This window comes from Streptomyces sp. NPDC048506, assembly GCF_040651315.1.
Lineage (GTDB): Bacteria > Actinomycetota > Actinomycetes > Streptomycetales > Streptomycetaceae > Streptomyces.
Map to the genome: position 1 here is coordinate 54742 of NZ_JBEZIX010000027.1, position 57347 is coordinate 112088.

Annotated in this window: 48 protein-coding genes (2 of these 48 only partly in view); 27 read left to right on the top strand and 21 right to left on the bottom strand. The window is 72.7% G+C overall.

Features of this window, described 5'->3' with window-relative positions:
• Positions 1 to 308 carry the 5' portion of a PucR family transcriptional regulator gene (locus AB0C96_RS22505; protein ID WP_362919473.1) on the bottom strand. Its footprint begins 1216 nt before the window's first position, so the window shows 308 of its 1524 coding nt (coding positions 1-308); its start codon is at positions 306 to 308; the stop codon falls past the left edge of the window.
• Between the two features lie 202 nt (positions 309 to 510).
• On the opposite strand from AB0C96_RS22505, the gene AB0C96_RS22510 reads away from it, so the two are divergent.
• From AB0C96_RS22510 to AB0C96_RS22520, 3 genes are all read left to right on the top strand, one after another.
• Positions 511 to 1335, top strand: coding sequence for an FAD binding domain-containing protein (locus AB0C96_RS22510; protein WP_362919474.1), 825 nt, complete (start codon positions 511 to 513; stop codon positions 1333 to 1335).
• Positions 1332 to 4175: a molybdopterin cofactor-binding domain-containing protein gene (locus AB0C96_RS22515; RefSeq protein WP_362919475.1), complete on the top strand. Its 2844-nt coding sequence runs from the start codon at positions 1332 to 1334 to the stop codon at positions 4173 to 4175. Before AB0C96_RS22510 ends, AB0C96_RS22515 begins: the two co-directional genes overlap by 4 nt.
• A gap of 202 nt (positions 4176 to 4377) precedes the next feature.
• Positions 4378 to 4899, top strand: coding sequence for a molybdopterin-dependent oxidoreductase (locus tag AB0C96_RS22520; protein ID WP_362919476.1), 522 nt, complete (start codon positions 4378 to 4380; stop codon positions 4897 to 4899).
• 71 nt (positions 4900 to 4970) lie between these two features.
• On the opposite strand, the gene AB0C96_RS22525 is transcribed toward AB0C96_RS22520, so the two are convergent.
• Positions 4971 to 5390 (bottom strand): TOBE domain-containing protein, encoded by a 420-nt coding sequence (locus tag AB0C96_RS22525; protein ID WP_362919477.1) that lies wholly within the window; start codon positions 5388 to 5390, stop codon positions 4971 to 4973.
• 137 nt (positions 5391 to 5527) lie between these two features.
• Between AB0C96_RS22525 and AB0C96_RS22530 the strand changes: the two genes are divergently transcribed.
• The 3 genes from AB0C96_RS22530 (at position 5528) to AB0C96_RS22540 (ending at position 9012) form a co-directional block, all read left to right on the top strand.
• Positions 5528 to 5923 carry a helix-turn-helix transcriptional regulator gene (locus AB0C96_RS22530; RefSeq protein WP_362919478.1) on the top strand — a complete coding sequence of 132 codons (396 nt, stop codon included), beginning with the start codon at positions 5528 to 5530 and terminating at the stop codon, positions 5921 to 5923.
• 170 nt (positions 5924 to 6093) lie between these two features.
• Positions 6094 to 6894: a molybdate ABC transporter substrate-binding protein gene (modA, locus tag AB0C96_RS22535; protein ID WP_362919479.1), complete on the top strand. Its 801-nt coding sequence runs from the start codon at positions 6094 to 6096 to the stop codon at positions 6892 to 6894.
• A gap of 144 nt (positions 6895 to 7038) precedes the next feature.
• Positions 7039 to 9012, top strand: a complete 1974-nt coding sequence (locus AB0C96_RS22540; protein ID WP_362919480.1) for an ABC transporter permease — start codon at positions 7039 to 7041, stop codon at positions 9010 to 9012.
• 31 nt (positions 9013 to 9043) lie between these two features.
• On the opposite strand, the gene AB0C96_RS22545 is transcribed toward AB0C96_RS22540, so the two are convergent.
• Positions 9044 to 9490 (bottom strand): nitroreductase family deazaflavin-dependent oxidoreductase, encoded by a 447-nt coding sequence (locus tag AB0C96_RS22545; RefSeq protein ID WP_362919481.1) that lies wholly within the window; start codon positions 9488 to 9490, stop codon positions 9044 to 9046.
• Between the two features lie 220 nt (positions 9491 to 9710).
• Here AB0C96_RS22545 and AB0C96_RS22550 point away from each other — a divergent pair, with 220 nt between their 5' ends.
• Positions 9711 to 9956 (top strand): hypothetical protein, encoded by a 246-nt coding sequence (locus AB0C96_RS22550; RefSeq protein WP_362919482.1) that lies wholly within the window; start codon positions 9711 to 9713, stop codon positions 9954 to 9956.
• Between the two features lie 54 nt (positions 9957 to 10010).
• The gene (locus tag AB0C96_RS22555) at positions 10011 to 11627 is read left to right on the top strand and encodes an amidohydrolase (protein ID WP_362919483.1); all 1617 of its coding nucleotides are present in this window, start codon (positions 10011 to 10013) and stop codon (positions 11625 to 11627) included.
• Between the two features lie 22 nt (positions 11628 to 11649).
• Here the strand turns inward: AB0C96_RS22555 and AB0C96_RS22560 are convergent, their stop codons facing one another.
• The 7 genes from AB0C96_RS22560 to AB0C96_RS22590 all read right to left on the bottom strand — a co-directional run bounded on the left by AB0C96_RS22560 (position 11650) and on the right by AB0C96_RS22590 (position 17800).
• Positions 11650 to 13104, bottom strand: coding sequence for a SulP family inorganic anion transporter (locus AB0C96_RS22560; RefSeq protein WP_362919484.1), 1455 nt, complete (start codon positions 13102 to 13104; stop codon positions 11650 to 11652).
• 17 nt (positions 13105 to 13121) lie between these two features.
• Entirely contained in the window at positions 13122 to 13724 is a 603-nt protein-coding gene (locus AB0C96_RS22565) for a carbonic anhydrase (RefSeq protein WP_362919485.1), read from the bottom strand.
• Between the two features lie 93 nt (positions 13725 to 13817).
• On the bottom strand, positions 13818 to 14225 hold the full coding sequence (locus tag AB0C96_RS22570; RefSeq protein WP_362919486.1) for a hypothetical protein: 408 nt from the start codon (positions 14223 to 14225) through the stop codon (positions 13818 to 13820).
• A gap of 145 nt (positions 14226 to 14370) precedes the next feature.
• Complete coding sequence (locus AB0C96_RS22575) at positions 14371 to 15702, bottom strand: MFS transporter (RefSeq protein WP_362919487.1); 1332 nt, start codon at positions 15700 to 15702, stop codon at positions 14371 to 14373.
• A gap of 70 nt (positions 15703 to 15772) precedes the next feature.
• Positions 15773 to 16288: a hypothetical protein gene (locus AB0C96_RS22580; RefSeq protein WP_362919488.1), complete on the bottom strand. Its 516-nt coding sequence runs from the start codon at positions 16286 to 16288 to the stop codon at positions 15773 to 15775.
• A 36-nt stretch (positions 16289 to 16324) separates the two neighbouring features.
• Positions 16325 to 17566 carry a hypothetical protein gene (locus AB0C96_RS22585; RefSeq protein ID WP_362919489.1) on the bottom strand — a complete coding sequence of 414 codons (1242 nt, stop codon included), beginning with the start codon at positions 17564 to 17566 and terminating at the stop codon, positions 16325 to 16327.
• 78 nt (positions 17567 to 17644) lie between these two features.
• Entirely contained in the window at positions 17645 to 17800 is a 156-nt protein-coding gene (locus AB0C96_RS22590) for a hypothetical protein (protein ID WP_362919490.1), read from the bottom strand.
• A 353-nt stretch (positions 17801 to 18153) separates the two neighbouring features.
• Between AB0C96_RS22590 and AB0C96_RS22595 the strand changes: the two genes are divergently transcribed.
• Complete coding sequence (locus tag AB0C96_RS22595) at positions 18154 to 19884, top strand: hydrogenase maturation protein (RefSeq protein ID WP_362919491.1); 1731 nt, start codon at positions 18154 to 18156, stop codon at positions 19882 to 19884.
• 68 nt (positions 19885 to 19952) lie between these two features.
• Here the strand turns inward: AB0C96_RS22595 and AB0C96_RS22600 are convergent, their stop codons facing one another.
• Entirely contained in the window at positions 19953 to 20486 is a 534-nt protein-coding gene (locus AB0C96_RS22600; protein WP_362919492.1) for a winged helix-turn-helix domain-containing protein, read from the bottom strand.
• A gap of 1025 nt (positions 20487 to 21511) precedes the next feature.
• Between AB0C96_RS22600 and AB0C96_RS22605 the strand changes: the two genes are divergently transcribed.
• The 3 genes from AB0C96_RS22605 to AB0C96_RS22615 all read left to right on the top strand — a co-directional run bounded on the left by AB0C96_RS22605 (position 21512) and on the right by AB0C96_RS22615 (position 25205).
• Positions 21512 to 22468, top strand: a complete 957-nt coding sequence (locus tag AB0C96_RS22605; RefSeq protein ID WP_362919493.1) for a hypothetical protein — start codon at positions 21512 to 21514, stop codon at positions 22466 to 22468.
• 202 nt (positions 22469 to 22670) lie between these two features.
• On the top strand, positions 22671 to 24122 hold the full coding sequence (locus AB0C96_RS22610; protein WP_362919531.1) for an amino acid permease: 1452 nt from the start codon (positions 22671 to 22673) through the stop codon (positions 24120 to 24122).
• A gap of 195 nt (positions 24123 to 24317) precedes the next feature.
• The gene (locus AB0C96_RS22615; RefSeq protein WP_362919494.1) at positions 24318 to 25205 is read left to right on the top strand and encodes a GNAT family N-acetyltransferase; all 888 of its coding nucleotides are present in this window, start codon (positions 24318 to 24320) and stop codon (positions 25203 to 25205) included.
• Positions 25206 to 25238: 33 nt separating this feature from the next.
• Here the strand turns inward: AB0C96_RS22615 and AB0C96_RS22620 are convergent, their stop codons facing one another.
• The 3 genes from AB0C96_RS22620 to AB0C96_RS22630 all read right to left on the bottom strand — a co-directional run bounded on the left by AB0C96_RS22620 (position 25239) and on the right by AB0C96_RS22630 (position 28753).
• Entirely contained in the window at positions 25239 to 25775 is a 537-nt protein-coding gene (locus AB0C96_RS22620) for a DinB family protein (RefSeq protein ID WP_362919495.1), read from the bottom strand.
• Positions 25776 to 26023: 248 nt separating this feature from the next.
• Positions 26024 to 26215: a hypothetical protein gene (locus AB0C96_RS22625; protein ID WP_362919496.1), complete on the bottom strand. Its 192-nt coding sequence runs from the start codon at positions 26213 to 26215 to the stop codon at positions 26024 to 26026.
• A 114-nt stretch (positions 26216 to 26329) separates the two neighbouring features.
• Positions 26330 to 28753, bottom strand: a complete 2424-nt coding sequence (locus tag AB0C96_RS22630) for a SpoIIE family protein phosphatase (protein ID WP_362919497.1) — start codon at positions 28751 to 28753, stop codon at positions 26330 to 26332.
• 147 nt (positions 28754 to 28900) lie between these two features.
• On the opposite strand from AB0C96_RS22630, the gene AB0C96_RS22635 reads away from it, so the two are divergent.
• The gene (locus AB0C96_RS22635; protein ID WP_362919498.1) at positions 28901 to 29683 is read left to right on the top strand and encodes a VOC family protein; all 783 of its coding nucleotides are present in this window, start codon (positions 28901 to 28903) and stop codon (positions 29681 to 29683) included.
• A gap of 12 nt (positions 29684 to 29695) precedes the next feature.
• On the opposite strand, the gene AB0C96_RS22640 is transcribed toward AB0C96_RS22635, so the two are convergent.
• Both AB0C96_RS22640 and AB0C96_RS22645 read right to left on the bottom strand, forming a co-directional pair.
• Positions 29696 to 32488, bottom strand: a complete 2793-nt coding sequence (locus AB0C96_RS22640) for a hypothetical protein (RefSeq protein ID WP_362919499.1) — start codon at positions 32486 to 32488, stop codon at positions 29696 to 29698.
• A 247-nt stretch (positions 32489 to 32735) separates the two neighbouring features.
• On the bottom strand, positions 32736 to 34160 hold the full coding sequence (locus AB0C96_RS22645; protein ID WP_362919500.1) for a S1 family peptidase: 1425 nt from the start codon (positions 34158 to 34160) through the stop codon (positions 32736 to 32738).
• A 337-nt stretch (positions 34161 to 34497) separates the two neighbouring features.
• Between AB0C96_RS22645 and tdh the strand changes: the two genes are divergently transcribed.
• From tdh to AB0C96_RS22665, 4 genes are all read left to right on the top strand, one after another.
• On the top strand, positions 34498 to 35526 hold the full coding sequence (gene tdh / locus AB0C96_RS22650; protein WP_362919501.1) for an L-threonine 3-dehydrogenase: 1029 nt from the start codon (positions 34498 to 34500) through the stop codon (positions 35524 to 35526).
• A 43-nt stretch (positions 35527 to 35569) separates the two neighbouring features.
• On the top strand, positions 35570 to 36817 hold the full coding sequence (locus tag AB0C96_RS22655) for a glycine C-acetyltransferase (protein WP_362919502.1): 1248 nt from the start codon (positions 35570 to 35572) through the stop codon (positions 36815 to 36817).
• 35 nt (positions 36818 to 36852) lie between these two features.
• Positions 36853 to 37761 (top strand): LysR family transcriptional regulator, encoded by a 909-nt coding sequence (locus tag AB0C96_RS22660; protein WP_362919503.1) that lies wholly within the window; start codon positions 36853 to 36855, stop codon positions 37759 to 37761.
• A 97-nt stretch (positions 37762 to 37858) separates the two neighbouring features.
• On the top strand, positions 37859 to 39205 hold the full coding sequence (locus tag AB0C96_RS22665; protein WP_362919504.1) for a chloride channel protein: 1347 nt from the start codon (positions 37859 to 37861) through the stop codon (positions 39203 to 39205).
• Positions 39206 to 39218: 13 nt separating this feature from the next.
• On the opposite strand, the gene AB0C96_RS22670 is transcribed toward AB0C96_RS22665, so the two are convergent.
• On the bottom strand, positions 39219 to 40250 hold the full coding sequence (locus AB0C96_RS22670; protein WP_362919505.1) for a PHP domain-containing protein: 1032 nt from the start codon (positions 40248 to 40250) through the stop codon (positions 39219 to 39221).
• Positions 40251 to 41020: 770 nt separating this feature from the next.
• On the opposite strand from AB0C96_RS22670, the gene AB0C96_RS22675 reads away from it, so the two are divergent.
• From AB0C96_RS22675 to AB0C96_RS22710, 8 genes are all read left to right on the top strand, one after another.
• Positions 41021 to 41236, top strand: coding sequence for a type A2 lantipeptide (locus tag AB0C96_RS22675; RefSeq protein ID WP_362919506.1), 216 nt, complete (start codon positions 41021 to 41023; stop codon positions 41234 to 41236).
• Between the two features lie 169 nt (positions 41237 to 41405).
• The gene (locus AB0C96_RS22680; RefSeq protein WP_362919507.1) at positions 41406 to 42209 is read left to right on the top strand and encodes an HlyD family efflux transporter periplasmic adaptor subunit; all 804 of its coding nucleotides are present in this window, start codon (positions 41406 to 41408) and stop codon (positions 42207 to 42209) included.
• Positions 42210 to 42244: 35 nt separating this feature from the next.
• Positions 42245 to 44494, top strand: a complete 2250-nt coding sequence (locus AB0C96_RS22685) for an NHLP family bacteriocin export ABC transporter peptidase/permease/ATPase subunit (protein ID WP_362919532.1) — start codon at positions 42245 to 42247, stop codon at positions 44492 to 44494.
• A 10-nt stretch (positions 44495 to 44504) separates the two neighbouring features.
• The gene (locus AB0C96_RS22690) at positions 44505 to 47450 is read left to right on the top strand and encodes an NHLP bacteriocin export ABC transporter permease/ATPase subunit (protein ID WP_362919533.1); all 2946 of its coding nucleotides are present in this window, start codon (positions 44505 to 44507) and stop codon (positions 47448 to 47450) included.
• A gap of 197 nt (positions 47451 to 47647) precedes the next feature.
• Positions 47648 to 48106, top strand: a complete 459-nt coding sequence (locus AB0C96_RS22695; protein ID WP_362919508.1) for a cyclic nucleotide-binding domain-containing protein — start codon at positions 47648 to 47650, stop codon at positions 48104 to 48106.
• Positions 48107 to 48319: 213 nt separating this feature from the next.
• Positions 48320 to 49393 (top strand): ABC transporter substrate-binding protein, encoded by a 1074-nt coding sequence (locus tag AB0C96_RS22700; RefSeq protein WP_362919509.1) that lies wholly within the window; start codon positions 48320 to 48322, stop codon positions 49391 to 49393.
• An 8-nt stretch (positions 49394 to 49401) separates the two neighbouring features.
• A complete protein-coding gene (locus tag AB0C96_RS22705) occupies positions 49402 to 50487 on the top strand; it encodes an iron ABC transporter permease (RefSeq protein ID WP_362919534.1) in 1086 nt (361 codons plus the stop codon).
• On the top strand, positions 50484 to 51272 hold the full coding sequence (locus tag AB0C96_RS22710; RefSeq protein ID WP_362919510.1) for an ABC transporter ATP-binding protein: 789 nt from the start codon (positions 50484 to 50486) through the stop codon (positions 51270 to 51272). The genes AB0C96_RS22705 and AB0C96_RS22710 overlap by 4 nt, the downstream gene beginning before the upstream one ends.
• Before the next feature lie 34 nt (positions 51273 to 51306).
• Here AB0C96_RS22710 and AB0C96_RS22715 read toward each other — a convergent pair whose 3' ends face one another.
• From AB0C96_RS22715 to AB0C96_RS22730, 4 genes are all read right to left on the bottom strand, one after another.
• Positions 51307 to 52761: a hypothetical protein gene (locus AB0C96_RS22715; protein WP_362919511.1), complete on the bottom strand. Its 1455-nt coding sequence runs from the start codon at positions 52759 to 52761 to the stop codon at positions 51307 to 51309.
• Positions 52748 to 53803, bottom strand: coding sequence for a hypothetical protein (locus AB0C96_RS22720; protein WP_362919512.1), 1056 nt, complete (start codon positions 53801 to 53803; stop codon positions 52748 to 52750). Before AB0C96_RS22720 ends, AB0C96_RS22715 begins: the two co-directional genes overlap by 14 nt.
• A gap of 133 nt (positions 53804 to 53936) precedes the next feature.
• Positions 53937 to 54887: an isocyanide synthase family protein gene (locus AB0C96_RS22725; RefSeq protein WP_362919535.1), complete on the bottom strand. Its 951-nt coding sequence runs from the start codon at positions 54885 to 54887 to the stop codon at positions 53937 to 53939.
• Positions 54884 to 56224 carry a cytochrome P450 gene (locus AB0C96_RS22730; protein ID WP_362919513.1) on the bottom strand — a complete coding sequence of 447 codons (1341 nt, stop codon included), beginning with the start codon at positions 56222 to 56224 and terminating at the stop codon, positions 54884 to 54886. The genes AB0C96_RS22725 and AB0C96_RS22730 overlap by 4 nt, the downstream gene beginning before the upstream one ends.
• A gap of 268 nt (positions 56225 to 56492) precedes the next feature.
• Between AB0C96_RS22730 and AB0C96_RS22735 the strand changes: the two genes are divergently transcribed.
• Positions 56493 to 56777 (top strand): hypothetical protein, encoded by a 285-nt coding sequence (locus AB0C96_RS22735; protein ID WP_362919514.1) that lies wholly within the window; start codon positions 56493 to 56495, stop codon positions 56775 to 56777.
• Positions 56774 to 57347, top strand: partial view of a cation-translocating P-type ATPase gene (locus tag AB0C96_RS22740; RefSeq protein WP_362919515.1) — the start only. Its footprint extends 1811 nt past the window's final position; only the first 574 of its 2385 coding nucleotides appear in the window; its start codon is at positions 56774 to 56776; its stop codon lies off the right edge, out of view. Before AB0C96_RS22735 ends, AB0C96_RS22740 begins: the two co-directional genes overlap by 4 nt.

A 57347-nucleotide genomic window follows, 5' to 3' on the forward strand; every position in this document is an offset into this window, starting at 1 on the left:
ATGCCGTGGTCGCGGCAGGCGTCGACGAGGACGTCCGGGACCGCGCCGTGCGTCTCCTCGCCGGCCAGCAGCGCGGTGGCCCCGGCGGAGTGCAGGGCGGAGACGAAGCGGTCGACCTTCGCGCGGTCGTCCCCCGGCGCCCACCACACCAGCCCGCTCAGCACCAGCTCGCCCGGCTGGAGGAACCGTGCCGGGTCCTCCAGGTCGGTGGCGGTGACACCGCTGACTTCCCGGTCGAGCAGGGCACCCTCGCCCCACAGCAGGGTCAGGTCGAGGGCGTCGACCTGAAGGAGATCGTGGACGTGCATGTGCTGGCTCCTTGGGCGGCTGCCGGGCAAGCCTCGGCATCTCACATTCACGAGGCGAATATGAGTGTCTGCATCGTAAATGCCAGGCGATCCAGGCCAAAGCCTTCTTGGTTGATCATCCAGATCACGGGCCCGGCGACGGTGTTTTTCCGTGTTGTGCACCAGTCGTGCCGGGCACCGTCCGGTTGCTTCACTCGGCCGCATGGACCTCAACACGGTGCTGGAGGTGCGCGACGCCCGGCAGCGCACCCCGTGGCGCACCGGCGACGCCTGGCTGGGTGGCGGCACCTACCTCTTCTCCGAACCACAGCCGCACCTACGACGCCTGGTGGACCTGAGCAGGATGGGCTGGGAACCGCTGACCCGGCTGCCGGACGGCTCGCTGGAGATCGCGGCGACCTGCACCATCGCCCAGCTCTCCCGCTTCGCGGCGGCCTACCGCGCCCCGGCGGCCCCCCTCTTCGAGCAGTGCTGCCGCGCCTTCCTGGCCTCCTTCAAGATCTGGCACATGGCCACCGTGGGCGGCAACCTCTGCAACGGTCTGCCCGCCGGGCCGATGATCTCGCTGACCGCCGCCCTCGACGGCAGCTGCCTGCTCCAGGGCCAGGACGGCACGCTGCGCCGCACCAAGGTCACGGACTTCATCACCGGCGCCGGCCGCAAGGACCTCGGCGAGGGCGAACTGCTCCGCTCGGTCACCCTGCCCGCCCGGGCGCTCGTCGGCCGTACCGCCTTCCGGCAGGCCTCCCTGTACGGACTCGGCCGCTCCGGCGCGCTGGTCATCGGCGTCCTCGACCCGCTGGACGGCTCACTGGCGGTGACCGTCACCGCGGCCACCGTGCGGCCGTTCCGGCTCTGGTTCCCGCTGCCGCCGGACGCCGGGGAGCTGCGCGACGCCCTCGCCTCGACCGTCACCGAGGGCGACTGGTTCGACGACATCCACGGACTGCCGGCCTGGCGCCGGCACATGGCGCTGCGGCTGGCGGAGGAGATCCGCCGCGAACTGACCGAAGGAGCCGACCGATGACCTTCCGGATCCGGGTGAACGAGACCCCCTTCGACGCCGAGCCCCGGCCCGGGCAGTGCCTGCGCACCTACCTCCGCGACCGCGGCTGGTTCGGCGTCAAGAAGGGCTGCGACTCCGGCGACTGCGGGGCCTGCACCGTCCACGTCGACGGCGAACCGGTGCACAGCTGCCTCTACCCGGCCGTCCGCGCCGAGGGGCGCTCGGTGACCACGGTGGAGGGGCTGGCCGAGCCGGGCGGCGACCTGCACCCCGTGCAACAGCGGTTCCTCGACGCCCAGGGCTTCCAGTGCGGCTTCTGCACGGCCGGATTCCTGATGACCACCGCGAAGCTCGACGAGGACCAACTCACCGACCTGCCCCGGGCGTTGAAGGGCAACCTCTGCCGCTGCACCGGCTACCGCGCGATCGAGGACGCGGTGCGCGGCGTCACCCACGTCGAGGAGCCCGGCCCGGGCCAGTCGGTCGGCCGCAGCCTGGGCGCCCCGGCCGGGCCGCAGGTGGTCACCGGCACGGCCCGCTACACCTTCGACATCGACGTGCCCGGACTGCTGCACATGAAGCTGCTGCGCTCCCCGCACCCACACGCCCGGATCGTCGCCATCGACACCTCCGCGGCCCTGCGGGTGCCCGGTGTCCACACCGTCCTCACCCACCACGACGCCCCCGAGCGGCTGTTCTCCTCGGCCCGCCACGAGCACCCCACCGAGGACCCCGACGACACCAGGGTGCTGGACGACGTGGTCCGGTTCGTCGGACAGCGGGTGGCGGCCGTGGTCGCCGACAGCGAGGCGGCGGCCGAGGAGGGCTGCCGCCGGATCGCGGTGGAGTACGAGCAACTGCCCCACGTCCTCGACCCGGAGCTGGCCATCCGGCCCGGCGCGCCGGTGATCCACCCCAAGGACGCCGGGGCGTCGCGGATCGCCCGGCCGGAGGAGAACGTCGTCGGTGAGGTGCACGGCGAGATCGGCGACGTCGAGCAGGGCTTCGCCGACGCCGACCTGGTCTACGAGGAGACCTTCCGCACCCAGCGGGTGCAGCACGCCAGCCTGGAGACGCACGGTGCGGTGGCCTACTTCGAGCCGTCCGAGGCGTCCGAGCCGTCCGAGGCGTCCGAGGCGGCCGAAGAGGACGGGATCACGGGCCGGGAACGGCTCGTGGTGCGCTCCAGCACCCAGGTGCCGTTCCTGACCCGCCGCGCCCTGTGCGCGCTCTACGACCTGCCCGAGGACCAGGTCCGGGTGGTCGCGGGCCGGGTCGGCGGCGGTTTCGGCGGCAAGCAGGAGATGCTCGTCGAGGACATCGTGGTGCTGGCCGCGCTGCGGCTGAGGCGGCCGGTGAAGCTGGAGTTCACCCGCGCCGAGCAGTTCTTCGGCGCCACCACCCGGCACCCGTTCAGCATCGCGATCAAGGCGGGGGCGAAGCGGGACGGCACGCTGACCGCGCTCCGGCTCCGGGTGGTCGCCAACACCGGCGCGTACGGCAACCACGGCCCGGCCGTGATGTTCCACAGCGTCGGCGAGTCGATGGCCGTCTACCGGGCCCCGCACAAGAAGGTCGACGCGTACTCCGTCTACACCAACTGCGTCCCCGCCGGGGCGTTCCGCGGCTACGGGCTGGGCCAGGTGACCTTCGCCGTGGAGTCGACCATGGACGAACTCGCCCGCCGCCTCGGCATCGACCCCCTGGTCTTCCGGGAGCGGAACATCATCGGCCCCGGTGAGCACATGATCAGCCCCGGCGGCGAGGAGGAGGACCTGCACATCGCCAGCTACGGCCTCGACCAGTGCCTGAAGGTCGTCCGGGACGCCATCGCCGAGGACCGCAGCGCGGCGGACGCGCCGGCGGGCTGGCTGGTCGGACAGGGCACCGCCATGTCGATGATCGCGACCGGGCCGCCCGGCGGGCACTTCGCCGACGCCACGGTGACGCTGCTGGAGGACGGCAGGTACGACATCGCGGTGGGCACCGCGGAGTTCGGCAACGGCACCACCACCGTGCACAAGCAGATCACCGCCGGGGCGCTCGGCACCACGGTGGACCGGATCGCCATCCGGCAGTCCGACACCGATGTGGTCCGGCACGACACCGGCGCCTTCGGCTCGGCGGGGACGGTGGTGGCCGGCAAGGCCGTGATGAGGGCGGCCAACGGGCTGGCCGAGCGGATCCTGACATTCGCCGCCGAGTACGCCCGGGCCCCGCGCAGCCAGTGCCGCCTGCTGGCGGACGCGGTGGAGTGCGACGGGCGGACGGTGTCCCTCAAGGAGCTCCACGAGGCGGCACGCGGCACGGACGTGCCGCTGACGGCGGACGGCCACTGGGGCGGATCGCCCCGCTCGGTCGCGTTCAACGCCCAGTGGTTCCGGGTCGCCGTCGACCCCGACACCGGGGAGATGCGGATCCTGCGCAGCGTGCACTCGGCCGACGCGGGGAAGGTCATGAACCCCCTCCAGTGCCGCGGCCAGGTCGAGGGCGGAGTCGCCCAGGCGCTCGGCGCGACCCTCTTCGAGCAGGTCCTCGTCGACGACACCGGAAAGGTCCTCACCCCCGCCTTCCGCCGCTACCGGCTGCCGGCCTACGCCGATGTGCCGCGCACCGAGGTGCACTTCATGCAGACCTCGGACGCCATCGGGCCGCTGGGTGCCAAGTCGATGAGCGAGAGCCCGTTCAACCCGGTCGCCCCCGCCTTCGCCAATGCGCTGCGGGACGCCACCGGCGTGCGCTTCACGGAGGTGCCGCTGCTGCGCGACAAGGTGTGGCTGGCGCTGGAGGAGCACCGCGCGGCCGGTGCGGAACCGGGCCGGTCGGCCCGTGCGCACCCCGCGCGCGAGGGGTCGGTGTGAGCGGCCCGCGGGCGCCGGCCCGGCGGACGAGGCGGTGTGCATGGCCTGATCTCAACCCCGGACATGCCGCCCTCTTGGGCTATTTCACCTCACACCAGCGAGGCAAAACTGCGAAAGAGGGTGGTATTCGAGATTCAGCGGTGGTGCGGTCGGGCATCACAGGGAGGCAGCCGCCGCGCGGTCCGCCTCAAGGGGGAAGCGAATGAGCCGACTCAGCCCGCCGTCCCGCACCACCACCGTCGTACGCCCGGATCCCGGTGACGCCGTGTCCGCCGGCCCCCGGCGCCTGCTGATCCGCGGTCGGCTGCACCATCCGCTCACCCTGACCGTCGCGGACCTCCGCACACGGTGGCGGCAGCGACGGGCCGAGGTCGTCTTCGACTGCGCCACCAACGGGCCCCAGCGCCACACCTTCGACGGGCCCCTGCTGCGGGACGTCATGGACGAGGCCGGCCCGGCCTTCGACGCCCGGCGGCGCAAGGACCGCTCCCGCTATCTGCTGTCCGTCACCGGCGGGGACGGCCACCGCACGGTGCTGTCCTGGGCCGAGCTCGACGCCGACTTCGGCGACGCGCCGATCCTGCTGGCCACGGCCATGGACGCGTGTCCGCTCGATACGGCCGGCAGTCAGCTCGTCGTGCCCTCCGACCGCTGCGGGGCGCGCTACATCAGCGCCATCACCGGCATCTGGCTGGGCACCTGTGAGCCGCCCGAGTCGCCGTAGCCGATCCGGCCGACGGTCGGGGTGCGCACGGCGTCCCGCGGCGGGGCGGGAGACTCCGCGGTGCACTGCGTTCAAACGGCGGCGAGCGAGATCTCCGTCGCCTTGATCAGCGCGGTCACCTCCGCACCGGGCGCCAGGCCCAGGTCCTCCACCGCGTCCTTGGTGATCGCGGCGGTCAGCTCGCCGCCGGCCACCGCGACCTTGACCCCGGCCATCGCCCCTCCGGCGGTGACGGCGCGCACCGTGCCGGGGAGCCGGTTGCGGATGCTGAGCCCCTCGACCGCGCCGGTGGCGAGCGCGACCTCGGTGGACTTGACCAGCGTGCGCACCTCGGAGCCCGCCGCGATGCCCAGCTCCCCGACCGCCTCCCGGGTGACCGCCGCGGTGATCTCCTGGCCGCCCGTCAGACGGACCCGGACGGTCGCCATGACCTCTCCCGGGGTGACGGTCAGCACGGTCCCGGACAGCTGATTTCGGATGCTCAGGCTCATGGGAATCACCCTGCGCGCAGTCGCCCGGCCGCGCATCACGACACACCTCGTCCCTTCCTCCAACCGCCCTGGCATCTGCCATGGACGATCGCCTCAAGGATTGCAAATGCCAGCTCCAACTGCATATGTTGTCGCACATGCAGTCCTACACGATCGGCCAGGCGGCGCGCCTGCTGGGCGTCAGCCCCGACACCGCCCGCCGATGGGCGGACGCCGGCAAGGTCGCGACCCACCGCGACGACAGCGGCCGCCGCCTCATCGACGGCCGTGATCTGGCCGCCTTCTCCATCGAGGTGGCGCAGATCGGCGCCGGTGAGGACGACGCCTCGTACACCTCCGCACGCAACGCCTTCCCGGGCATCGTCACCGCCGTCAAACTCGGCGACGTCGCCGCCCAGGTCGAGATCCAGGCCGGACCACACCGCCTGGTCTCCCTGCTCACCCGGGAAGCGGTGGAGGAACTGGGACTGGAGGTCGGCATGCAGGCCACCGCCCGTGTGAAGTCCACCAGCGTGCACATCGACCGCACCTGAACCACCGCGGCCGCACCCACCCGGTGCAACCGCGGTCGCACCACAGCCCGACCGTCCCCACCGTCCCCACGTCGGCTGCCTCTCCCCAGCGGCGTCGCCCGTCCACGGCGCGGCTATTCCCATCCGCTCGGACGACACCCGTCGTCCCGCGTCACAAGGAGTCCCGCCCCATGTCCCAGCTCATCACGGCGCGCCGCGCCGCCGCCGCGCTGGTCACCGCCGCCCTCCTCGTCCCGCTCGCCGCCTGCGGCAAGGACGACGCCAAGCAGGACGAGGGCGCCAAGAAGTCCGGTGGCAGCACCGCCGAGGTGGACCTCACCGTGCTCGCCGCCTCGTCGCTGACCGACGTCTTCAAGAAGGCCGGCGCCGCCTACGAGAAGGAGCACCCGGGCACGAAGTTGACCTTCTCCTTCGCCGGCTCCCAGGAACTGGCCGCCCAGGTCAAGAACGGTGCCCCCGCCGACGCCCTGGTCACCGCCGACACCAAGACCATGGACGGGCTGAAGGCCGACGCCGGCACGCCCACCGTCATCGCCAAGAACCGCCTCGTCATCGCGACCGGCGAGGGCAATCCGAAGAAGATCACCGGCCTCAAGAACCTCACCGACAGCAAGCTGAAGGTCGTCCTCGCCGCCTCCGAGGTCCCGGTCGGCCGCTACAGCAAGCAGGTCCTGGACGCCCAGAAGCTCACCGTCAAGCCGGTCTCCCAGGAGCCCAACGTCCGCGCCGTGCTCAGCAAGGTCGAACTCGGCGAGGCCGACGCCGGACTCGTCTACAAGACGGACGCGGCCAGCGCGCCGAAGAAGGTCGACGCCGTTGACATCCCCGACGCCCAGAACGCCATCGCCTCCTACCCGGCGGCGACGCTGAAGGGCTCCCAGCACGCGGCGGCCGCGGCCGCGTTCGTGAAGTGGCTGAGCACGCCCGAGGCGCAGAAGATCCTTCAGCAGGCGGGCTTCCAGAAGCCGTAACGGGGCATGAGCCGGTCGGCGCGCCCCGGGCGGCCGCACCGACCGGCTCCGTATCGCGCACGGGACTGTCCGGCTCGGGGGAGCGGACAGCCCCGTGCGCACCGCGTCACGGCCCACGACCGAAGCCCGACCCCAGGAACCACGATGAGACGCCTTGGCACCCCCGGCGCGGCCGCCGCCGGAAGACTGCGCGCCCCCGGCACCCGGACACCCGCCGCGCTGGCCGTCCCCGCGCTGCTCGCCGTCGCGTTCCTGCTGCTGCCGCTCGTCGGCATCCTCGCCCGCACCAGCTGGGGCGCCATCGGCACCCACCTGACCAGCCCGGGCGTCACCCAGGCACTCGGCCTCTCGCTGCTGGTGTCCTTCTGGGCGCTCGGCCTCTCGCTGCTGCTCGGCGTCCCGCTCGCCTGGCTGCTGGCCCGGGTCAGCTTCCCCGGCAAGGCACTCGTCCGGTCGCTGGTGCTGCTGCCGATGGTGCTGCCGCCGACCGTCGGCGGTGTCGCACTGCTCCTCGGCTTCGGCCGCCGCGGACTGCTCGGCCCCTGGCTGGAGAACACCTTCGGCATCGTGCTGCCGTTCCACACCTCCGGCGCGGTGGTCGCCGCCACCTTCGTCGCCATGCCGTTCCTCGTCATCAGCCTGGAGGGCACGCTCGCCGGACTCCGCCCCCGCTACGAGGAGACGGCGGCCTCCCTCGGCGCCTCTCCCGTACGGGTCTTCTGGACCGTCACGCTCCCCATGGTCGCCCCGGGACTCGCCGCCGGCGCCGCGCTGACCTGGGCCCGCGCGCTCGGTGAATTCGGCGCGACGATCACCTTCGCCGGCAATCTGCCCGGCACCACCCAGACCCTGCCGCTCCAGGTCTACCTGCTGCTCCAGGACTCCCCGGAGGCCGCCACCTCGGTGTCGCTGCTCCTGCTCGTCATCGCCATGGCCGTGCTGATCTGCCTGCGCGGCCGTTGGACCGGCGCCACCGCCGACCGGACGGTCCGCGGCGCGCCCGTCCCCGACGACACCGAGCTGACCGCTCCGCCCGCCCCGCGCACCGAACAGCCCACCGCCGCCTCGGCCCCGCCCCCGGAGCGCTGGTCGCTGCATGCCGACGTCACCGGCTTCGCCCGGCTCACCCTGGACGCCGAACCGGGCACCACCATCGCCGTCGTCGGCCCCAACGGAGCCGGCAAGACCACCCTGCTGCGCGCCCTGCTCGGCCTCACCCCGCGCGCCCAGGCCGCGCTGCGCCTCGGCGACACCGACGTCACCACGCTGCCCCCGCACCGCCGCGGGGTCGCCTGGGTACCGCAGGACGGCGCGCTCTTCCCGCATCTGAGCGCCCTGTCCAACACCGCCTACGGGCTGCGCGCCCACGGCTCCCCGCGGGCCGAGGCCCGCCGCACCGCGCAGCAGTGGCTCGACCGGCTCGGCGTCGGCCACCTGGCCCACCGCAGGCCCGCCCAGCTCTCCGGCGGACAGGCCCAACGCGTCGCACTGGCACGGGCGTTGGCCACCCGGCCCCGGCTGCTGCTGCTCGACGAGCCGCTGGCCGCGCTCGACCAGACCACCCGGGCCCATGTCCGCCACACGCTGCGCGGCCACCTCGCCGGCTTCGGCGGGGTCTGCCTGATCGTCACCCACGACCCCGTCGAGGCCGTTTCGCTCGCCGACCGCGTCCTCGTCCTCGACGGCGGGCGCGCCCTCCAGGACGCACCGCCCGCCGAGGTCACCCGCCATCCGCGCTCCCCTTGGGTCGCCCGGATGCTGGGCCGGAACGCCTGGCAGGGCACCGCCGTCGACGACGGTCTGGCGCTCGCCGGCGGGGGCCGCCTCGTCGTCGCCGACCGCCTCCCGGACGGTGCCCGGGCGTTGGCGATCATCGCCCCCGAGGCGGTCTCCCTCCACCTCGACAAACCCGTCGGCAGCCCCCGCAACGTCTGGCCCGGCACCGTACGGGAGATCACCTCGGCCGGCAGCCGGCTGCGGATCCTGGTCACCTCGCGTGAGGCCCCCGACCTGGTCGCCGAGGTCACCCCGGCAGCCGCCCTCGAACTCGGCCTGGCCGACGGGGTGTCCGTCTGGACCAGCGTCAAGGCCACCGAGGTCTCGCTGGTGACGCTCTAAGGCGCGACCCCCGGCCCGTCGCGCCCCGCCGTCAGTGCTCCGTCGCCGCCGGTTCCACGACGAAGACCGGTATCTGACGGTCCGTCTGCTTCTGGTAGTCCTCGTAATCGGGGTAGGCCTCGACCGCGCGCCGCCACCACAGGGCCTTCTCCTCGCCGGTCACCTCCCGCGCCGTCATGTCCCGGCGCACCGGGCCGTCCTGGAGCTCCACCCGGGGGTCGGCCACGACGTTGTGGTACCAGACGGGGTGCTTGGGCGCACCACCCATGGAGGCCACCACGGCGTACGCCCCGTCGTGCTCCACCCGCATCAGCGGGCTCTTGCGGATCTTGCCGCTCTTGGCGCCCCGTGTGGTGAGGACGACGACGGGCATCCCGCGGAGCGTCGTCCCCTGCCTGCCGCCCGAGCCCTCGTACAGCTCCACCTGATCGCGGACCCACTGTTCCGGACTCGGTGCGTACTCACCATGAAGAGGCATTGCCGTCCGTCCCCTCTGTCGACGCGCGCACCGACCGGCCTCGTACCCGACCGTGGAAGCGCGGCGCGGGCGCCGTCCACGATCACCCTGACCTTCACTTAACCACCGCGACCGGCAGAACCATTCCCGGCCCGCCCGGGGTGTCCGGCAACCGCCGCCGTGGCGCCGCCGACGGGGCGCGGTCTTTCCCGACGACCCGCACTGCGCCTACGGTCTGGCAATGAGACGTGAGCCGTCCGCCCCTCCCGCCGTCGCACCGGCCGCGCCGCCGACCCGCCCCACCACTCTCCGACCCGGCGCCATCGGCACCGGTGATCTGGTCTTCTTCGTGGTGGCCGAGGCCGCGGCGGTCGTCGTCAGGTCGGCGTTCGCACGCTGCTGGCGCCGCTGCCGCTCGTGCTCGCCCTCGGAGCGGCGGTGGCGCTCCGCATCCGGCGCCGGGACCCGGACGGCTACCGGCAGTTGACGACGGTGGATGGGTAACGCGGCCGACCGCCCCGGGGGAGGAGAGGCAGGACGGATGAAGGACACCCTGGTCTTCCGTGGGCGGATCCGCACCGGGCCCGACCGCGCCGACACCACCGCGCTCGCCGTGCGCGACGGCCGGGTGGCGGCGCTCGGCCCGGTCGCCGAGGCCCTGGCCCCGCACGCCACGGAAGTGGTCGACCTCGGCACCGGCCTGCTCACCACCGCCTTCGGGGACGGCCACGCCCATCCGCTCTTCGGCGGTCTGGAAGAGGGCGGGCCGCAGGTCAAGGAGTTGGCGTCGGTGGCGGCGATCGCCTCGGAGGTCGGGCGGTGGGCCGTGGCACATCCGGACGCGGAGTGGATCGTCGGCGCCTCCTACGATCCGACGCTGGTGCCCGACGGCGCGTTCGACGCCCGCTGGCTGGATGCCGCGGTGGCCGACCGGCCCGTCGTGCTGCGCGCCCACGACTACCACACGCTGTGGTGCAACACCGAGGCCCTGCGCCGCGCCGGGGTGCACCGGGACACTCCGGACCCCCCGCTCGGACGGATCCTGCGGCGCTCCGACGGCTCCCCGATGGGCACCCTGCGCGAGTGGCACGCCTGCGACCTCGTCCTCGACCGGCTGCCGGCCCGACCCGTGGCCGAACTGGTCGAGGCGCTGCGGGTGGCAAGCCGGGGCTACGCCCGCGCCGGGCTGACCTGGGTCCAGGACGCCCGGGTCGGGCCGGAGATGATCGAGCCCTACCTGGAGGCCGCCCGGCGCGGCGTCCTGTCCGTGCGGGTGAACCTCGCCCAGCGCGCCGACCCCGCCCGGTGGCGGGCCCAGCGCGCCCCGTTCGTCGCGGCCCGCAGCCGGGTCGAGGCCGAGGGCGGCGCGCTGCTGTCGGCGCGCACCGTGACGTTCTTCTGCGACGGGGTGATCGAGAGCGGCACGGCGGCCCTGCTGGAGCCCTACCACGACGCCCCGCACTCCTGCGGGATGCCGGTCTGGCCGGCCACCGAACTCGCCGAAGCGGTCCGGGCCTTCGACGCCGACGGCTTCCAGGTCCATCTGCACGCCATCGGCGACGCCGGCATCCGTACCGCGCTGGACGCCATCGGCGGTGCGGTGGCCGCCAACCCGCCGTGGGACCGCCGGCCGGTCATCACCCACGTACAGCTCGTCGACCCCGCCGACCTGCCGCGCTTCGCGGCGTTGGGCGTGATCGCCAACTTCGAACCGCTATGGGCCCAACTCGACCGGTTGCAGAGCGTGTTGAGCATCCCGCGGGTGGGTGACCGGCGCGCCGAACAGCAGTACCCGATGGGCGACCTGGCGCGCTGCGGCACCCGTCTCTCCTTCGGCAGCGACTGGCCGGTCAGCTCCCACGAACCGCTGGCCGGCATCCAGACCGCGGTGACCCGCCGCACCGTCGACGGCTTCCCCCGGGAGGGCTGGACCCCGCACCAGCGGCTCACCGCCGCCCAGGCCCTGGACGCCTACACCTCCGGGGCGGCCCACCAGGCATACGCCGACGACCGCGGCGCGTTGACCCCGGGCGCCCCGGCGGACCTGGTCCGGCTCTCCGCCGACCCACGCACCACCGACCCGATGCGGATCCGCCACATCGAGGTCCTCGGCACCTGGCTCGCCGGTCGGCCGACCTTCCTGCCCGCACCGCGGTAGCCGTGCGGGCAGGAACCGGCCGTCAGGACACCAGCTCCACCGATCGCCGGCTGCGGCGGTGCTGCTCGGCCCAGTTCGTCAGCGCCGCACCACAGGCGTGGTCGAGGTGGCGCAGCCCGCTGATGTCGAGCTCCACGTCCCGGTCGGTGGGCAACGCGTCGAGCTGGTCGAGGATCTTCGGCAGCCGCAGGAACGTGGCGTTCCCGACGGCGCGGACCACCACCGGCTCGTCCTCGTCGTCCGGGGCGTGGATCTCCAGGTGGACGTGCGAGGTCTCCCAGGCGGTCTTCGCGACGGCCATCAACAGGCCGATCAGGACGCCCTCGAACATGTTGACCGTGACGATCGCGAGCGCGGTGACGAGGAGCACCACGGCCTCGCCGCGGTGCTCGCGCCACAGGGGCCGCAGGTCGCGCAGCGGGATCAGCTTGCAGCCGGCGTGGACCAGGACGCCCGCCAGCGCGGCCACCGGCACCACACCCAGCGCGGCCGGGAACGCCGCGGCGAACACCAGCAGCCAGACGCCGTGCAGCACCCGCGAGGCCTTGGTCCTCGCACCCGCCTGGACGTTGGCGGCGCTGCGCACGATGACCGCGGTCATCGGCAGTGCGCCGAGCACACCGCAGACGGCGTTGCCCGCGCCCTGGGCCATCAGCTCCTTGTCGTAGTCCGTGCGCGGCCCGTCGTGCAGCCGGTCGACCGCCGCGGCGCTGAAGAGCGACTCTGCGGACGCGATCAGCGCGAAGGCGAGGACGGTGCCGAGCACTCCGATCTCGGTGAGCCGGCCCAGGTCGGCGAGGCCGGGCGGCTGGATGGCGTCCAGCAGGCCGCTGACCTGGACCCGGGCGACCGGCAGGGACAGCGCCCAGACCGCGGTGGTGGCGAGCGCCACCGCGGCGAGCGGTGCGGGCAGGATCCGGGCGGCGGGCCGCCAGCGCGGCCACAGCACCAGCACTGCGATGGTCCCGGCGCCGACGGCGAGCGCCGACAGCGCGGACTGCGACCGTACGGTGTCGGCGACCAGCCCCGGCAGGGACGCGAGGTTGGCCAGCCCGCTGCCCGGCGCCTTGGCGTCCGTGAGGGCGTAGAGCTGTCCGGCGATCAGCACCAGGCCGATGCCGGCCAGCATGCCCTGGACCACGGCGACCGAGATCGCCCGGAACCAGCGCCCCAACTTCAGGGCTCCCATGGCGAGTTGCAGTACGCCGGCGGCCAGCACCAACGCCCCGAGGGCGCCGATGCCGTACTCCTTGACGGCTTCGAAGACCAGCACGGTCAGGCCCGCGGCCGGACCGCTGACCTGGAGGCTGCTGCCGGGGAGCAGACCGGTGAGCAGTCCGCCGACGACACCGGTGACCAGGCCCAGTTCGGCCGGTACGCCGGAGGCGACCGCCACGCCCACGCACAGCGGGACGGCCACCAGGAAGACGACGAGTGAGGCGGTGAAGTCCGCCCGGAAGGAGGTGAATCGCTTCATGAGGTGCACCCGTCCCTTCACAGCGGGAGGAACAGGTCGGACGCCGGATGATGCGCCGCCACCATGCCGGTGTGCACTTCGTAGAACCAGCCGTGCAGGCTCACCTCGCCGGCGGCCAGCCGCTCCTGGACGCACGGGTAGCCGCGCAGCCGGTCGAGCTGTTGGCGCACATGCTGCTGGACCGCGGCCGAAACCGTCGGCTCGTCGTCCTCGGGCAGTTCGTCGGAGAGTTGCTGCGTCAGCCAGTCGCGCACCGCGGGCGCACCGGTCAGATCCTCACCGCGGGCCTTGGCGCCGACCGCGCCGCAGTGCGAGTGACCGCACACCACGATGTCGGCCACCCGCAGCACACGCATGGCGTACTCGATGGTGGCGGCCTCCGCGCAGGCCGCCATGCCCTCCTGGTAGACGGGCACGGCATTGCCGGCCGTCCGTAGTTCGAACAGTTCGCCCGGTCGCGCCCCGGTGATCAGGGACGGGATGACACGGGAGTCGGAGCAGGTGATGAACAGGGCGAGCGGCGACTGGCCGGCCGCGAGCCGGCCGTAGGTCTCCTGTTCCTCGCTCCGGTCGGCGATACGGGCCATCAGGCCCCGGGCATGCTGGATGAAGGTCTCCACGAGGAGGTCTCCTGCTGATGAGTGGTGCCACTGTGGGGTGGTGGCGGGAACGTGCGAGGTGCGGCTTGGTGGGGCAGGCCACCACGGCCGCGCTCAGCAGCGGAAGACGCAGTGCAGTACGGGGAGTTGGGTCGGTCTCGATGCGGCCTTGGTGGAGCTGCCCGCCGCCGGGCGGCCGGACGCCGTCGTGGCGTCGGGCGCCGCGTGGCGGTGGTACGGCGGCTGCGCGCGGCCGGTGTGCCGGGGCGTGCGGAGGGTCCGGGCGGCGCCTCGGGGCTGCCCGCGCTCGACCTCGCGCTTGGTCTTCTCCTCTTTGGAGTCGTAGCTGGGCTTGGTGGCGGGCGGGGTGCCCGCGGACTTCGTGCTGGACGGGGCGGCGAGCGCGCTCGACGCGTTGGCGGCCGTGGCCGCGCCGCCCAGCAGCAGCGCCAGCACGACGCTGAGGACGGTCAGCAGGGTCCGCCAGAGGCGTGGCACCGCTGTGCCGGTGTCCTTCCTCATGCTCGCCCCCCGTCGGTCGTCCCGGTCGCTACGGCCTCTCCCCAGAGTGCAGCATCCAGGTTTCCGGTGTGATAACGCGAAATGACGCCAAGTTTCATTATTTTCAGAGTGGTGGGTCGCCGGCAAGGAGCGGCCCCGGCGGCGCTCATGCGTGTTCGGTCTCCGTACGAGGCGAGGCGGGGGCGGCGGAGTCGGTGCGCGGCGGCCGGCGGGCCGACCACACGACCACCGGCACGACCGCCAGCGCGAGGACCCCGCCGGCCAGCGCCAGCACCGGGAAGCCGCTCACCGCGACGACCAGTCCCGAGGACATCCCCCCGGTGGCGCCGGCGATCGCGATACCGACGTCCACCAGCCCCTGCGCCGCGGCGCGGCGGTCCGGGGGCAGGGTCCCGGTGACCATGGCGGTGCCACTGACCAGCCCGAAGTTCCAGCCGAGGCCGAGCAGTACGAGCGCCGTCGCCAGCGCCGGAACGGAAGTCGGCGGTGCCACCGCCGCGAGCCCACCGGAGGCCAGCAGCACCGGCCCGGCGGCTCCGGCGACCCACCGCGGGCCGATCCGGTCGACCAGCAGCCCGGTGAGCGGGGACGGCAGGAACATCGCTCCCACGTGCAGAGCGATGACCAGCCCGGCGGCCTGGGTGCCGTGGCCGTGGGCCTGCATATGGACGGGCGTCATCGTCATCACCGCGATCATCACGAGCTGGGTGAGGACCATGACGGTCGTGCCGCCGGCGACGGCCCGGCGCTGCGTACGGTCGAGCGGTCGGCGCGGGGCACCGACGGTGCGGGCGTCGGTCCCGCCGGGCGACTCGGTGCGTGCCAGTGCCTCAGTGCGTGCCAGCGCCTCGGCCAGTCGCAGCGGATCGGGCCGCAGCAGCGCGGCCAGTACCACCGCGGCCGCACCGAAGGCCGCGACGGCCAGCAGGAACGGCCCGGCGAGCCGGGGGATGCCCCACGAGTGGGCCAACTTCCCGGTGAGCGTCACCAGGTTGGGGCCGGCCACCGCCCCGAGGGTGGTGGCGAAGAGCACCGTGCTCACCGCGCGCCCGCGCCGCGCGGGGGAGGCCAGATCGGCTCCCGCGTAGCGCGCCATCAGGTTCGTCGAGGTGCCGGCCCCGTAGACCAGCAGGCCCAGGAACAGCAGCGGGGCGCTGTCGACGGCGGCGGCCGCCACCACCCCGAGGCTGCCGAGCGCCCCGGCGGCGTACCCGAGCGCGAGCCCGGGGCGCCGGCCCCAGCGGCGGCAGAGCCGGCCGATGCCGAAGGCGCCGAGCGCGGACCCGGCGGTGAACAGCGCACTGGGCACGCCGGCCAGCCCGGTCGAGCCGAGCATCTCCTCGGCGAGCAGGGCGCCGACGGTGATCCCCGCGGCCAGCCCCGCCCCGCTGAGGACCTGGGAGAGGACCAGGACGCTCAGGATGCGCCGCTGTTCGGGTCGCTCACGCAGGTCCGGCGTGCCGTTCCCAGCTGTCATGTTCCCTTTCCGTTCGGACCGGGGGTGTGGGGGTGAGGGCCTGTTCCGACGGGCCAGGGGCGGACCGTTTTTAGGCCTTCGCCATGGGCTCCAGCGCCGCGACGTCCGCGAGCGACAGCCCCAGCTGCTGGTGCAGGAACCGCACGATCGTCCAGTGCGGCAGTGCCCCCTCGTCGAAGGGACCGAACTCCCGGCAGTACAACGGAATCCAGCGCAGGGCCTCTTCGAGCACCTGCTCGCGGCCCGGCTCCTGCTGGTACTCCTCGTAGCCGATGCTGCGGTGCTCGATGAAGAACCGCCCCGGCAGCCGCTCCTCGCACAGCGCCCGGTACTCCCGGGTCTGGAGGATGAGGTAGTGCCAGATCTCGTCGATCTCCTGCTCGACCGGGAGGAAGAGTCCGCCGAGTCGGTCGTGGTACCGGGAGACCAGGTAGAGGTACCGCAGGCACTCGGTCACCTGGCGCGCCACGAAATCCCGTGACGGGTCCTCGCCCTGTGCGGCGAAGTGGTTCACCACCTCGGTGTGCAGCGCGTCGCCGAGCAGGTCCCTGAGGTCGTCGGCGGTTGTCAGCGGGCCGCTGTCCATGGTTCTCCTGTGCGGGTGGGAATGGTCGGGGGCCGTTCAGGCATCGTCGCGGGCAAGCCAGGCGTACTTCCCGGACTGCCCGATGGGGAGGTGCGTACGGTGGTCCAGTCGGCAGCGCCGCCCGGTCAGTTCACCGATCCGGCCCTCCAGCGCCGTCGCCGAGGCGGCGTCGACCGGCGCCCCGTCGAAGGTCGTGTACGCCAGCCGTGCCTCGGCCGTGCCGGTCAGCCGCAGCTGGTACCCGAAGACGTGCGGTGACTCCTCGCCGATGCAGCGGTCGAGGTCGCCCTGTGCCACGGGCCCGTGCGGGGTGCTGAGCAACTCCTTCTGGCGTCCGCAGAATTGGGCGATCTTCGCGGGGTCCGGCGTGCCGTCCGTGGTGCGGACGCAGTCCCCCGAGCGGTAGCGGATCAACGGCATATAGGGGTTGCGCACACTGGAGACGACGAGTTCGTAGATCGTGCTCCCCGGGGCGACCGGGTGGAGTTCCACGCTCATCTTGTCCAGGTGCGGCCGGTACCTGCCGCGGCGGTCGCTGAAGTAGAGGTAGCCGAGCTCGGTGCTGCCGAAGAGGTCGATGACCGGGCAGGCGAAGTGCTGGTGCAGATAGCGCCGGACGTTCACCGGGGTGTACTCGTAGGCGTGGACGATGCTGGCGGGGGGCGGGAAGTCGTCCCACAGTCCCCATTCGCCGACCTTCCGCACCAGATGCGCGAGGTGGTACCCGGAGCAGTCCAGGTGGTACCAGCCGCGCGGGTGCGCCTGCCGGGCGGACCGGATCTCCGTGAGCATCCGCACCACCTCGTCGCGCTCCCACCGCGCCGGATCGAGCCGCAGGTTGAGGTAGCAGGTGCGGTCGTCCAGCCACCGGTCGTCGAGGGCCGGCACCGGCTCCGGCGGCACACCGCTGCGCGCGGCGTTGACCCGGGCCACGTGCTCGGTGGCCAGCACCGTCGTCAGCGAGACGCGTCGGCAACCGGACTCCCAGGTGTGGGCGATGTCGGGGTGCTCGCGCCACAGCTGGTAGTACGAGTGCAGCAGGAAGTACGGGGGCCGGATGATCTGCATCCGGGCGTGATGGGTGCCGGTGGAGAGCACGAACTCTGCCTCGCCGGCCTCCAGCGCCGCGGCCAGCCGGGGCGTCATCCAGTTCTCGGGGAAACCGCGGGCGATCTCCGGCTTGTCGAGTACCGGGAAGTACCCCTTCGCCAGCGACTCGCGGTAGATGGGGATGTCGCGGATCTGCTCGATGACCTCGGCGGTCGGTTGACCATCCATGGATTCCTCGTCACGGCTCGGAGAACGGGGTCCGGGTGCGGCACGAGGCCGCACCCGGACCCTTGGCGTCGTGCGGCGTCAGGAGATACAGCCGGCCTTGGGCGTGGCGCTGATGCAGCCGGCCTTGGGGGCCGCGCTGATGCAGCCGCTCTTCGCCGCCTGCTGCGCGGAGTTGGCGGCGAGCCAGTTCTGCCAGACCTGGTCCTGGGCCATCTTCTTGATGAGCTGCTCCATGGGAACCTCCGGGAAGAGTGCGGAAAGTTGCCGGCACACAGCGCTGACCTGCGCTGATGCCGCTTCCACAGAAGGTAAAAGTATGACCAAGCGAATGTCAATGAAAGGCAATGGCGCTGCGGGGGTGAGGGGTGGTCCGCGCGCCAACTTTGGCGGGATCCCGACGAGGTGATCACCGCGGGAACGTGTGACACAGGGTCAGCCGCGCACTCGATCGACGCCGGCGCACCGCCCCGTACGGCGGCGGCCGATCGGGTGGCCTGACGGGCGGGACCGGCGCCACCCGGCGCACCCGGGGAACGATCACGGCCGTCAGCCACCGCTCATCGGACCCAGCCCCAGGGGAGTCTGTCGTGCGCATTCTGCTCATCGCCGGCGCGTTCAACAGCCTGACGCAGCGCGTCTACGCCGAACTCTGCGACAGCGGACACCAGGTGGGCGTGGAGCTGGTGACCCGGGAGACCCCGCTGCTCCAGGTCGTACGCCGGCACGACCCGGAGCTGATCGTGGCGCCGATGCTCACGACGGCCGTCCCCCGCGAGGTGTGGTCCGCGCACCCCTGCCTGATCGTGCACCCGGGGCCGGTCGGCGACCGCGGGCCCTCCTCGGTGGACTGGGCGGTCCACCTGGGCGCGGACCGGTGGGGCGTCACGGTCCTCCAGGCCAATGGCGAGATGGACGCCGGCGACATCTGGGCGTCGGCCGACTGTCCCGTCCCCGAGGTGGCCAAGAGCGACCTCTACCGCAACGAGATCGCCGATGCGGCGATCGAGGCGGTCCTGACGGCCGTCGCCCGCGTGGCGTCCGGCACCCACCGTCCACAACCGCAGGACTCCCTGCCCCCGGCCGCGAAACCAGGCCGCCCCCGACCGCCGTTCCGCCAGGACCTGCGCCGGATCGACTGGCAACGCGACCCCACCGACACCGTCGTGCGCAAGCTGCGCGCCGCCGACTCCCGGCCCGGCGTACGGGACGAACTCCTCGGCGACACCTGGTATCTGCACGGAGGGCACCCGGAGGACACCGTGACCGGCCGGCCCGGCGAACTGCTCGCCACCCGGTGCGGCGCCGTCTGCCGGGCGACGACCGACGGCGCGGTGTGGATCCCGGAACTGCGGCCGCCACGCCGGGCGGGGGAGCCCGGCACCGTCAAACTCCCCGCCACCCTGGCGCTGGGGGACCGCCTCCCACCGCTGCCCGAGGTCCCGGCGCCGCTGGACCCCGGCGCCGGCCCCCGTACCTGGTCCGACATCCGCTACCGCGAGGACGGGCCGGCCGGCTTCCTGGAGTTCGCCTTCCCCGGCGGCGCGATGAGCACCGACCACTGCCGGCGGCTGCTCGCGGCCTACCGTCACGCCTGCACCCGGCCCACCTCCGTACTGGTCCTCGGCGGCCACCGCGACTTCTTCTCCAACGGCATCCACCTCAACGTCATCGAGGCCGCACCCGACCCGGCCGAGGAGTCCTGGGCGAACATCAACGCCATGGACGACCTGGTCCACGCCGTGCTGACCACGACCGACCGGCTGGTGGTCGCCGCGCTCGGCGGCAACGCCGCGGCCGGCGGGGTGATGCTGGCCCTCGCCGCCGACGAGGTGTGGTGCCGTGCGGCGGTGGTGCTCAACCCGCACTACCGGCTGATGGGGCTCTACGGCTCCGAGTACTGGACGTACACCCTGCCGGGCCGGGCCGGACCCGAGGTGGCGGCACAGCTCACCGAGCGCGCGCTGCCGGTCACCGCCGCGGCCGGGCAGCGGCTCGGGCTGGTCGACCGGATCGTCGACTGCGATCCGCAGGAGTTCCGCGCGCAGACCGCCCGCCTGGCCGTCCGACTGGCGTCATCGGCCGCGACCCAGGCCCGGGTCGCGACGAAGAAGGCCGAGCGGGAGGCGGACGAGGCGGACCGGCCGCTGGCCGCCTACCGGGAGTACGAACTGGCCCGTATGCACCGCATCTTCTTCGACCCCGACCAGCCCTACCACGCCCTGCGACGGGCCTTCGTGCGCAAGGAGCCCGCGGCCGGCACCCCCGCGCACCTGACCGTCGGCCCCGCAGGCCCGCCGGGAGGACCGGCCGGAGCCTGACGGGCGGTGGGGCCGGCGGCCGGTCCCCTTCGGCCACCGGCCCGTTGCCCCCTGGCCGCGGGCGTCGCCTACGGGACGGGCTGGTACTTGTACCCGATGCCGAACACCGTGCTGATCGAGTCGCGCAGCCCCGGTCCCAGGCGCCGCCGCAGCCGGGCGATGTGGACGTCGACGGTGCGGGTGCTGGACTGGCAACTGGGCCAGACCGCGGCCATCAGCTGCTCCCGGGTGAATGCGCGCTGGGGGTGCAGCACCAAATGGGCCAGCAGGTCGAATTCCAGCCGTGGCAGGCCGAGTTGACGGCCCCTGATGAAGACGGTCCGGGCCGCGTCGTCGATCTGGATCGCTTGCGGCCGCACCTGGCCGGCGGACGGTTCGTCAGAGGCCGGCGGCTCCTCGCGCGGCGGCGCCAGGATGATGTGGACCTCGTCCGAGGGCAGCCGGTGCACCGACACCGGTTCCAGGTCGTGCAGGGTCAGTTGCCACGTGCCGTCGGGAAGCCGGTCGACCGCCAAGGGTGGCCCTTCGCCGGTCCCGGCCATGACCGGGCGGCCGAAGTCGGCCTCCGGTCGCAACGCAAGCGGGGTCGTCGAGGAGTTCATAAACATGATCTGGGCCCATTCCTCTTGCAAAGCAGGCGTGTACGGACAGACATGGCGGTGCTCGACGTACGGGGGTTTGAGGTGCTGCGCAGCGGTCGCCACGCAGTCGGGTGGTGAGGCATGCGTGGTGAACCGGCACGCGTGGAGCGGGTGCGCCCCAGCGGGGGCAATCGCTCCGTCCGTGCCACAAGAGTGCGCGCGCCCATGCCCGCACCCAGCCACGACGTGGTGCGCAGTCACGGCCTCCGGTCCCGACGAACGCTACATGTGATCGCGCGCTTCCGGAAAGTAGCTTCCGCGAATTTCGGTTGCTCTTCAGTCGAATCCGTGTATGCGGGGCGTCAACTCACGCAGCAGATACGCGCGTTGAGTCCGGGCCCGCCATCGTTTCGTTCCGTGCGCGCACGGGAAATTGACGGAACGCTGTCGGATTGCGCTGCTCGCCCTGGCTTCGATGCCGTACCGCCCGACGGTTCGGCATGGCCGGAACGCGTCGCCGAACTGGCCGAGACGCGGGGACGGTTGGTGCATGGTCTGGACCTGTGGGGCGTCGTCGTGATGGGGTGCCGGGCAGGCGGCGGGCCGGCCGCCCGATCTCCCCGTACGGCAACGGCCGCCGGGCCGGCGGTTCGCGCACGGTCGCCCCGCCCGCTCCGGCGGGTCCGGATTCCGGCGTTCTCGGCGCCCGCCCCGTGTCCAAGTTGGCGGAAACGGAGGGGTAATCGGCCGACGTCGTCCACTTGTGGAGCCCTGGTGAACATGTGAATATGCCAAATAAATGCCCGGCGGCTCCGAGAAGCGGCGTGTCGAAGGCTTCGGAAGATCGGTCGGGAAATTGTTTCCCCTTCAATTTCCTCGTGACGAAAAGGTGCGGAACCAGATATTCCAGACGGTTGTTTTCGTGATGAGTTGATGGTGAGTAGGGTGTGGCCCGCTGCCACTCGACCGGTGGCAGGGAGCCAGCTGAATTCGGCGCGGCTGGAATGCGGTGTGGGGGATGACGCCTTGGTGACCGGGAGGGGACCATGACGGCCGACTCTTTCGAGGGGCAGTACGTATGGAGTCCGGCGGCCGATGACCGCGCGCTCGCGCGCGCGTGCATGGACGTCAGGGCCGGCCGGTACTTCAGTGTGCACGAGGTCCTGAAGGAGACCCGGGAGGACTTCGAGGTGCGGGCCCACCGCTCGCTCGTGCTGGCGTCCGTGGCCGCCGACTCCGACCTCGCCGAACGCTGGCTGTCGGAGGAGCCCGGTCCTGAGGCGGCGCTGCTCTGGGCCCGGGTGGCGATGCTCCGCGCCCTGCGCATGGCCGACGCCGGTGACCAGCGACAGCGGGCGCTGGTGCGGATAGCGCGGACGGCGTGCGAGCGGGCCGCGAAGGAGCTGCCCGAGGACCCCACCCCATGGGTGGCCCAGTTGGCGCTGGCCCGGCTCGACCGCCCCCAGGACCCCGCGCCCCAGGGGCTGCTGACCGCGCCGACCGGCCCGTGGTACCTCTTCGCCCACATCCTCCGGCTCGATGCCTGGCACCGCGAGGCGCACCACCGGTTCCTGTCGTTCTTCTTCACCCGCCACGGCGGTTCCTCCGGCGCCAGCTGGGACGTCGGTGCGTTCCTGAGCCAACGGGCGCCGGCCGGCTCCCCGCTGCGGCTGCTGCCGCTGGTCGCGCTGGTCGAGGAGTACGACCCCTCAGCCCTGCTCGCCGACCGCGCCTGGGAGCAACCGCAGTGGGTCTCCACCGCGATGGGCATCTATCGCAACTGGTTCCCCGGGGTGGCCGATTACCGCTTCACGCCGGTGCTGGACCTGGCGTATCTGGCGCATGCGCTGTTCATGGCGAAACGTGAATTCGAGGCGCGGGAAGTCTTCACGGCCATGGGGCCTTATGCGTCACGGATGCCCTGGAGCGCATTCGGCGACCCCGAGGAGCAATTGACGAAAGCCCGGCGCTCCTGCGGACTCCCCGTGCCGCACGGCTCCTGAGTGGATGCCGTCGAATAGCGCGACGGCGCCTCCACATCTTCTCCGCATCCGCTTCGTTCCCCGATCCGCTCAGCCCGATGGATTCCCCCGGTCCTCCCCCAGAAAGGTTGCGGTTGTGTCCGAGCGCACATCTCTCCTTCGCTCGAAATCCCCCCACCCGGAAGACCCCGCCACGCTCGACGACGATGCGACCCTGCACGCCATGGGTTACCCGCGGAAACTCACCCGTAGATTCCGTGCGTTCGATAATTTCGCCATTTCCTTCACCATCATCAACATCATCTCCGGGATCTTTTCCTCTTTCGGATTCGGAATGAATGCCGGCGGGCCGCGGATCCTGATCTTCGGCTGGATCGGCGTCTCGGTCATGGTGCTGTTCGTCGGCGCCGCGATGGGCGAGATCGCCTCCGCCTACCCGACCAGCGGGGCGCTCTACTTCTCGGCCGGCAAGCTGGCCAAGCGCCACCAGGGCGCCTGGTCCTGGTACACCGGCTGGCTGAACTTCGTCGGCCAGGTCGGCGGCACCGCTGCCACCAACTTCGCCGCCGCCACCTTCATCCAGGCGTTCATCGCCATGCAGTGGCCGTCCTACGTCCCCACGCCGGAGCAGACCGTCGGCATCACCGCCGCGATCCTCCTCGTCCAGGCACTGGCGAACACCTACACCGTGCGGCTGGTCGCCGTGGTGAACCGGATTTCCGTGTGGTGGCTGCTGATCGGCATGGTGGTGATCGTCGGCGCGCTCACCTTCATCCCCACACACCACCAATCGCCCTCGTTCGTCACCCACTTCGCCAACAACACCGGCTTCACCAATGCCGCGTACGGTGGAATGCTGGGCCTGCTCGTCACCAGCTGGACGTTCACCGGATTCGACGGCAGTTTCCACATGTCCGAAGAAACGGTGAAGGCAACGGTCAACGCGCCCAGGGGCATCATGCGGGCCATCACCTACTCGGCGATCACCGGTCTCATCCTGATGCTCGCCCTGGTCTATGCGATCCGCGACTACACACACACCGCGCACGCCGAGGCCCCGCCGGTGCAGATTCTCGTCGACGCACTCGGCCAAAACACCGCGAAGTTCCTGCTGTTGATCGTTATCGGCGCCATGCTGTTCTGCGGTCTTGCCAACATGACCAGCAATACCCGGCAGATCTTCGCCTTCTCCCGGGACGGCGCGATGCCCGGCTCCCGTTGGTGGCACTCGGTGTCCGCGCGCACCCGCACCCCCGTGAAGGCGGTCTGGCTCGCCGCGGCCTGCCCCCTCGTCCTGGTGCTCCCCGGCTGGTGGTCGCACACCGCCTTCACCGCGGTGGTGAGCGTCAACGTCGTCGGGCTGTTCCTCGCCTACGCCGTGCCGATCTTCCTGCGGCTGCGGCTCGACGACTTCCAGGCCGGGCCGTGGAACCTCGGCCGCTACGGCAAGCCCGTCGCGGCGATCGCGGTCACCTGGATCCTGATCAGCAACGTGTTGTTCATGCTGCCTCAGGCGTCCCCGATCACCCCCGCCTCGTTCAACTACGCACCCATCGCACTGGCCGTGGTGCTCGTCATCGCCACCGTCTGGTGGTTCGCCACCGCCCGCAGGCGCTTCCAGGGCCCGGTCAGCTACGGCCGACCCGACGAGGTCGCGGCCATGGACCTCATCTAGGGCCGGTATCGAGATCCAGGACCGGCGTCCAGGTCCGGGGCCGGCGTCCAGGTCCTGTGCCCAAGCCTGCGTTGTGGGCTCGGCGTCGATGCCGCCGCAGCCCCGGCGACCCGCCCGCGCCCGACTCCGGACCCCGACTCCGGACCCCGCTCCCGAACCCGAACCCCGACCCCCACAGAAGGGACCACCACCGGCATGCCCCAGCACCCCGAAGCGCCCCGCACGCCCGTCGCCGTCGACGAACTCACCGTCACCGGCGCCACGTTGGACGACTGGCACCAGGTGGTGCAGTGGGCCGCCGACGAACAGTGGAACCCCGGCCTCCACGACACCGCCTGCTTTCACCCGACCGACCCGGCGGGCTTCTTCGTGGGCCGCCGCGGCGCCACCACGCTCTCGTCCCTCTCGATAGTCAACTACTCGGCCGAGTACGCCTTCCTCGGCTACTACCTCGTCCACCCCGACCACCGCGGCCAGGGCCTGGGCCTGGCCACCTGGCGCGCCGCCTTCTCGCACGCCGGGGCCCGCACCGTCGGCCTGGACGCGGTCCCCGTACAGCAGGCGACGTACCGGCGCGCGGGGTTCACCCCCGCCTACGACACCCTCCGCTACGGCGGCCGCCCCACCCGCCCGGGCACGCCGGCGCCGCCGGAGGTCGTCCCGGTCACCGGCGTCCACCTCGACGCCCTCACCGGCTACGACCGGCGCTGCTTCCCCGCCGACCGGAGCGGCTTCGTCACCCGCTGGCTGACGGCTCCCGGCCACACCGCCCGCGCCTACGTCCACGACGGCGGCGTCGCCGGCTACGGGGTGATCCGACCGGCCCGCACCGGACACCGCATCGGCCCGCTGTTCGCCGACACCCCGCAGGTCGCCGAGGCGCTCTTCGACGCCCTCACCGCCACCGTCGAACCGACCGCCGAGGTCTTCCTCGACATGCCCGAACCCCGGCGCGCCGCCCACGTCCTGGCCACCTCCCGCGGTCTGACGCCCCAGTCGCACACCGTCCGGATGTACACCGGACCGGTGCCGCCGGCGGACCAGGACCGCACCTTCGCCGTGACCAGCCTCGAACTGGGGTAGCGCCCGTGGGGAGCGCGCCGTCGGCGGTAGCCGTTACGCGCCGACCGCGCCGTCGATGCCCTCCCGGAGGAAGTCGGCGTGGCCGTTGTGGCGGGCGTACTCGTGGACCAGGTGGTTCATGACGAGGCGCAGCGAGACGTGCTCCTGCCAGCGGGGCTGGTAGCCGGTGATGTCGAGGGAGGGGGCCTCCTGCTCGATGCGGCGGGAGTGCGCCACCTCCTCCTGCCAGGCGGCGACGGCCTCCGCACGGGTGGACCGGCCGGCGTCGTAGGCCACCTGGAAGTCCCCCTCGGCCGACCAGACGAGGGGGATGTCCTCGCCGTTGATCACCCGGCGGAACCACGTCCGCTCCACCTCCGCCATATGCCGCACCAGGCCGAGCAGGGAGAGCGTGGACGGCGGCATCGAGCGGCGCCGTAGCTCCTCGTCGGTGAGTCCCTCGATCTTCATGGCGAGGGTGGCCCGGTGGAAGTCGAGGAAGGCCCGCAGGGTTTCGCGCTCGCCGCCGCGCACGGGCGGCGCGATGCGCTCGGTGGACACGGCGGAGTCGTTGCGGGAGTAGGCGGTCATGGAGACGTCCTTGGGGGAGGGAGGCGCCGGTGCGCCGTCTGCGGAGACTCGGGAGAACCGAGGGCCGCAGGGTTGCGATACATCACGGCACGGGACGATCCCCGTGCGTGCTCCGGAGCGTGCCGGAGGCGGCCGATGGGATCTTGCCGACCGACGCGGGCGGCCGCAAGCGGTTTTCCCGCGTTGAGGGCGTGACGTGAGGAATGCCGAGGGCGGCGACCCGTTGTCGGGTCGCCGCCCTCAGGGGTTCACGGGAGATACCGTTCGATGGCGCCGGGGCCCTCCTCGGCGATCAGGCGCCTTGCCCATTCCAGGCTCGCCGGGGTGGGTTCGCGCCCGGAGGCCTTCACCAGGTCTTCCGGGTCGTAGGGCCGCTCGCTACCGGTGTACAGCTCGATCCGCCGGTGCTCGGTCGGCTGCTCCTTGCCATTGGTCGTCACAGGTCCTCCTCGTGTCCGCGCCCGCCGAGTCGCCGGGACCTCGCTTGGTTCCATCATGGGACCGCCTCCGAACACCCGCACGACGTGCGCCGCGCCCCGGCCTCCCGCCGCAGGTCAGCCCGCGGGCCGCGGCGCCCCGGGGTACTGCGGCGGGAACGCCTGCTCGGTCCAGATCGTCTTCCCGTACGGCGTGTAGCGGGTGCCCCAGCGCTGCACCAGCTGCGCCACGATGAACAGCCCGCGCCCGCCCTCGTCGTCGCTGGCCGCGTGCCGCAGGTGCGGCGAGGTGTGGCCGGTGTCCGACACCTCGGTCAGCAGGTGCAGATCGCGCAGCAGCCGCAGGTGCAGCGGACCCGAGGCGTGCCGCACGGCATTGGTGACCAGCTCGCTGACCACGAGTTCGGTCGCGTACGACAGCTCCTCCAGGCCCCACTCCCGCAACTGCCCGGTGGCCAGCTCCCGGGCCGAGCCCACCGCGGCCGGCTCGGCGGGCAGCTCCCAGGCCGCCACCTGCCGGGCGTCCAGCTCGCGGGTGCGCACCAGCAGCAGCGCCGAGTCGTCGGCGGCGGGCCCGCCCGGCAGCAGCGCGTCCAACGCGCGGTCGCACAGCTCCTCCAGCGGTCTTCGGTGCTCGCCCAGCACCCGGCCCAGGACCTCCAGCCCCTCCTCGATGTCCCGGTGGGGGGCCGCGACCAGCCCGTTGGTGAAGAGCGCGATCAGGCTGCCCGCCGGCAGCTCGATCTCCAGCGATTCGAACGGCAGGCCTCCGAGCCCCAGTGGTGGGCCGGCGGGCAGGTCGGGGAAGTACAGGCCGCCGTCGGCGTCGATCACGGCCGGCGGCAGATGGCCGGCCCGCGCCATGGTGCAGTGCCGCGAGACCGGGTCGTAGACCGCGTAGAGGCAGGTGACGCCGGTGGCCACGTCGTCCGCTCCGGCATCCGTGCCGACCGGTTCCGCCCCGTTCTCCGCGTTCTGCCCCACCAGGTCGTCGAGCCGGCTGAGCAGCTCGTCGGGGGAGAGGTCCAGCCGGGCCAGCGCGCGCACCGTCGTCCGCAGCCGGCCCATGGTCGCCGCGGCCTCCAGGCCGTGGCCGACCACGTCCCCGACCACCAGCCCGACCCGGGTCCCGGAGAGCCCGATCACGTCGAACCAGTCCCCGCCCACCCCTGCCCGGTCGTCGCTGGGCAGATAGCGGTGGGCCAGGTCCACCGCGGACTGCTCGGGCAGGTGCTGCGGCAGCAGGTTGCGTTGCAGGGTCAGCGCGGCGGCGTGCTCCCGGGTGAAGCGCCGTGCGTTGTCCAGGCACACCGCCGTACGGGTGACCAACTCGTCGGCGAGTTCGATCTCGCCCTTGTCGAAGACCGACGGCTGCGTCCAGCGGACGAAGGTGACCAGCCCCATCGCGGCGCCGCCGGCCCGCAGCGGCACCACCATGGAGCTCTCCTCGCGCACCATCCCGCCGGACGACAGACTCCGGTACGGGAGCGAGCCCGGTGGGTACTCCACGCGGTACGGGCTGTGCGGTACGGCGTCCGGCGGGTCGCTGCCGGAGCGGGTGGCGACCCGGACCAGCGTGGGCAGCCGGCCGTTGCCCGGTTCCGGCTCCTCGCCCTCCAGCACGGACTGCACCAGGTCGACGGTGACCCTGGTGGCGAAGTCGGGCACCGCCACCTCGGTCATCTCCCGCGCGGTGACGGCCATGTCGAGCGTGGTGCCGATCCGGCTGCCGGCGGCCACCAGGAGGTTCAGCCGGCGTTGCGCCAGATAGCGGTCGGTGATGTCGAAGGCGTCCTCGCACACCCCGATCACCTGGCCGCCGGGGTCGTGCAGCCGGTAGTAGGAGCAGGACCAGACGTGGTCGGGGCCCGGCTCGGAGGGCTGCTGGCCGAGGAAGTGCAGGTCGAGGACCGGCTCGCCGGTCTCCAGCACCCGGTTCATCACCGCGTCGAGGGTGCGAGGGTACCCCTCGGTCACAAACTGCCCGTCCGGGTACAGCGCCTCGGCCCGGGTCCCCAGGAACTCCCGCAGCGGCAGCCCGATCTCCTTCACGAACGCGGCGTTCGCCCAGGTCACCCGGAGGTCCGTGTCGTAGATGCCCAACCCCACGGGGGACTGGGTGGCCAGGCCCTCCAGCATCGCCTGCTGGGACTCCCACTTCTGCTGGGCGTCGAGCGCCGCCACCACCAGGATGCGGGCCGGCGCCGGCCCGGGGGCGGCCGCCGGGAGGCTCAGCGCACAGCTGGTGACCGCCACCGGCAGCAGCCGGCCGTCCCGGTGCCGCGCCGTGCGGGGTTCACTGCCGTCCCACGAGGTCTCCGGACCGCGGTCGGGGAACGCGGGACCGGCCGCCTCGGCGGCCGGCAGGAACGTCTCCAGAGGGCGGCCGACGATCTCCTCCGGCGAGTACCCCAGGAGCCGCCGGGCAGCCGGACTCCACCCGACGACCAGGCCCTGGGCGTCCAACACCACGGTGGCAGCCCGGGTCACGTCGAGGGGCCCACGGGAGCCGGCGCTCTCCGCCGCGTTCCATGCGTTCATGGCATCAACCCAGCCCGTTCGGTATCTACAGCATCGATCCTGATCAAGACCGGCACAACCGCGCTGCCGCGCGCCGCGCCCTTGGTGCGGGTCCCCGGGGTCGCTGGCACAGTGGGAGGGGGTGTGCAGCGACAGGAGGCAGATGTCATGTCGGCCCATGGCCCCACGACTCCGGTCCGTGGCGCTCCGTGCTGGGTCAGCCTGATGGCCCGCGACCTGGAGGCCGCGCAGGAGTTCTACGCCGCCGTGCTGGGCTGGCGGTTCCGCCCGGCCAGCCTCGGTGAGGAGTTCTCCGTCGCCATCGCCGACGGTGCGCCGGTCGCCGGCATCGGCGCGCTCGCCCAGAGCTTCCAGGTCGCCGTGGCCTGGACGTCGTACTTCGCGGTGGAGGACGCCGACGACACCGCGGGTCGGATCCGCGAGCGCGGTGCGACCGTCGCGGTCGGCCCGCTCAAGCTCGGACCCGGGCGGGCCGCTCTCGCCGCCGACCGGGACGGCGCCACCTTCGGCTTCTGGGAGGGGCAGACGCTCGCCTGGTCGGTCGGGCAGGGCAGTGCGCCGGCACGCCTGGAACTGCGCACCCGGGACGCCTTCGAGGCGGCCATCTTCTACGCCGAGATCTTCGACTGGGCCTCGGAGAAGCCCGGCGGCTGCGACGTCACCTACGAACACGACCAGGTGATCGTGCACGACGGTACGCACACCGTCGCCACCCTGCGCGGCGGCGGGGTCGAGGCCGCGCCGGATCCGCGGGTGCGGCCCCGCTGGCACGTCCACTTCCCGGTCCACGACATCGAGAAGGTGACCGCCGTCGCGGTGGCCGCCGGGGGCACCGTCACCCCGGTGACCCCGACCGCCGACGGCGGGGGCCGCCAGGCCGTGATCCGCGACCCCGACGGCGGTCTGTTCACCGTCACCGCCCCGATCTGACGGCCCCCGGCGTCACCGCCCCCGCTCCGCCTCCAGCGGAGGGCACCACGACGACTGCGTCCGCCCGCCGACCCGGCCGCAGAACCCGGCCTGGGCGGGCTTGCCCACCTGGTCGATGTGCTGCACGGACAGCAGCTTGTCCAGCGGGACCTGGCGGTCCACCTCGCCGCCGAAGCTGATGATGCCGCTCGCCCCGTCGAGCGCCTCATCGCCGTGCACCCCGCTGATCGCGTGCCAGACGGCCGGCGGTGTCAGCGGCATCTGCGCGGCCTCCTCCCGCAGCTGCTTCACCGCGTTGACGTACAGCTTGACGGCGTCGAAGCCGAGCGCCGCATGCCCGTCCAGCGAGGAGTTGGGGACCTTCGCGCACTCCTCATGGAAGATCCGGCTGAGCTCGGCGTAGAGCTCACTGGTGCCGTCGCAGCGGGCCGAGCCGAGGGTGAAGTCCAGGAAGTCGTAGGGGATTCCGGGATAGTGCCCGCGGCGCTCCGCGTCGGCGGCCAGCCGCGCCACGTCGTCGCCGCCGATGAGCACCGGCGGGTCGGAGTTGCAGGACTCGTTGATGCCGCCGAGCAGCGATTCGAAGTCCTCCGAGCGGCCGGCGAAGAACACCACGCCCTGGTACGAACAGCTCCGCTGGCCGACCGTCCCGGGGCCCGGGGCGTCCGAGGAGGGCTCCTCGCCCGGCGCCGGGGGCGGGGTGAACAGCGTGGTGGCGACCGTGAACCCACGGGCCCGGAAGCGCCGGGCGACGTCCTCGCTGAGCGTCCTGCTGTAGGTGTCGCTGGGGTCGGCGGAGCCGATGATCCGCACCGTCCGGGTCGGCTTCTTCGCGCCCCGTCCCACGAGGTGGTCGGCGTACGCGGCGGCGACGTCGGCCTCCCGGGTGTTCTGCGGCGACACCTGGAAGTACATCGGGGACTGCCGCACCAGTGTGTCCGCGGACAGCGTCGTGGCCACCATCGGCAGTCCCACCGCGGTCAGCTTCCGAATCGTCCGGTTGGTCGCCTCCCGGCTCTGGTCGAGCCCGGTGACCCCGACGATGGACGGATCCTGCCGCTGCAACCGGTCCAGGACGTCCACCACCCGGGTACCGAAGCGCATCCCCGACCCGGCGTTGGCGGGGAAGATGCGCAGGATCGGCTCGGTCGGGCCGGTGCTGCGCAGCTGCCGGGACTGGGCGCTCGCCGCGCCCTGCAACGCCTCGCGCCCGTAGGCGAGTTGACCGGTGGGCTTGCCCGACACGCTGAGCAGCGCGGACAGATGGACGAGGGTGACGAACGGGCGCTGCGGCGCGGCCCGGTGCGCCTCCTCGGCGCGCCGGTTCTGGGCGTAGATGGTCTGGAGGGTCTTGTCGAGGGAGGGGTCGGGCGAGTGGAACGTGAAGCCGTACCGCGCCACGCCGACGCACTCGCCGGTCTCCGCGGTTTGGAGGGTGTCCGCGTCGTCGTCGAACCGGCCCAGCCCGCAGTGCGCCTGTCGGTAAGCGCTCTCGGCCCTCAGCACCAGACCGCCGGTGCCCAGCAGCGCGAGGGTCATCCCGCACACCGCCGCCAGGGACACCACCCGGCGGGCCCACAGCGGCGGTTCGGGGATCCGCAGCCGGGCGTCCTGGGCGACCTCCAGCCGGCGCGTCAGCTCATAGCTCTCCTCGGACGGCGGCATCAGCCGGGGCACGGTGACCGGTAGGTACCAGGGAGCGCGGTTACGGGCCCGGCCCTGGTGGAGGAAGGTGTCCCGCCAGCCGCCGTAGAGCCGGTCGGTGAGCTCCCACAGCGAGCTGTGGCCCCAGTCGGCCCGGACCTGGGTGCCGTCGGCCGGCGGCTCGGCGCTACAGCTGATCACCAGCAGCGGGTCGAAGGCGCCGGTCTCGTTGCGTACGTCGATGACGGCCCGGAGCAGCGGGTAGCCGCAGTTGTCCGCGGCCACGCCGTCGAGCAGCGCCACGCAGTACGCGGTGCGCCGGGCCGTCCGGGGCCGCCAGAAGCGGCGGCGGAACGCCACCCGGAGGTCCTCAAGAAAGGCGTTGACCATCAACTTCCGCAGCTGTTCCGGGTCTTCGACCTGGTTGTGCGGGCTGGTCAGCCGCTCGGCGAAGCCGGTGAAGGTACCTGGATCGCGCGGTGCGAGGTAGGGCTGGTTGAGCAGCCAACGGTACTCGCGGCCCAGCCCGCGGCGGATCCGGAACCATGCGAGCGGAAAGACGTGCACCGCGAACAGCCACACCCACCACGGCACGGTGCCGTCCACCGCGAGCTCGGTCTCGGGGGAGCGCAGCAGTCCGAACAGTCGGCGGCGGCGGAACTCCCGTTCCCGCAGGCCCTGGAGCAGGGTGTGGTCGTTGCCCTCCATGTCGCCCGGCTGACCGGGGCCGTTCCCCGTGCCGGCCTGCATCAGCCAGTTGACCAGGCCGAACCGGCGGAAGCGGACCCGGCCGTCGCTGCCGTTGACGCTGCGGGCGAAGCCCTGGGCCAGCAGCTCCAGGGTGCGGCGGACCGCCTCGACGGACTCGGGGCCGGCCGACGCGGTGTCGGCGGCCCCGAGGTCGCAGAGCACGTGCGGCACCCGACGGGGGTCGGCGTGGCTGAGGAAGTAGCTGATGCCCTTGGCGAGTTGGCGGTGGTCGTCCCCGGCGACCAGGCAGATCACCGGCAGGCCTTCACGGCCCTGGGCCACTCCGCGGTGCCGCACCGGCTCGGGACACTCCCGGCGCCGCGGCCGGCGGACCAGATCGGCGATCAGACGGAGCAGATGCCCGGCTCCGCGGAAGACAGGGATGTTGGAATCGAGTTCGTTCGACGCCATGGTGCCCCTGAGGGAGGGTCGGAATAGGGCGGCAATTCTGACACCGCCCCTCAGGCGGTCGCTATGGTTCCGCCACACTCAGGGGCCCCATGAATCTCCTGTGAACCTCCTTTGAACCTCCTTGTGGTCGTGGTCAGTTCGGTCGACTGGCGAGGTCGGTTCAGCGGATCGCGGGTGGTTGGTCCGACGGATCGTGAGCGGTCGGTTCAGCGGATCGGGCTCGGTTGGTTCAGCGAACCGGTCGGGGTCAGTTCAGCGAACCGGGCGCCGTGCCCGAGCCGTCGCCGGCACCGCTGTCACCGCCGGCTGCGCCGTTGTCGCCGCTGGACGCACCGCTGTCACCGCCGGCCGCGCCGTTGTCGCCGCTGGACGTACCACCGGCCGCACCGTTGCCGCCGCCCCCGGCGCCGATCTCCGCCCCCGTGGCCTTGAGCGCGTCGGTGACCGGCTGGAAGAAGGTCTCGCCGCCCTGGGTGCAGTCGCCGCTGCCGCCCGAGGTCAGCCCCACGGCTGCGTTGCCGGAGAACATCGAGCCACCGCTGTCGCCCGGCTCGGCGCAGACATCCGTCTGTATGAGGCCGTTGACGATGTCGCCGTTGCCGTAGTTCACCGTGGCGTCCAGGCCGGTGACGGTGCCGTCGTGCAGCCCGGTCGTGGAGCCGGAGCGCTGCACCTTCATGCCGACGGCGGCCTCCGCGGCCTGGGTGATCTGCTGGGTGCTGCCGTTTCCCAGGTCGACCGCGCTCTGCGGCTGGGCACCCGGGTCGTCGTAGGTGACCAGGGCGAAGTCGGTCTTCGGGAACTGGGAGTCGGCCACCGTACCCAGTGGCTGACCGCCGCCCTGGTCCGCCGACCAGGTCCGGGAGTCATTACCGCAGTGACCCGCCGTCAGGAAGGCCGGGGCGCCCTTGACCGTCACGTTGAAGCCGAGCGAGCAGCGGGCGTTGCCACCGAAGATGGCACTGCCGCCGATCGGCCCGGCCGCAGCGCCGCCGCCCTGCCCGCCGTTCCCCTGTCCGCCGTTTCCTTGCCCGTTTCCGCCGTTCCCCTGCCCGCCGTTCCCCTGCCCGTTGCCGCCGTCGGCCGCCGACCCGCCGTCGGCCGCCGATCCGTCGTCGCCGCCCGCCGAGGAGCCCGCCGCCGCGCCGCCGTCGAACCGTCGGAACTCGCCCTGGGAGCGCTTGACGGTGACCATGCCCGCGCCCATCCTGCCGGTGGCCTTGGTGAGCGCGGCCATCTTGGCGCCGGTGACGGTCCGGTCGGCGAGCACCACGATCTTGTTGGTCCGGGGGTCGATCGACCACGCCGTACCGGGCACCGCAGCGGTCTCGCGCAGGGTGCGCGTGCCGGCCTTCAGCGCGGTCATGCTGTTGTGGACGACCTTGGCGACCGCGCCCTTGGCCGTGACGCTCGCGGCGTCGTCCGCGGACAGCACGTTCATCACCAGATGGCCGCTCGCACCGTCCAGGTACCAGCCGGCGGCCTGGCCCCCGAGGTCCGCCTTCAGGGCCGTCGCCAACTGGGTGGCCGCGGGCGCGCTGAACGTCCGCAGGGCCACCGGCCGGTCCGTACTCGCGTTGGCGTTGGGGAGCAGGATCGCGGCGGCCGCGATGGCGGCCACGCCCGCGCCGGCGATGACGCCCGTCCGCTTGTTCACATGTCGATGGCTCACTTGACTGACCTCCAGGGACGCACAGGACGAAGCACACGGAGGCCGCGGTGCGTCGCGTCGGCACCCGTGCGAGGTTGCCATCCAGTCCTACGGAGGTCCGCCCACCCCGGTCTCATGGCCACTCAAGCTGTGATGAATTCCGGTGTTCGCGGTCGCGACGTCGTACACTCCCGGGCCCGCCCCGGGCCGTGGCCGGGCGGGCGTAAAGGCGAGCTGTGACCGTGCTTAAGAAAACCTCGATGGACCCCACGGCCGCGGTACGGAAGATTTCTGGACGAAGATCGGGCGGCCGGGGCGTGCCCCCGGCAGGTCACACTTTCGTTCGGGAGCCGCAGCGGTGAAGGCACTGGTCAAGCAGAAGGCGGAGCCGGGACTCTGGCTCACGGAGGTGCCGGAACCGGCGATCGGACCGGGCGATGTGCTGATCAAGGTGCTGCGGACCGGCATCTGCGGTACGGATCTGCACATTCGCGCCTGGGACGGCTGGGCCCAGCAGGCGCTGGACACCCCGCTGATCATCGGCCACGAATTCGTCGGCGAGGTGGTGGAGACCGGCCGCGACGTGACCGACGTCAAGGCCGGCGATCTGGTCAGCGGCGAGGGACACCTGGTCTGCGGCAAATGTCGCAACTGTCTGGCCGGCCGCCGCCACCTGTGCCGTGCCACCATCGGCCTCGGCGTCGGCCGGGACGGCGCCTTCGCCGAGTATGTGGCGCTGCCCGCCACCAACGTCTGGGTGCACCGGGTCCCGGTCGACCTCGACATCGCCGCGGTCTTCGACCCGTTCGGCAACGCCGTGCACACCGCGCTGTCGTTCCCGCTGGTCGGCGAGGACGTGCTGATCACCGGCGCCGGACCGATCGGGATCATGGCGGCAGCGGTGGCCCGGCACGCCGGCGCCCGCAACGTCATGATCACGGACGTCAGCGAGCCGCGCCTGGAGCTCGCCCGCAAGGTCGGCGTCAGCCTCGCCCTCAACGTCGCCGAACGGACCGTCGTCGAGGGCCAGCGCGAGCTGGGGCTGCGGGAGGGCTTCGACGTCGGGCTGGAGATGTCCGGGCGACCGGAGGCGATGCGCGACATGATCGCCAACATGACGCACGGCGGCCGGATCGCCGTACTCGGCCTGCCCGCCCAGGAATTCCCCGTCGACTGGTCCCGGATCGTCACCTCCATGATCACGATCAAGGGCATCTACGGGCGGGAGATGTTCGAGACCTGGTACGCGATGTCGGTGCTGCTCGAAGGCGGCCTCGACCTCGCGCCCGTGATCACCGGCCGGTACTCCTACCAGGACTTCGACGCCGCCTTCGACGATGCCGCCAGCGGCCGCAGCGGCAAGATCATCCTCGACTGGACTGTCTGACCCGGCCCCGTCCGCCCCACCCCGACTCCTGGAGAAAACCCCGATGTTCGACTCCGTACGCGACGAACTGCGCACCACCCTCGACGAGATCCGGGCCGCCGGACTGCACAAGCCCGAGCGCGTCATCGGCACCCCGCAGTCCGCCACCGTCGCGGTCACCGCCGGCGGCAACCCGGGCGAGGTGCTCAACTTCTGCGCCAACAACTACCTCGGTCTCGCCGACCACCCCGAGGTCGTCGCCGCCGCCCACGAAGCGCTCGACCGCTGGGGCTACGGCCTCGCCTCGGTCCGTTTCATCTGTGGCACCCAGGAGGTCCACAAGGAGCTGGAGCAGCGGATCGCCGGTTTCCTCGGCCAGGAGGACACCATCCTCTACTCGTCCTGCTTCGACGCCAACGGCGGGGTCTTCGAGACGCTGCTCGGCCCGGACGACGCGGTGATCTCCGACGCCCTCAACCACGCCTCCATCATCGACGGCATCCGGCTGTGCAAGGCCCGCCGGTTCCGCTACGCCAACCGCGACCTGGCCGACCTGGAGCGCCAGTTGAAGGAGGCCACGGAAGGCGGCGCCGGCCGCACGCTGATCGTCACCGACGGTGTCTTCTCCATGGACGGCTACGTGGCACCGCTGCGCGAGATCTGCGATCTGGCCGACCGCTACGGCGCCATGGTGATGGTCGACGACTCGCACGCGGTCGGCTTCGTCGGCCCCGGCGGCCGCGGCACCCCGGAACTCCACGGCGTGATGGACCGCGTCGACATCATCACCGGCACCCTCGGCAAGGCGCTGGGCGGAGCCTCCGGCGGCTATGTCGCGGCCCGCGCCGAGATCGTCGCCCTGCTGCGCCAGCGCTCGCGCCCCTACCTGTTCTCCAACTCGCTGGCGCCGGTGATCGCCGCCGCCTCGCTGAAGGTGCTCGACCTGCTGGAGTCGGCCGGCGAGCTGCGCGAGCGGCTGCACGCCAACACCGCGCTGTTCCGCTCCCGGATGACCGCGGAGGGCTTCGACGTCCTCCCGGGCGACCACGCCATCGCCCCCGTCATGATCGGCGACGCGGCCGAGGCGGCCCGGATGGCCGAGCTGCTGCTGGAGCGCGGGGTGTACGTCATCGGCTTCTCCTACCCGGTGGTCCCCCAGGGCCAGGCGCGGATCCGCGTCCAGCTGTCGGCCGCGCACTCGACGGAGGACGTCAACCGCGCGGTGGACGCCTTCGTGGCGGCGCGAGCCGCCATGAGCGCGGAGGCAGGGGCCACGGTGAGCGCGGAGGCGGGGGTCGCCGTCGGCGAGTGAGCCGACCGGCCGCGGCGACCTGAGAAAATGGCCGCATGATCGAAGCACGCCGGCTGCACATCCTCCGTGCGGTGGCCGACCACCGCACGGTCACCGCCGCGGCCGCCGCGCTCTACCTCACGCCGTCGGCGGTCTCCCAGCAGCTGGCGGCGCTGGAGCAGGAGACCGGCCACCGCCTGGTGGAGCGCAGCGCCCGCGGGGTGCGGCTGACCGCCGCGGGCGACATCCTGCTCACCCACGCCAACGCCGTCCTCGCCCAGCTGGAGCGCGCCGAGTCCGAGCTCGCCGCCTACGGCTCGGGCGAGGCCGGCACGGTGACCGTGGCGGCCTTCGCCACCGGCATCGGCCTGGTCGTGGCCCCCGCGATCACCGCGCTGGCCCGCTCCACGCCCGGCATAAGGGTCCGGGTCCGGGACGCCGAGGGCGACGCCAGCCTGCGGATGGTCCTCGACCGGCAGGTCGATGTGGCGGTGGCCGTCGAGTACCGGGGCGCGCCCCGCGCGGACGACCCGCGGCTGACCCGGGTGCCGCTCTACGCCGAACCCTTCGACGCCGTGCTGCCGCCGGGGCACCGGCTCGCCGACGCCGAGCGGGTGGCCGTCGCCGACCTCGCCGACGACCCCTGGATCGGCCCGTACTCGGGCAACCCCTGCCATGACGTGGTCGTCCTGGCCTGCGAGTACGCCGGTTTCCAGCCCCGTCTGGAGCACTCCTCCGACGACTTCCGCGCCGTCGTCGCGCTCGCCTCCGCCGCGGCCGGGGTGGCGCTCGTCCCCCGTTCGGCGTTGCGCGACATGGACCTGACGGGCGTGATGGTCCGGCCCGTCGACGGTGCCGCCCCCACCCGCCGGGTGTTCGCCGCGGTGCGCCGCGGGGCCGAGGAGCACCCGCTGTTCCGGCCGGTACTGGCGGCGCTCCAGGAGGCGGCGGCGTCGCAGGGGTGAGGCGGCGGCGTTCGGGTGCTGCTGTCCGCGTCCTGCGCGGCGGCCGGTGCCGGAGGTGGCAGGCTCCTCGTGGCGGCGGCGGCGAGGAGGCGAGGCGATGGCGGTCGGCCCCACCGGACCGGGTGGCGAGGCGGCGGCCGGTGCGCCGCAGGATCCGTTCGCGCTGGTCCGTAGCCGCGGATATCTGAAGCTGCTGTTGCAGGCGGCGGTGATCGGCGTGCCGGTCTGCGCCGTCGCGTTCGGCTTCCTCGCGGCGGCCCACGCGTTGGAACCGCTGGTCCAGCACGATCTGCCGCGGGCGCTGGGCTTCGCCGGGACGCCGCTGTGGTGGCCGGTGCCGCTCCTCGGGGTGGCCGGCCTGCTGGTCGGGCTGACCATTCGCCACCTCCCGGGCGGCGGCGGTCATGAGCCGGCGGACGGGCAAGCGGGCGGCGGCGTGCCGCGGCTCTCCGCCCTGCCCGGCATCGCGCTGGCGGCTCTGATCTCGCTCGGGTTCGGTGCGGTGCTCGGCCCGGAGGCGCCGCTCATCGCCCTCGGCGGCGGCCTGGCCGCGGGGGGCGTACGGCTGCTGGACCGGCATGCGACGGAGCAGACCGTCGCGGCGGCGGGCGCGGCAGGCAGCTTCGCGGCGATCAGCGCGTTGCTGGGCTCCCCCCTGCTGGGGGCGTTCCTGCTGATGGAGGTGGCGAGCCTGGCCGGTCCGCGGCTGGGGATGCTGCTGGTGCCCGGTCTGCTGGCGTCCGGCGTCGGTGCGCTGATCTTCACCGGGCTGGGGGACTGGACCGGGCTCGGCACCTACTCGTTGGCGCTGCACGACGTCCCCGTGGCCGCGGAACCCACCGTCCCGGAGTTCGGCTGGGCGCTGGCCATCGGGCTGGCCGCGGCCTTCCTGGGGACCGGCATCCGGCGCCTGGCGCTGGCGCTCAAGGCGCGCGTGGTGCGCCACCGGGTGGCGGCCACGGTGGTTGTGGGGCTGGTGGTGGGGGCGCTGGCGGTCGGGTTCACGGCGGTGACCGGCAAGCCCGTCACCGAGGTGCTCTACTCGGGGCAGTCGGCTCTGGGGTCGCTGTTCGGGGACAGCGTCGGCTACTCGGTGCCGGCGCTGCTGCTCCTGCTGGTGTGCAAGGGCCTGGCGTACTGCGCCTCGCTGAGCGCGTTCCGGGGCGGCCCGATCTTCCCGGCGCTGTTCCTCGGCGCCGCGGGCGGGGTGGCGTTGTCCCACCTGCCCGGCCTGTCGGCCACCGCGGCGTTCGCGATGGGCATGGGGGCGATGGGTGTGGCGATGCTCCGGCTGCCGATGACCTCGCTGCTGCTGGCCACGCTGTTGATGGGCCGCAGCGGACTCACCGTCATGCCGCTGGTGATCGTCGCGGTGGTGGTGGCGTACGTGGCCGTGCTGCGGCTCACGCCGGCCCCGCGGGCGGTCGCACCGGCCACCGCCTGACGAGCGCCGGTGGTCACCGGCGCGGTGTGCGGCCGGTGCCGGTCCAGGTGGCCAACTGGCGCTCCGTCCATGTGGTGATGACCCGTTCCGCCGGTACGTCGCACTCCTCGGCGCGGGCGCAGCCGTAGATCTGCCAGTCCAGCTGGCCCGGGGCGTGGGCGTCGCTGTCGATGGCGAAGAGGCATCCCGCCGCCAGCGCCCGGCGCAGCAGTCGGCGCGGCGGATCGAAGCGGTCCGGGCGGCAGTTGATCTCCACCGCCGTGTGGTGCTCGGCGCAGGCCGCGAAGACCTCGTCGGCGTCGAACTGCGACTCCGGGCGCAGCTTGCCGGTGATCTGCCGGCCGGTGCAGTGCCCGAGGACGTCCACCAGCGGGTTGCGCACCGCGGCCAGCAGTCGCCGGGTCATCGAGGCCCGGTCCATCCGGAGTGCGGAGTGCACGGAGGCCACCACCACGTCGAGCCGCTCCAGCAGCTCCGGTTCCTGGTCGAGGGTGCCGTCGTCGAGGATGTCGCACTCGATCCCGGTCAGCAGCCGGAACGGCGCCAGGCGTTCGTTGACCTCCGCCACCAACGCCAGCTGCTCCCGCAGCCGCTCGGCGGTCAGCCCGCGGGCGATGGTGAGCCTGGGGGAGTGGTCGGTCAGCACGCACCAGGCGTGCCCGAGGTCGCGGGCGGCCCTGGCCATCGTCTCGACCGGGCTGCCGCCGTCCGACCAGTCCGAGTGCAGATGGCAGTCGCCGCGCAGCGCCCGCCGCAGTCGCTGCCCGCGTTCCCCCTCGACCAGCGGCCCGCCCGCCTCGTCCTCCAGGCCGGCCAGATAGGTGGGCCGGACACCGGCGAGCGCCTCTTCGACCACCCGGGTGGTCTTGGGACCGAGGCCCTTGAGCCGTGCCAGCGAGCCGGCGCGGGCGCGCTCGCGCAGTGCGTCGTCGGTCAGTGCGGCGATCGCCGCGGCGGCGGTGCGGAAGGCCTGTACGCGGTAGGTCACCGCGCCCTGCCGTTCCAGCAGGAACGCGATCCGCTCCAGCGCCTCGACGGGCTCCACGTACGGCTCCTTCCCGATGCGCCGGCCCAGGTTCCCTTCACCGTGCCGCACCCCGGGGCCGGCTGCCACCGGGGGTGTACCGGCGGTAAATCGCCCATTCCCGCCGATTCGGAAGCCGTGCCGTTATGCGGTTATGTCCGTTCTCGGGTCGGTCGATCCGATTGCATCGGAAAGACGTATGGATGGCTATGGATAGTGCTGATGATTCCGTGCAATGCGTTCAACCCGCTCAATACCGCATCCGAAAGTCCGGGCGAATCGGGCGTCGTTAAAACTCCTGCAAAGCTCGCGCAACATTCGACCGGTTCGGTCGGCGGGGCTCGCCGTACTTCGCCGGGGCCGGGTGATGGGGTGCCGTAAAGATTGACGGCCTTCAGGAAATCTGCACAGCGAATGCGCAGCCAGCACACGGTCGGACGGGTCGTACCACCCCGCTGACCTGCGGGTCAGCGGTTTGGTGCGGGAATGTCCCGTTCGTCGAACGAGCGCCCGGACTGGCCATGGAAAGGAAACCGAAGGAGTTGTGAAGAAGCTGCCACTGAACCATGGATGTGCGTGCACGTTGCGTAATTCAAGGGTGCGATGACGCCCGGATCGGCGGTTGTCCGATTAGCAGGGCGACGCACCTGCATGCTTTGATCCTTCGCACTGCGGGAGTCACCCCAACGGTTCCCGATTTTCGGGCGCCCGACTCCCGCTGCCGCGCCCGGACCACCCACCGGACGGTCCGGACGCAGCTTTTTCGAGATATTCATCCGAAGGGAAACATCATGAACTCCACCCCCCAGGTTCAGACCCAGGAAATCTCCGACGCCGACCTGGACAACGTGTCCGGTGGCCTCGTGGGCGGTCTCGTCGGCAGCGTGACCGGCACCGTTGACTCCGTCGCCCCGGTCTCCCCGCTCGTCGGCGAGGTCACCGGCCTGGTCAGCGGCACCACCGGCGTGAACACCGGCGCCGTCACGGGCCTGGTCAGCGGTCTCTGATCCGCCCTGTGCCGCTGGGCGGCACAGCCGGCTCTGAGCGGTGACGACGGCAGGTCGGCGCCCCCTCCTTGCCGACCTGCCCGGCCGGATGCCCCGGACCCCGCTCCCGGGCCCGGGGCACCCGGCCACCACCCGTCTGACAGACCATTGCAGTTGAGGGAAGAGTGTCGTGCAGTTCCGCCAACAGGCCCTTTCCAAGCTGCAATCGCCCGAGGAACTCGATCTGCCGGTGCGCTTCGCCCGCCCCCAGGGCTGGCTGGTGCTGACCGTGACGGTCCTCGTCGTGATCGCCGCCGCCGTCTGGGCGGTGACCGGAACCGTCTCGTCCACCCTCGCCGCACCCGCAATCCTCACCCACGGCCAGGGCAGCTACATCCTCCAGAGCCCCGTCGCGGGCCAGGTCACCGCCGTCCTCGTCGACGAGGGCAAGCGGGTGGCCGCCAACGCCCCCGTCCTGAAGGTCCGTACGGCCCAGGGCACCGCCGTCGTCCGCAGCCTCGCCGCGGGCCGGCTGACCACGATGGTCGCCACCATCGGCGCGGTCGTCAGCCCCGGGACGGACGTGGCCGCCGTGGAACGCGTCGCCCACCCCGGCGACCCCCTGACGGCGACCCTCTACGTACCGGCCGAGAGCGGCGCCACCGTCCCCGTCGGCGCCGCCGTCGACCTCACCGTCCAGTCCGTCCCGAGCCAGCGGTACGGCGTGCTGCGCGGCCATGTCACGGCGGTCGGCCGGACCGCCCAGACCCGCCAGCGGATCGGTGCCGCTCTGGGCAGCAGCCAGCTCGGGGAGCAGTTCTCCCAGCACGGCCCGCCGGTCGCGGTGCTGGTGCGGCTCGACACCGCCGAAAACCCCTCCGGATACGCCTGGTCGACCTCCGACGGCCCGCCCTACCCGGTCGACTCCATGACGCTGGCCAGCGGCGCCGTCCACCTCGCCGCGCAGCACCCGATCGATTGGCTGCTGCCGTGACCGCACCGCACGACTCCCCGGCCCCGCAGGCGCAGCTGCCGCCGCCCGGACGCGGCCGACACCGCCCGGAGCCCGCGCCCGGCGCCCGGCGCACCCGTCGCGCCGCGCCGCCCGCTCCCAAGCCCCAGAAGGCCAGGGCTGTGCGCACCCCCACCGTCCTCCAGATGGAGGCCGTGGAGTGCGGCGCCGCCTCGCTGGCCATGGTCCTCGCCCACTTCGGACGGCATGTGCCGCTGGAGGAGCTGCGGATCGCCTGCGGCGTCTCCCGCGACGGCTCGCGCGCCAGCAACCTGCTCAAGGCCGCCCGCAGTTACGGCCTGACGGCCAAGGGCATGCAGATGGAGCCGGCCGCGCTCGCCGAGGTGCAGGCCCCGGCCATCCTCTTCTGGGAGTTCAACCACTACGTCGTCTACGACGGCACGGGCCGCCGCCTCGGCCGCCGCGGGGTGCACATCAACGACCCCGACAAGGGCCGCCGCTTCGTGCCGATGGAGGACTTCGACACCAGCTTCACCGGTGTCGCCCTGGTCTTCGAGCCGTCCGAGTCCTTCCGCAAGGGCGGACGCAGGCCCGGTGTGCTCAGCGCCGTCCCCGCCCGGATGCGTGGCACCACCGGCACCCTGTTGGCCGCGCTGCTCGCCAGTCTGCTGCTGGTCGCGGTCGGCGCCGCGGTGCCCGCGCTCAGCCGTACGTACATCGACATGTTCCTGATCGGCAACCAGACCTCGCTGCTGGGGCCGCTCTTCGCGTCGATGGCCGCGATGGTCGCGCTGACCGCCGTGCTGACCTGGCTGCAACAGGCGAACCTGCTGCGCGGCCGGATCATCTCGTCCACCCTCACCAGCGCCCGCTTCCTGCGCCATCTGCTGCGCCTGCCGGTCACCTTCTTCGCCCAGCGCAGCCCGGCCGACCTGGTCCAGCGCCTCCAGTCCAACGACGCGGTAGCCGAGACCCTGGCCCGCGACCTCGCCGCCGCGGGCGTGGACGGCATCGTGGTCGTCCTCTACGCCGTCCTGCTGTGGGCCTACGACCCCCAACTGACCGTCATCGGCGTGGGCATCGCGCTGCTGAACGTCGTCGCGATGCGCATCGTGGTCCGGCTGCGCGCCACCCACACCCAGAGGCTGCGCGCCGACACCGCCAAACTCACCAACACCGCCTACACCGGTCTCCAGCTCATCGAGACGATGAAGGCCACCGGCGGCGAGAACGGCTACTTCCGCCGCTGGGCCGGCCAGCACGCCACCACGCTGGAGGTACAGCAGCGGCTCGGCGTGCCGAGCGCCTGGCTGGCGGTCGTCGCCCCCACCCTCGCCACCCTCAACAGCGCGCTCATCCTGTGGATCGGCGGCCTGCGGGCCGTCGAGGGGCATATCTCCATCGGCCTGCTGGTCGCCTTCCAGGCGCTGGTGACCCGCTTCACCGCGCCCATCACCCGCCTCAACGGGGTAGCCGGCCGGATCCAGGACTTCGCCGCCGACGTGGCCCGCCTCAAGGACGTCGAATCCTTCCCGGCCGACAGCCTCTCCTCCCGCCCCGGCTCGGACGCCGACCTCCGGCGCCTCAAGGGCCATGTGACGCTGGAGAACATCACGTTCGGCTACAGCCCGCTGGACGCACCGCTGCTCACCGGCTTCTCACTGGCCGTCGGCCCGGGCCGGCAGGTCGCCCTCGTCGGCGGTTCGGGCAGCGGCAAGTCCACCGTCTCCCGGCTGATCTCCGGCCTCTACAGCCCGTGGGAAGGCACCATCCGGATCGACGGGCAGCGGCTGGAGGACCTCTCCCGCAGCGCGCTGGCCGCCTCGGTCTCCTTCGTCGACCAGGACGTCTTCCTCTTCGAGGGCACCGTCCGCGACAACGTGGCGCTGTGGGACCCGTCGATCCCGGACGAGGCGGTCGTCACCGCCCTGAAGGACGCGGCCCTCTACGACGACGTCATCGCCCGGCGCCCGGACGGCATCCACAGCCGCGTCGAGCAGGACGGCCGGAACTTCTCCGGCGGGCAGCGGCAGCGCCTGGAGGTCGCCCGGGCCCTGGTCCGGCGCCCCAGCATCCTGGTCCTCGACGAGGTCACCAGCGCCCTGGACGCCCGGACCGAACAGATCATCATGGACAACCTGCGGCGGCGCGGCTGCGCCTGCGTCGTCATCGCCCACCGGCTGAGCACCGTCCGCGACAGCGACGAGATCGTGGTCCTCGACCACGGCGTGGTCGTCGAACGCGGCCGCCACGAGGACCTGGTCGCCGCCGGAGGAGCCTACGCCGAGCTGGTCAAGGAGCACTGAGGTGTCAGCCATGCCGCAGTCCGGACCGTCGGTCCCGCCCCCGGTCGCCGACCCGGGCGGGAGCGACGCGGTGACGCAGGCCCTCGGCGGCCTCGGCGCGCCCGTCGACTGCACCGGACTGCGCAGCGTCCCCCTGGAAGGGCCGCAGGTGGTGTGGCTGGTCACCGGCGGCTCGCTCGACCTGTTCGCGGTCGACGCCGCCGCGGAGGGCCACTGGCACTTCCTCGGCCGGCTCGAAGCCGGCGCCCTGCTGCTCGGCCCGGTCCACGGCCCGCAGCACACCCTGCTCGGCCGCCCCTCGCAGCACTGCGCCCTGCGCCGTATCCCGCTGCGCGAGCTGCCCCGCCACGAGTACGCCGAACCCGGGCAGCAGGGGGAGTACGGGCAGTACGCGGGGTACCCGGACGGCGGGGCCGCTGCGCAGTACGGTGCGCAGGGCGGCTCCTACGGCCACCACCCGGCGTACGGCCCTCAGGGCGGTCAGGGCCCCTCCCCGCTGGAGCACGCCTTCGCGCTGGGCACCGCCCGCAGCCTGGGCGTGCTGTTCGAGGCACCGCTGGACGGCCGCCCCGGCGACGACGCGGTCGCCGACGACGATGTGCTGTGGATGCCGGTCCCGCCCGGCAGCGTCCAGTACGGTGCCTCCTACAGCGCGGAGGCGGCGGCCGATCTGCTGGTGGACCCCGAGCTGTGGCAGCGGATGGTCAACCAGCAGTACCGGCTGCTGTCCGCCGTCGACCGCTGGATCGAGCAGCTGGAGCGTGCCCACCAGGACCGCGCGGCGGCCGGCGTCAAGGCCGGCGAGGCCGTCCGCGAGCGGGCCGACCAGGCGCTGCTCGCCTCGATCGGCCGTCAGGACCGCTCCGGGCGGGGCGGCGAGGCGGCGAACCGGGCCGGCGACGACGCCACCTTCGCGGTCTGCCGGGCGGTCGCCGAGGCGGCCGGGATCACCCTCACCGAGCCCCCGAAGGGCGGCGCGGTCAACGACCGCATCACCCCCGTCGAGCGGATCGCCGTCAGCTCCCGCATCCGCACCCGCGCGGTCCGGCTCACCGGCCGCTGGTGGCGGACGAACACCGGCCCCCTGGTGGGCCGGCGCGCCAAGTCCGGAGCCCCGGTGGCGCTGCTGTGGCGCCGGGGCCGCTACGAGGCGGTCAACCCGGCCTCCGGACTGCGGCTGCGCATCGGCACGGACAACGCCGAGGAGTTCGAGCCGCGCGCCGTGATGTTCTACCGGCCGCTGCCGGAGCGGCCGATGAGCGTCTGGCGGCTGATGCGCTTCAGCCTGCGCGACACCCGGACGGACGTCCGCAACCTGGCCGTCGGCGGACTGGTGACGGTCGCCCTCGGTGCCCTCGTCCCGCTCGCCACCGGAAAGGTGCTCGGGGTGTATGTGCCCGCCGCCGAGCGGGGCCCGATCGTCCAGGTGGCGCTGGCCGTCATCGTCAGCAGCGTCGTCTCCGCCGCGTTCATGCTGTTGCAGAACCTCACCGTGCTGCGGATGGAGGGCCGGATCGAGAGCGCCCTGCAACCGGCGGTGTGGGACCGGCTGCTGCGGCTGCCGACCAGGTTCTTCACCGAACGCTCCACCGGAGAGCTGGCCAGTGCCGCGATGGGGATCAGCAGCATCCGCCGGGTGCTGTCCGGCGTCGGTCCGGTGGCCGTGCAGGCCACCACCGTCGGCGCGATGAACCTCGTGCTGCTGCTCGCCTACAGCGTGCCGCTGGCGCTCGCCGCGATCGGCATGCTGCTCGTCATCGGGGCCGTCTTCCTCGCCCTGGGCCTGTGGGAGCTGCGCTGGCAGCGGCGGCTGGTCAAGCTCGGCAACAAGCTCAACAACCAGGCCTTCCAGACCCTGCGCGGACTGCCCAAGCTGCGGGTCGCGGCGGCCGAGAGCTTCGCCTACGCCGCCTGGGCCCGGGAGTTCGCCCGCTCCCGCGAACTCCAGCAGAAGGCCGGCCGGATCAAGAACCTGACCACCGTCCTCAACGCGGTCTACCTGCCGCTGTGCTCGCTCACCCTGTTCATGCTGCTGGCCGGCCCGGCCCGCGGCAGCATGTCGGCCGGCGACTTCCTCACCTTCAACACCGCGGTGACCATGCTGCTGACCTCGGTCACCCAGATCACCGGCGCCTTCGTCGCCACCGCCGCCGTACTGCCGATGTTCGAGCAGGTCAAGCCGGTGCTGGACGAGGCACCGGAGGTACGCGGCGCCAGCGCCCAGCCCGGCACCCTCTCCGGCGGCATCGAGGCCAAGAAGCTCTCCTTCCGCTACACCGACGACGGCCCGCTCGTCCTCGACGACGTCTCGTTCGAGGTCCGGCCCGGCGAGTTCGTGGCCGTCGTGGGCCCCAGCGGCTGCGGCAAGTCCACCCTGCTGCGGCTCCTCATCGGCTTCGACAAGCCGACCTCCGGCGGCGTCCTGTACGACGGCCAGGACCTCGCCGCCCTGGACCAGGCAGCGGTCCGTCGCCAGTGCGGGGTCGTGCTACAGAACGCCCAGCCGCTCACCGGCTCCCTCCTGGACTGCATCTGCGGCACCGAGGCGTTCACCCAGGAGGAGGCCTGGGCGGCCGCCGACATGGCGGGACTGGCCGAGGACATCAAACGGATGCCGATGGGCCTGCACACCATGATCTCCGGCGGTGGCGCGATCTCCGGCGGCCAGCGACAGCGCCTGATGATCGCGCAGGCACTGATCCGCCGCCCCCGGATCCTCTTCTTCGACGAGGCCACCAGCGCCCTGGACAACGAGACCCAGCGGATCGTCATCGACAGCACCCGCAAGCTCAGCGCCAGCCGCCTGGTGATCGCCCACCGGCTGTCCACCGTGATGGACGCCGACCGCGTCATCGTCATGGAGGGCGGCCGGATCGTCGAACAGGGCGCCCCGGCCGAGCTGCTCGCCGACGCCGGCGGCCGGCTGCACGATCTGGTACGGCGTCAGCTGACCTGACCTGACCTGACCTGACCTGACCTGACCTGACCTGACCTGACCTGACCTGACCTGGCGTGGCGTGGCGTGGCGACGGCCCGGCGGGCGGCCGCCGTCCCCGGCATCCCGGTGGCGACCGCCCCGCCCGGCCGAGCCGTTCCCCGTATCCCCGCGGACCACCGCATATCTTGCAAGGCAGGCAGCGGACGGAGGACGAGATGGTGACGGCGAAGGACCTGTTCGAGGCGATGCCGCCGGACCGGCGCCGGCGGCTGGAGGAGATCGCCCAGGAGGTGTCGCTGCCCCGCACCACCCGGCTCTTCGAGGAGGGCCAGCGCGCCGACCGGTTCTGGATCATCCGCAGCGGACAGGTCGCCCTCGACCAGCACGTCCCCGGACGACGCGCCGCGGTCGTCGAGACCCTCGGCCGGGGTGAACTCCTCGGCTGGTCCTGGCTCTTCCCGCCGTACCTCTGGCACCTGGGCGCCGAGACCGTCGGCCCGGTGGAGGCCGAGGAGTTCGACGCCGAGGCCGTCCGCGCCCTGTGCGAGTCCGACGCCGTGCTCGGCCGGGCGATGTACCGCTACGTCGCCGAGACGGTCGCCGACCGGCTGCACGGCACCCGCACCCGCCTGCTCGACCTCTACGGCCCCCAGGGCAGCGGCCTCGAACCCTGACCAGGGCCCGCACCGGCCGGCGACCGGTGACCGGTGACCGCCGGGCGCGTGCCGCGGCACCACCCGCGCCACGAAAAGGACGCCGCAGCCCTGGAACCGTGCCCCGCATCCGGGCGACTACCTGTGCCGGGTCGCGCCTGCGGCCCGCCGGCCGGCGATCCGGCCGGTGCGACGGCCGGGGGATCGGCCGGTGACGGGTAGGGGAGAAGCACCATGCGTTCTGGGAAGTTGTGCGGTCTGGCGGTCGTCGTCGCGCTGGCCGCCACCGCGTGCGGCGGCGGAGGAGGTACGGACACGGGGAAGGACACCGGTGCCTCCGGACGCGGCGGCTCCGGCTTTCCGGTGCAGATCGCCGACTGCAAGGGCGCCCGGACCACTTTTTCGTCCGCGCCCCGGAAGATCGTCACCAGCAATGCCGCCGCCCTGGAGATGCTGCTGCGCCTGGGCGCCGGCGACCGGGTCATCGGCACCGGATTCCCGCCCGGCAAGGGCACCCTGCCCGGCGACCTCGGGGCGCGGGCCCAGAAGGTGCCGGTGCTGGGCGAGCACCTCATCCCCAAGGAGAAGCTGCTCGGATCGGGCGCCGACCTCTACATCGACACCTTCGCGTCGATGAACGCCATGGGCGGGGCGGGCGACGCACCGACCCCGGAGGAGTTCGGTGCGGCGGGGATCAAGCACATCTACCTGGCGTCCACCGCCTGCGCGCCGACCGCCGCGAAGCCGCAGCGCGACCTGTCCTCGGTGGAGGAGGACATCAAACGGCTGGGCGCGGTGACCGGCACCTCCGAACGCGCCGACCAGCTCGTGGCGGGCATGCGGGCGAAGGTCGCCGCCGTGCGCAAGGCGGTCGGCGACCTCCCGCGGGACCGGCGGCCGACCTACTTCTTCTTCGACTACGACGCCGGCACCAAGCAGCCCGTCGCCGTCTGCCGCAAGCAGGTCGCCAACGCCGTGATCAACCAGGCCGGCGCCCGCAACGTCTTCGACGGCTGTGACGGCGACTTCACACCGGTCTCCTGGGAGGACGTGGTGTCCAAGGACCCGGACTGGATCCAGCTCGGGGTACGCAACCGCGGCGACGCGGCGGCCACCGAAGCGGCGTACGACCAGGCCGAGGAGTTCCTGAAGGGCTTCCCGGCCACCAAGGGGCTCACCGCCGTGCGCAAGGGGCACTTCCTGCGGATCGGCTCGGAGCGGACCACGATCGCCGGCGTCGGCAACGCGGACACCGTCGAGCAGATCGCGCGCACGGTCCACCCGACCCGCTTCAAGGCGGCGCGGTAGTGGCCTCCGTGCTCGACGACCCGACCGCCCACGCCGCGGTCGGGGGCCGCCCGGCGCGTAACCCGCGCGCCGGGCTGCTCGCCCTGGGGCTGGGCCTGGCGCTGGTGGTGGCGCTCACCGCCGCGGTCTCGCTCGGCTCCACCGACATCGCCCCCGGCCACGTCTGGTCGGTGGTGTTCGCGCGGCTCGCCGGGGCCGCACCCCGCCCGGGCACCGACGACCTGATCGTGTGGCAACTCCGCGTGCCCCGCGCCCTGTTGGCGGCGCTGGTCGGCGCGGGGCTGGGCCTGGTGGGGACCGCGACCCAGGCGCTGGTGCGCAATCCGCTGGCGGACCCGTACCTGCTGGGCATCTCCAACGGCGCCTCGCTCGGCGCGGTCGCCGCGATCGTGCTGGGCGCGAGCGCCGGTGGGGTGCTGGGGCTGGGGCTGTCGGCGGCCGCCTTCGCCGGTGCGCTGGGTGCGTTCGCCCTGGTGTGGTGCGTGGCGCGGCGCGGCCGTCACTCACAAGAGGGTTTCGCGCCCCTGCGGCTGGTACTGGCCGGCGTCGGCATCGGGCAGTTCCTGTCCGGGTTCACCAGCTACCTGGTGCTTCAGGCCGGTGACGAGCAACAGACCCGCAGCGTGCTGTTCTGGCTGATGGGGAGCCTCGGCGGGGCCACCTGGAGCGTGCTGTGGCTGCCGGTGCTCGCGGTCGCCGCCGGGCTGCTGGCCCTCCAGGCCCGCGCCCGGGCGATGAATGCGCTGCTCATGGGCGACGAGACGGCGGCCGGTGTGGGCGTGGACGTCGCCCGGCTGCGCCGCGAGTTGTTCGTGGTGACCGCTCTGCTGACCGGCGTCCTGGTGGCGGTCTCCGGAGCCATCGGCTTCGTGGGGCTGATGGTGCCGCACCTGTGCCGGATGCTCATCGGCGGCGACCACCGGCGGCTGCTGCCGCTGTCCGCGCTCACCGGGGCGCTGCTGCTGGTCGTGGTGGACGTCGTGTGCCGTACCGCACTGGACACCCAGGAGTTGCCGGTCGGCGTGGTGACGGCGATGATCGGCGCGCCCGTCCTGTTGGTCATGCTGGACCGGCGGACGGCGGTGGGCGGGTGAACGTCGAGATCGAGGACCTGCACGTCGGCTACGCCGGCCGCGATGTGGTCGCCGGGGTCCGCCTGTTGGCCGCGTCCGGCGAGATCGCCGGGCTGATCGGCCCCAACGGCAGCGGTAAGTCCACCGTCCTGCGCACCGTCTACCGCCATCTGCGGCCCGCCGCCGGCCGGGTGCTGCTCGCCGGGACCGACCTCCGGAGCCTCACCGCGGCGCAGACCGCCCGGCAGGTCGCCGCGCTGCCGCAGGAGCGCGGCAGCGACTTCGAGCTGACCGTGCACGAGGTGGTGGCCATGGGCCGTACGCCCTACAAGCGGGCCTTCGCGGGGGAGGACCGGTCCGACCGGGAGACCGTGGCGGCGGCGCTGGCCGCCGTCGGCCTGGCCGGGCAGGGCGCCCGCCGGTTCGCCGCGCTGTCCGGCGGCGAGCGGCAACGCGCCCTGCTGGCCCGTGCGTTCGCCCAGGACCCGGAGGTGCTGGTGCTGGACGAGCCCACCAACCATCTCGACGTACGGCACCAGGTCGAACTGCTCACCCTGCTGCGCGCCCAGCGCCGCACCACGCTGATCTCGCTGCACGACCTGAACGCCGCGGCGTCCCTGTGCGACCGGCTGCACGTGCTGCACGCCGGGCGGCTGGTGGCGTCCGGCACGCCCCGCGAGGTGCTGACTCCACGGCTGCTGGCCGAGGTGTTCGGGGTGCGCGCCGCGGTGACCGACCATCCGCTCACCGGCGACGTGCTGATCGCCTTCGACCACCGGGAGGCGCCGTCGACCGCGGAAGGATGAACGAGCCGGCGGCGGCCCCCGTTGTGCCCGGCTCCTACCCGACCTGCGTTCGTGCGCCGGCCGATGAGCCGTCGGTCGGGACCGGACCGATCCGCTCCGGCAGGGCCAGGCCGGCCAGGAACCATGCTTCGACGGTCTCGCCGACGGTCACCATCGCCCGCCCGTCGGGAGTGAACGAGACGATCTGGTTGCCCGGGTCCGCCCACAGCGTCCGGCCGTCGGAATCGAAGAGCACCGAGCCGTGGCCTACGACGAAGGCGAGCGGGCGGCGGTCGGTCCACACGGCGCGGGTCGCGGCCTTGGCGATCGGCGACCGAGGGGCGGGCTCGCCCGGGAGTTCCGTCGGCCGGACCAGCCCACCGACCGTGAGGGACAGCTGGTCCGGGGACGGAACGAGGTGCAGCAGGCAGGCGGCCGGGCCGACGCGGGCATCCGGGTCCGCGGCGTGCGCGGCCGTGTCGCCCACCGCGAACAGGGCGGTTCCGTCCGGGGCGAAGGCGAGGGCGTTCACCTCGGTGAGCCCGGTTGCCGCGGTGGCCAGTACGGCACCTCCGTCGACCGCACGTACCACGACGCGGCCCTCGGGCGACGCGTGCGCCACCAGCTCGCCGTCGGCGTCCAGCGCGACGGGGCCGAACGCCTCCTGCCCGGTGGGGACGTTGAGCAGCACCTGGCCGGTCTCGGTCGCGATCACCGCGACCGTACCGGAGCTACACGTTGCGGCGGCCACCCGGCGACCGTCGCCGCTGAAGCCGATCCGGACCAGATCGTCCATGCTCAGGACGGCGTCGTCCTCGTCGTCCTCTTCGTCTTCGTCCTCGAACTCGTCGTCCTCGTCGAGCTCTTCGTCGTGGTCGTCCGGTCCGGAGCGCTCAGGAAGGACCCACAGTTCCTCTCCGGTCGCGGCGGACCAGGCGTGCCAGCGGCCTTCGACGGCAGTCACCACCGTCCGACCGTCCGGGCTGATCTGCATGTCATGGGGCTCGTCGTGGTAGTGGGATCCGGAGAGGAACGATGTCAGCCGACCGTTCTCCAGGGTGCTCCAGCCGACGATGTCCCCGCCACTGTGGTGCCATTCGGCCGCCGCGCCCAACGCCAGCCAGGACAGGCCGGACGGTGCCGCCACCGCGGTCGCCCCGTACGGGAAGGACGCCTGGTAGTCATCATCGTCCTCGTCCTCGCCGTCGAATGTGGCGTCGATGTAGGCGTCGACGGAGACCCCGGCCTTGGACAGCGCCCGGCCCGCCTGGACGTCGGCGAGGGCTCCCAGCGGCCGGATTCCGGCGAGGGAGTGGTACGGGCGCACGTCGCCCGCCGTCCACCGGGCCCACCAGTCGTCGGGCATCGGGCGCTGTTGCGCGGGCCAGGACAGCACCCGGGGCGTGACCGCGGCCAGTTCCGTCTCGTCCATCTCGGCGAGACGCAGGCAGACCTCGTGCCAGACCTGCGCGGTCGGGCGTGCGTTCAGGAGTTCGTCAACGGCGCTCATCGCTGGGGTCCTTCGTTCCGGACGGTGACGGGAGAGGGTGGGCGTGCACGCCGTCGTCGGGCGAAGCGATCACCAGGGTGCGGCCGTCGGGGGTGAGCGCCGCGGCGATCCGCGGGCCTGGCACCGGCACCGACCGGAGGGCGGAGGCGGTGCCGAGGTTCCAGACGGTGACCCGGCCGCGGCCCACGATCGGGACGCGCGGTTCGGCTCCGCACCACACGGGCCGCAGGTTGACCCGGTCGACGCGCTCGTCCGTCGGCAGGACCACCGGTTCGGGTTCGCCCGCCGGGTCGTTCAGGTCGACGACGGTGGCCACCGTCTCGTCGGGTCGGGTGCCCACGGCGACGAGCGCGGCACCGTCCGGGCGGAACGCCAGCCCGTTCGTCCAGCGGATGCCGGTGCGGTACTCGGTGTGTGCTCCGCCGTCGACCTGCTGGACGACGACCCCCTCGTCCTCCTTGTAGAACGTCCGGCGGGGGCGTGAGAAGGCAACCCGGGATCCGTCGGCGCTCAGGGCGACGGTCCCTTCGCCCTCCACCCGCTCGTCGTACGCGAGGCCCTTGAAGGCCTCACTGACCTCGTGGAGGACGTGCCGGGTCGCCGCGTCCCGCACCACGACGTTACGGGTGAAGGCGTTGGCCGTGGCGAACGACCGGCCGCCGACCGCGGCCTGGGCGAGGGGCAGGTCACGCGACCCGCCGCTGCCGGTCATGCCGAGGCGGAACGGTTCACCGGGCGCGTCGAGCGCCCAGCGGTAGACGGAGTTGCCGTCGGCCATGGCGGTCAGCGCCGATCCGTCGGGATCGAAGACGAGGTCCACGATGTCCCGACGCCCGGGAACGGCGAGGCGGGTCACGGCTCCCTCCGCCAGCAGCAGCACTGCGGTGAACTCCCGGAACCACGGCGCGGCCGTCGCGACCGCCACCCGGCTCAGGTCCGCGGTGGCCCCGACGGCGCTGATCCGCTGGGGAACCGGCGAACGTGCCGGGAGGGGACGTGGTGTCTCCAGATCTGCGGGCACACCGAGCTGCCGCACGGACATGCTGCCTCCGATCGGCCGTGGTGATCAGGTGGGACGAGGGAGAATCTAGTGATCAACACCGGCGCCCGCAGCCTTTCCCGGGAATCGCCCGGGACCCGGGCGCACCACCCCGACGTCCACCGAGCGTCTCCCGCTACCCCGCCACGAAGTGGCTCGGCCGGCCCTCGCGCAGCACCGGCCGGCCGAGCCGCTCGGCGGCCGCCCGGTGCATCAACTCCCGCCGTCCGTCAGGGTGTTCGAGCACGCAGGAGTGCCAGGGGGTCAGCCACACATCGGGTGCGTCGAGCAGCCGGATGCCGAACTTGGCCGAGCCCCGCGGCTGCGGATGGATCGACAGCCGGAACGCCCCCGGATGGTGGACGTCCACCAGCGCACCCCAGGCGCTGCTGCGGCGCATCACGCCGTACGCCCGACGGCGGCAGTCGCGTTGCAGCGCCGAGCGGGTGCCGGCGAACGCGGCGGTGTCCTCGAAGAGGAACCGGGTGATGCCCTGGTACAGCCGACGGGTCGACAGGTCGCTGCGGGTCAGGGACCGCAGGCTCTCCAGCTCCGGGGCGTGGTCGGCGTCGACCAGCGCCCGTTTGTCGTCGTGCGACAACCCGTCCCCGTACACCTCGCGCAGGTCGAATACGTCCAGCCGGGTCAGGCCCTCGGCGCGGATCAGGGCGCGCAGCGCGTCGGCGTAGGCGTCGATGTGCGGGTCGGGGACCCCGATGAGGTCGCTGAAGACGTGCCCGTCCGAGCAGATGACCACCCGCGCGCCGGGCGGATGGACGGCCGCGACCCGGGCGCACAGCGCGTCCAGGAAGCGCAGTGCCAGCCGTTCGCCCTCGTCCGGCAGACGGCCGAGCACCTTGGCCGGGTTGGGGGACTTGCAAGGGAAGCCCGGCAGGGTGAACAGGATCGGCGCACCGGCCGCCACCGGGGCAGCGAGCTGGCGGAGTTGGGCGGGGAAGGCCTCCGGGGCGTCCTCGTGCGCGGCGTCCAACGCGCGCCGGTACGGCAGCAGGGTGGCGAGCACCGCCGCGCAGACGGCCCGGACGTCGGTGCTCGGGCCGGAGTGCGGTGAGGTGGAGCTGATCAGCACGCGGCGACCGGCCCGTTCGTCACCGGGCAGGCACCGGCCGGGCCGTAGCCGACCGGCAGTCGGTCGACCCCTCGCGCCAACACCGCCGGTATCCAGCGGAGTTCGTCGTCGGGGACGGTCAGCCGCAGGTTCGGCAGCCGTCGCAGCACGGTACCCAGCGCGATCTGCAACTCGATCCGGGCGAGCGCGGCGCCGGGGCAGAAGTGGATGCCGTGGCCGAAGGCGAGGTGCGGATTGGGGGAGCGCTCGAAGTCGAGGGCGTCCGGATCGGCGAACTGCCGGCCGTCGCGGTTGGCGGCGCACAACGAGACGATCACGGAGTCGCCCGCCGGGATGCGGGTGCCGTGCAGCTCGGTGTCCTCGGCGAAGAACCGCCATGTCGTCAGCTCGAAGGCGCTGTCGTACCGGAGGAGTTCCTCGACGGCGCGGGGCAGCAGCTCCGGACGGCCGGCCAGTTCGGTGAGGCGCTCCGGGTGGCGCAGCAGGGTGACCAGGGCGGTGGTGATCTGGTGGGTGACCGGCTCCTGGCCCGCGACCAGCAACTGGAAGACCATCGAGTCCAGCTCCTCCTGGCCGAGGTGCCCGTCGTCGCGTGCGGACACCAGCCGGGAGAGCAGGTCCTCACCCGGCTCCAGACGTTTGTGGACGACCAGATCGGCGATGTACTGCTGTAGTCCGCGCAGCCGCGCCTCGTACGCCGGCCGGCCCGGGTCCGTCGGACCGACGGGCTGGACGACCTTGCCCCAGTCCCGGTCGAAACGGTCCGCGAACTCCGTCGGCAGTCCGATGACGTCGGCGAGCACCTGGAAGGGGAAGCGGGCGGCGAAGGCCTCGACGAGATCGGCCTCCCCGCGTTCCGGAAGCGCGTCGAGCAGGGCGTCGGCCATCGCCTGGAAGCGCGGCCGGAGCGACTCGACCCGCTGCGGGGCGAAGGCATCGGTGAGCAGCCGGCGCAGCTCGGTGTGCCGGGGCGGGTCCTGGTGGAGCAGGTGCACCTGGAGCTGGGAGTGCTGCGGCTCGGGCATGATCGAGGCGCGGGCCCGCCAGGCCGCATTGCCGCGCGAGTGGTGCTTGCCCAACCGGGCGTCGGTCAGCGCCTGATGGGCGGCCCGGTAGCCGGTGACGAGCCAGGCGCACACCCCGCTGGGGAAGCGCACCCGATGGACCGGGCCGCGCGCCCGCAGCTCGGCGTAGAGCGGATAGGGATCGCGGGTGTACTCCGCTCCGTACAGTGGCAACGGCCGGTGGCGTTCCTCCGCCGGGCTGCTCCAGGGGGCGGGATCGTGTCTGTCCTCGGCCCGGTGCGGCTCGACGGGGTCGGGCAGTGCGGACATGGGGTTCTCCTTGACGGCGCTGGTCGGGCGACGGACCGCACCAGGACGGCACGGCGTGTGAAAGGTCGGGCGGCGGACGCGTCGAGTTCCCGCCGTAGCGGGGGAATTCGCTCCGGCGGGGCGCACCGGGGGCGCGGGGACGCCGACCAAACCCAGGTAGTCGGGCCGCGGCGGCGTCGAGTTCCGGCGGCGGAACGGGGCAAACCTCACATGCCGCCGGGCCCCCGATCGGCCGCTGGGCGCCGCCCCCACCTGCCACGATGGCGCGATGTCCAGCTCTCCGGCCGACCTCAGTCGGCCCCAACGCCCGTACGCCGTCGCACGTCTGCTGCCCGCCCGCCCGGTCGTCGCCTTCATCGCACTGCTGGCGGTGCTCTTCGCGCTGTCCTACGGTGCCGGCGCCCTCGCCGGCCCGGTCGCCCCAGGACTGCACCCCGCCGGCGGGACCCGTACGGGGCCCAACACCCCGGCCGACGAAGGGGACATGGGCGGGATGCACGGCATGGGCGCCGGGGCGCCCCGCCCGGTGACCGTGGGGACGGCCACCCGATGACGCAGCCACCGCCCGGACCGCGGCAGCGCGGGACCGCCGAGGCACCGGACCCCACCCGCACCACCACCCTCACCATCGGTGGTATGACCTGCGCCGCCTGTGTGGGCCGGGTCGAGAGGAAGCTCGGCCGGCTGGCCGGCGTCGCGGCGACGGTGAACCTGGCCACCGGCCGGGCCACGGTCCGCCACCCCGCAGCGGTGTCCGTCGCCGACCTCGTCACCACCGTCGAGGCGGCCGGATTCACCGCGCAGCTGCCCGAACCGGACCCCGAGCCGGACCCCGAGGAGCGCCCCCGGTCCGCCCGGCATCCGGAGCCCGCGGACGACGGCGCCCGCTCCGAACGCCAGCGGCTGCTGATCACCGCCCTGCTCTCGCTCCCCGTCCTGGCCCTGTCGATGGTGCCCGGTTGGCAGTTCCGCAACTGGCAGTGGCTGTGCTTCGTGCTCACCGCGCCGGTCGCCGTCTGGGGCGCCGCGCCGTTCCACGCCCGCGCGCTGCGCGGCCTGCGGCACGGCGCCGCCACCATGGACACCCTGGTCTCGCTCGGCGTGGCGGCGTCCTTCCTCTGGT

Bases quoted from the DNA above. Each gene is read 5' to 3' on its own strand.
- AB0C96_RS22510 (WP_362919474.1), top strand. From the start codon at position 511: ATGGACCTCAACACGGTGCTGGAGGTGCGCGACGCCCGGCAGCGCACC.
- AB0C96_RS22515 (WP_362919475.1), top strand. From the start codon at position 1,332: ATGACCTTCCGGATCCGGGTGAACGAGACCCCCTTCGACGCCGAGCCC.
- AB0C96_RS22520 (WP_362919476.1), top strand. From the start codon at position 4,378: ATGAGCCGACTCAGCCCGCCGTCCCGCACCACCACCGTCGTACGCCCG.
- AB0C96_RS22525 (WP_362919477.1), bottom strand. From the start codon at position 5,390: ATGAGCCTGAGCATCCGAAATCAGCTGTCCGGGACCGTGCTGACCGTC.
- AB0C96_RS22530 (WP_362919478.1), top strand. From the start codon at position 5,528: ATGCAGTCCTACACGATCGGCCAGGCGGCGCGCCTGCTGGGCGTCAGC.
- modA (WP_362919479.1), top strand. From the start codon at position 6,094: ATGTCCCAGCTCATCACGGCGCGCCGCGCCGCCGCCGCGCTGGTCACC.
- AB0C96_RS22540 (WP_362919480.1), top strand. From the start codon at position 7,039: ATGAGACGCCTTGGCACCCCCGGCGCGGCCGCCGCCGGAAGACTGCGC.
- AB0C96_RS22545 (WP_362919481.1), bottom strand. From the start codon at position 9,490: ATGCCTCTTCATGGTGAGTACGCACCGAGTCCGGAACAGTGGGTCCGC.
- AB0C96_RS22550 (WP_362919482.1), top strand. From the start codon at position 9,711: ATGAGACGTGAGCCGTCCGCCCCTCCCGCCGTCGCACCGGCCGCGCCG.
- AB0C96_RS22555 (WP_362919483.1), top strand. From the start codon at position 10,011: ATGAAGGACACCCTGGTCTTCCGTGGGCGGATCCGCACCGGGCCCGAC.
- AB0C96_RS22560 (WP_362919484.1), bottom strand. From the start codon at position 13,104: ATGAAGCGATTCACCTCCTTCCGGGCGGACTTCACCGCCTCACTCGTC.
- AB0C96_RS22570 (WP_362919486.1), bottom strand. From the start codon at position 14,225: ATGAGGAAGGACACCGGCACAGCGGTGCCACGCCTCTGGCGGACCCTG.
- AB0C96_RS22575 (WP_362919487.1), bottom strand. From the start codon at position 15,702: ATGACAGCTGGGAACGGCACGCCGGACCTGCGTGAGCGACCCGAACAG.
- AB0C96_RS22580 (WP_362919488.1), bottom strand. From the start codon at position 16,288: ATGGACAGCGGCCCGCTGACAACCGCCGACGACCTCAGGGACCTGCTC.
- AB0C96_RS22585 (WP_362919489.1), bottom strand. From the start codon at position 17,566: ATGGATGGTCAACCGACCGCCGAGGTCATCGAGCAGATCCGCGACATC.
- AB0C96_RS22590 (WP_362919490.1), bottom strand. From the start codon at position 17,800: ATGGAGCAGCTCATCAAGAAGATGGCCCAGGACCAGGTCTGGCAGAAC.
- AB0C96_RS22600 (WP_362919492.1), bottom strand. From the start codon at position 20,486: ATGAACTCCTCGACGACCCCGCTTGCGTTGCGACCGGAGGCCGACTTC.
- AB0C96_RS22605 (WP_362919493.1), top strand. From the start codon at position 21,512: ATGACGGCCGACTCTTTCGAGGGGCAGTACGTATGGAGTCCGGCGGCC.
- AB0C96_RS22610 (WP_362919531.1), top strand. From the start codon at position 22,671: ATGGGTTACCCGCGGAAACTCACCCGTAGATTCCGTGCGTTCGATAAT.
- AB0C96_RS22615 (WP_362919494.1), top strand. From the start codon at position 24,318: ATGCCCCAGCACCCCGAAGCGCCCCGCACGCCCGTCGCCGTCGACGAA.
- AB0C96_RS22620 (WP_362919495.1), bottom strand. From the start codon at position 25,775: ATGACCGCCTACTCCCGCAACGACTCCGCCGTGTCCACCGAGCGCATC.
- AB0C96_RS22630 (WP_362919497.1), bottom strand. From the start codon at position 28,753: ATGAACGCATGGAACGCGGCGGAGAGCGCCGGCTCCCGTGGGCCCCTC.
- AB0C96_RS22635 (WP_362919498.1), top strand. From the start codon at position 28,901: ATGTCGGCCCATGGCCCCACGACTCCGGTCCGTGGCGCTCCGTGCTGG.
- AB0C96_RS22640 (WP_362919499.1), bottom strand. From the start codon at position 32,488: ATGGCGTCGAACGAACTCGATTCCAACATCCCTGTCTTCCGCGGAGCC.
- AB0C96_RS22655 (WP_362919502.1), top strand. From the start codon at position 35,570: ATGTTCGACTCCGTACGCGACGAACTGCGCACCACCCTCGACGAGATC.
- AB0C96_RS22660 (WP_362919503.1), top strand. From the start codon at position 36,853: ATGATCGAAGCACGCCGGCTGCACATCCTCCGTGCGGTGGCCGACCAC.
- AB0C96_RS22665 (WP_362919504.1), top strand. From the start codon at position 37,859: ATGGCGGTCGGCCCCACCGGACCGGGTGGCGAGGCGGCGGCCGGTGCG.
- AB0C96_RS22675 (WP_362919506.1), top strand. From the start codon at position 41,021: ATGAACTCCACCCCCCAGGTTCAGACCCAGGAAATCTCCGACGCCGAC.
- AB0C96_RS22690 (WP_362919533.1), top strand. From the start codon at position 44,505: ATGCCGCAGTCCGGACCGTCGGTCCCGCCCCCGGTCGCCGACCCGGGC.
- AB0C96_RS22695 (WP_362919508.1), top strand. From the start codon at position 47,648: ATGGTGACGGCGAAGGACCTGTTCGAGGCGATGCCGCCGGACCGGCGC.
- AB0C96_RS22700 (WP_362919509.1), top strand. From the start codon at position 48,320: ATGCGTTCTGGGAAGTTGTGCGGTCTGGCGGTCGTCGTCGCGCTGGCC.
- AB0C96_RS22715 (WP_362919511.1), bottom strand. From the start codon at position 52,761: ATGAGCGCCGTTGACGAACTCCTGAACGCACGCCCGACCGCGCAGGTC.
- AB0C96_RS22720 (WP_362919512.1), bottom strand. From the start codon at position 53,803: ATGTCCGTGCGGCAGCTCGGTGTGCCCGCAGATCTGGAGACACCACGT.
- AB0C96_RS22730 (WP_362919513.1), bottom strand. From the start codon at position 56,224: ATGTCCGCACTGCCCGACCCCGTCGAGCCGCACCGGGCCGAGGACAGA.
- AB0C96_RS22735 (WP_362919514.1), top strand. From the start codon at position 56,493: ATGTCCAGCTCTCCGGCCGACCTCAGTCGGCCCCAACGCCCGTACGCC.